We start from the raw sequence: 57,671 nt of genomic DNA on the forward strand, positions 1-57,671 counted from the left end.
GACACGGAGCGCCGGGTAGGGTCGCGTGTTGCTCAAGCCATGACTGAAGTTTGTCGCCAAAGCGCAAGCTTCGCCACAAATCAAAAACATTCTCCTGGTGCGTATAATTCAGTTGCACCGTGCTGCGTTTCTCATCCATCACCCCAGTCCCGGTTACCGCGGCCTGTAAGGTCAATAGTCCCAGGCTATCCAGATTAATCCGCGTCCATGAGCGGCTAATTTCCAGATAGCGCAGCCAATTGATAGCCGCACCGGCGGCAATATTATCATCTGCCACCGCATCGGCGGTGTCCTTATCAAGACGTAGCGTCATCGGGCCGGGGTTATGCAGCCAACCATCTTTAATGATCCATTTACTGTCGTTTAACCACAGCGGCAGCGCACCGTCCACCGGGCCAGACATAGCGAACTGCTTCGGATTCACCGCGCTCACCAGTTCACTCATCGAGATATGATGCAAACGCAGTAGCGCCGCATCGCGCTGCGGCATACGGAGCTGTTGCATGGTTATCTTGCCACCAAGGACGTCAACGCTGACATCGCTCAACTGTAGCGGCTGGGCATCGCTCCACGGCCAGGTTCCCTGCAAATCGGCAGTGACGTTGCGCGCCGTCACCTGGTTAACAATTTCAGCAATCCGTAGTGAAACCGGGCGGCGGGTACCAAACTGCCAGACGCCCGCTTTTAAGCGAAATGGCAGCACGAAATCTACTCCGTTTACCTCGTTATCCGGCGTCCATGCGCTGCCATTACGCAGCACGCCGTGTCCACCGGCTTCAAACCCCTGATCGGCGGCGGCAGAAAACGCGACCTGTGCGTAAAGCGAGCCATCGCGCAGCTTCATTTTCCAGTCCGGTGGCACCAGCGGCTGGAATACCGTCAGTGATTGTTTCGGCCACCAGGCTTTACCGCGCAGGCGTTCACCATCCCAGCGCCCGTTAAGTTGAATCGGCCCAATCTCTTGCGCTTTGAGGTTCCCTTTAAACTGGAAGTAAGTAGGGTCGCGGCCGTCGACGCTAAAACTCAGCGCAGAGGCAGGCAGTACACTCCCGCCGGTAAAGCGAGTTTCATTGGCATCCAGCGCCAGCGTGCCGGTAAAGGATGGGTGCTGCTCGTTGCGGATCCAGTGAATAGGTTTTTCCAACGTCAGACGCGGCTTATCCATCGTCATGGTACCGTACTGCAGTTTGTCAAAACCGGTTGAGAGCGAATTAAGAACGATGGCACTGTCGCGCCATTCACCGGTACCGGTGACATCCCAGCGCGCCTGCATCGGGGTAAAATGCCCGTCGCCCCAATAGCGCCACTGCCAGGTGCCTTTATCCGGCATAAAATTGTCGGCTTTACCATCAAGGTGCAACACGAAGTCGCCGGTTTTCTGCTCATGAGCGCGCAATATCGCCTGCAAACGACCATCTATCCCCTGAGTGGAGATCTTTACCCCCGCAAGCGGCCAGCGGACATCATCGATATTCAGTGCGTCAATCACTCGTCCTCGGGAGCGCAGCAGTGCCCCCGGCTGGAAAGCCAATACGGGCGTCATCAGCGGCCCACTCAAATGTGCGGGAAGCTTAGCGTAGAGAATCAAATCTCCCTGCTTCGCTTCCCCGGTCATCTGCAACGGCATATCGCTGTTATCCATGCTGAGCGTTCCCGGGCCGATGGTTAACACCGCATTGCCCTTCCCGGCATCACCCGAGGTTAAAACGTTCAGTCGCCCGGTAATTCGCGTTTTGTCGATGCCCTGCTGCCAGTTTTCCAGCTTCACGCCAAGGCGACCACTCAGTGGGAGCCCTTGCTGATAAGGCCAGCTCCAGCGGCCATCGCTGATGGTGAGCTGCTGCTCAGTCAGTTGCCATGGAAGATCGACCAGCGGGTCAGCTTCACCGCGGGCGATCATAATCAGCTGCCCTTGATTGCCATCCCAGTTCAGCTCAGCATCTACCAGCGAAGGCACCTGCGGTACTTGAAGTGTTGACTCTAAATGGCCTTTTACCGGCAAACCATCCGGTACCAGCGGCATCGTGAACTCACCGAGAAGCTTGACCGGCTGTTCGCCTTCAATTAATGCCGCGTGAAACTCGCTAACGGTCAGCGATTGTCCATGCAAACGCGCATGCAGCGTGACGTGCTCACCTTCATATTGCAGCTCCTGGCGCTGTGCGGTAAGCGAAACATTCAGCTTACCCTGCCATTTTTCCCACGGCGATATGCTCAGTGAATCGATAGAAAGCCAGGTATTCGGCAGCATTGACTGCCATTCGGCCAGCGTACGCGGCGCCCCGGGCACCGAATCGTTTTGCGGTAGTTTAGCGAAACAGACTGAATTGAGGTTGACCGAGACGGCGTGCAGACGCCAACGGCTTGGGTGCGACAGCGTTACATCTTTCAGTGTCGCCAGCTCACAATCCCCGGCAAGATAGCGCAGGTCGGGAATGCGCAGCGCCGATCGGGTCAACCGAGGGCTTTCGTTAAGGGCGATACGCGTTCCCGCCGGAAGCCAGATGCCCACCAGCGTAGGGACCCAGTACCCCAGCGTCATCAACAGCGTTAACGGCAGGAGTATTAAAAGCAGGAATAGCGCAATAACGGCTTTATATTTACCCTTCATGGGTGCAGTGATATCCAGTTTAAGCAGGCAGTTATGCCGGACCGCACAGCGAGCGGTCCAAAGGCGCATATTGTGTCATGTCAGACCAGAGAGTGAAAGCCGCTGTCATGCATTAAGCGTAGCTGCTCTAAAATAAAATGTGAGTAATTTCAGTTGATTCTGATTGAGTGCAGAAGTTCGCTCCCGGTTCTAAAGCGCGTATACTGGTGATAGTTTCCTTACGTAACTTTAGCATTCAAAACATTTTTACATTTTGTATGATTATTTGAAATATGCTAACTTGACTCTAAAATCACTGGAGAAAAGCTTATGAAAATCGCCGTTTATAGCACAAAGCAGTACGACAAAAAGTACCTGCAAAATGTGAATGAGGCTTATGGCTTTGAACTTGAGTTTTTCGATTTTCTGCTCACGGAAAAAACCGCCAAAACCGCGCACGGCTGTGAAGCGGTCTGTATTTTCGTCAACGACGACGGGAGCCGCCCGGTACTCGAAGAGTTGAAGAAAAACGGGGTGAAATATATTGCGCTGCGCTGTGCGGGCTTCAACAACGTTGATCTCGATGCTGCGAAAGAGCTCGGTTTACGCGTAGTCCGCGTCCCTGCCTATTCTCCAGAAGCGGTGGCGGAACACGCTATCGGGATGATGATGACGCTAAACCGTCGTATTCACCGCGCATACCAGCGCACACGCGACGCTAACTTCTCACTGGAAGGCCTCACCGGTTTTACCATGTTCGGCAAAACGGCGGGCGTTATCGGTACTGGTAAAATTGGCATCGCCGCCCTGCGCATTCTGAAGGGTTTTGGTATGCGCCTGCTGGCATTTGATCCGTATCCAAGCGCGGCGGCACTGGAGCTCGGCGTTGAATATGTCGACCTGCCAACGCTGTTTGCCGAATCTGACGTCATTACCCTGCACTGCCCGCTAACGCCGGAAAACTACCATCTGCTCAACGCCAGTGCTTTTGAGAAGATGAAAGACGGCGTGATGATTATCAACACCAGCCGCGGTGCCTTGATTGATTCACAGGCAGCGATTGAAGCCCTGAAAACGCAAAAAATCGGCGCACTGGGGATGGACGTTTACGAGAACGAACGCGATCTGTTCTTTGAAGATAAGTCTAACGACGTGATTCAGGATGACGTGTTCCGTCGTCTGTCGGCTTGCCACAACGTGTTGTTCACCGGTCACCAGGCCTTCCTGACCGCCGAGGCGCTGACCAGCATCTCGGAAACCACGTTGGAAAACCTAAGCCAAATCGATAGCGGCACCGATTGCCCTAACGCTCTCGCCTAATCAACACCGCTCCCTGCCGCCCGGCGGGGAGCATTTTCAGATAAGCCCGGCAGACATTATTCGCAGTACAGTTAGACTTCCAACACATTCACCAAATGAATATTTAAGAAGTCTTGTGCAATGAAGAAAATCGTTATTCTGCTGGCAGCGGCAACGCTACTCGCTGGCTGTGTCTACAACAGTAAAGTCTTTACCGGCGGCGACCAACTGCAGCATCACCGTTTTGTCCTGGAAAGCGTGAACGGCAAGCCGATTCAAGGCGAGCATGCGCCGATGGATTTAAGCTTTGGTGAAAAGCAGCCACTGCTGAATAGAATTTATCTGTCCGGTACGCTGTGTAATCAATTCTCCACCATGGCGACCGTCACCAATGGCGAAATCACCGCGACCGATCTGGCGATGACCCGCAAACTGTGCCGCGACGCGACGCTAAACCAACTCGACGCCACCCTCGCATCCATGCTTCGCCAGGGCGCTCAGGTCGATTTAACCCAATCGCAGCTGACGCTGGCCACGGCTGACCAGACGTTTATCTACAAACTTGCCGATTTGATGCACTGACGGTTAGTAGTTTCCGCAGCTGCCGACCGCAAGAGATTGCTCGCTGCAGCGCTTGCCGTTAGGCAGCGCGCACATACCAATACTGGAGCCATCAAGCTGGCGCGCGGCGGAGAGCGTACCACCAATCATCGCGCAGTTCGCATCCCCTGAACTCGACATTGCCGCTCTCATTCCCGGCGTCACGTGCGCCGCGGTCGCCTGCTGAACAGGTTCATTGCTACACGCGGACAACAAAAGCGCCGCACACCCGACTAAAAACGCAGCTCGCATCACTTCTCTCCCAATCGCAAAAATAAGAACAAACCTAAGCATCATAGGCATCGCAGCCCGACACGTCGAGAGACGAAGCGCGCATTTATGCACTGTAGAAACATTTTCTGGCAATTTTTATGGGCTGATAACATTCGTAACGTTGATATAGACCCCTCTCAAGGACACAAAAGCAAAAATGATTCAGCGCGGGGTTTGCTAAACTTCAATCAATACCATCGGCGAAATCGATGAGTTTATAACGGATAAATTCCCGGTTGGCGGTCAGCCCGCGAACCTCTTTTTGCGCAATGTAAGGTGTCATAATCAATGATCACAATTGACGGTAACGGTGCGGTCGCCTCTGTTGCGTTCCGAACCAGCGAAGTCATCGCCATTTACCCGATAACGCCCAGCTCTACCATGGCCGAGCAGGCCGATGCGTGGGCGGGAAATGGCCTGAAAAACGTGTGGGGCGATGTCCCGCGCGTAGTCGAAATGCAGTCAGAAGCCGGCGCCATTGCCGCCGTGCACGGCGCATTGCAAACAGGTGCACTGTCCACCTCATTTACCTCGTCGCAGGGTCTCCTGCTGATGATCCCGACGCTCTACAAACTGGCCGGTCAGCTGACGCCGTTTGTTCTGCACGTCGCTGCACGTACCGTTGCGACTCATGCGCTGTCAATTTTTGGCGATCACTCCGACGTGATGGCCATCCGCCAAACCGGCTGCGCCATGCTGTGCGCTGGTAGCGTGCAGGAAGCACAGGACTTCGCGCTAATTTCTCACATCGCCACGCTTAAAAGCCGCGTGCCTTTTATTCATTTCTTCGATGGTTTCCGCACGTCGCACGAGATTAATAAAATCGTGCCGCTGGCCGATGACACCATTCGCGGCTTGCTGCCGCAGGACGAGATCACCGCGCATCGCGCCCGCGCGCTGAATCCAGAGCATCCGGTAATCCGCGGCACATCCGCAAACCCGGATACCTATTTCCAGTCCCGTGAAGCCACCAACCCGTGGTATGACGCGGTATACGACCATGTTGAGCAGGCGATGAATGATTTCGCCGACGCCACGGGCCGTCGCTATAAACCATTTGAGTATTATGGTCACCCGCAGGCCGAACGCGTGATTGTGATTATGGGTTCGGCGATTGGCACTTGCGAAGAAGTGGTCGACGAACTCCTGACCCGCGGCGAAAAAGTGGGCGTGCTGAAAGTTCGTCTGTATCGTCCCTTCTCGGCCCAACATCTGCTGCAGGCGCTACCGGAAAGCGTGCGTAGCGTTGCCGTGCTCGACCGGACAAAAGAACCAGGCGCGCTGGCTGAACCGCTGTATCTCGACATCATGACTGCGCTGGCAGAAGCTTTCAACCACGGCGAACGCGAAACCCTGCCGCGTGTCATCGGCGGGCGCTATGGTCTCTCGTCAAAAGAGTTTGGCCCCGACTGCGTGCTGGCGATTTTCAGCGAGCTGGCGCAAGCTAAACCGAAACCTCGCTTTACCGTCGGCATCTATGATGATGTGACCAACCTTTCCCTGCCGCTGCCGGAAAACACCCTACCCTCAAGCGCACGGCTGGAAGCCCTTTTCTACGGTCTCGGTAGCGACGGCAGCGTCTCGGCGACCAAAAACAACATCAAGATTATCGGTAATTCCACGCCGTGGTTTGCCCAAGGCTATTTTGTTTACGACTCTAAAAAGGCCGGCGGCCTGACGGTGTCGCACCTGCGCGTCAGCGATAACCCTATTCGCTCCGCCTATCTGGTGGCACAGGCCGATTTTGTCGGCTGCCACCAGCTGCAATTTATTGATAAGTACCAGATGGCTGAGCGTCTGAAGCCTGGTGGGATTTTCCTGCTGAATACGCCGTACAGCGCCGATGAAGTGTGGGCGCGACTGCCGCAGGAAGTCCAGGCGGTTCTGAATCAGAAGAAAGCCCGCTTCTATGTCATTAACGCCGCCAAAATCGCCCGTGAATGCGGCCTGGCGGCGCGAATTAACACCGTGATGCAGATGGCATTCTTCCATCTTACTCAGATCCTGCCGGGCGATAGCGCCCTGATGGAGCTGCAAAACGCTATCGCCAAAAGCTACAGCAGTAAGGGGCAGGACCTGGTTGAGCGCAACTGGCAGGCGCTGGCGCTGGCGCGCGAATCACTGGCTGAAGTGCCGCTGCAGCCAGTGAACGCCAGCAGCCCGAGCCGCCCTCCGGTGGTCTCTGATGAGGCGCCTGATTTTGTCAAAACCGTCACTGCCGCGATGCTAGCGGGTTTAGGCGATGCGTTGCCGGTCTCTGCGCTGCCGCCGGACGGTACCTGGCCGGTCGGCACCACACGCTGGGAGAAACGCAACATTGCCGAAGAGATCCCTATCTGGAAAGAAGATCTCTGTACTCAATGTAACCACTGCGTTGCCGCCTGCCCGCACTCGGCGATTCGTGCGAAAGTTGTCTCTCCAGAAGCGATGGAAACTGCACCAGCCTCCCTGCACTCGCTCGATGTGAAGTCTCGCGATATGCGCGGCCAAAAATACGTGCTGCAGGTCGCCCCGGAAGATTGCACCGGCTGTAACCTGTGCGTTGAGGTATGCCCAGCGAAAGATCGTCAGAATCAGGAAATCAAGGCGATCAACATGATGTCGCGCCTTGAGCACGTGGAAGAAGAGAAAGTGAACTATGACTTCTTCCTCGACCTGCCGGAAATTGACCGCAGCAAGCTTGAGCGAATCGATATTCGTACTTCGCAGCTTATCACGCCGCTGTTTGAATACTCCGGTGCCTGCTCCGGCTGTGGTGAAACGCCATATATCAAACTGCTGACCCAGCTTTACGGTGACCGTATGTTGATTGCCAACGCCACCGGCTGTTCTTCTATTTATGGCGGTAACCTGCCTTCGACACCCTACACCACCGATGCCAACGGCCGCGGTCCGGCGTGGGCCAACTCGCTGTTTGAAGATAACGCCGAGTTTGGTCTGGGCTTCCGCTTGACGGTTGACCAGCATCGCCAGCGCGTGATGCGCCTGCTGGACGGTTTCGTCGAACACATCCCCGCTGAGCTTAACGAGGCGCTGCACGCCGACGCGACGCCGGAAGAACGCCGCGAACAGGTGAGCGCTTTACGCACTGCGTTGACCGGCGTGGAAGGTGCTGAAGAGCTATTAACCGACGCCGACGCGCTGGTTGAAAAATCAATCTGGCTGATTGGCGGCGACGGATGGGCCTACGATATTGGTTTCGGCGGGCTGGATCACGTCATGAGCCTGACCGAGAACGTCAATATTCTGGTGCTTGATACCCAGTGTTACTCCAACACCGGCGGCCAGGCCTCGAAAGCGACGCCGCTTGGTGCGGTGACCAAGTTCGGTGAACACGGTAAGCGTAAAGCGCGCAAAGATCTGGGCGTCAGCATGATGATGTACGGGCACGTTTACGTGGCGCAAATCTCGCTGGGTGCGCAGCTGAACCAGACGGTGAAAGCGATACAGGAAGCGGAATCTTATCCAGGACCTTCGCTTATCATCGCCTATAGCCCTTGTGAAGAGCACGGTTACGACTTAGCGTTAAGTCACGATCAGATGCGTCAGTTGACCGCCACCGGTTTCTGGCCGCTGTTCCGCTTTGATCCACGTCGTGCCGATGAGGGGAAAATCCCGCTGGCGCTCGACTCCCGTCCGCCATCAGATGCCCTCGCCGAAACGCTGATGAATGAGCAGCGCTTCCGCCGTTTAAACAGCCAGCAGCCTGAAGTCGCTGAACAGCTGTGGAAAGATGCCGCTGCAGACTTGCAAAAGCGCTACGACTTCCTTGCGCAGTTGGCCGGTAAAGCCGAGAAAGTCACTCCGCAGGAATAAACGCTAACGTTTTTCTGCGTGTATAAAAAAAGCCCGAATTATTATTCGGGCTTATCATTTAATCAATGAGGAATTAAAACAAACGACACACAGCAATCGTTATTCACAGTGTGGCAAAAGGCATATAAGCGCCCTAATTTATACTGTTTTATCTCATTTGTATAATTTTTGTTTTATATGAAAGATAATAATATATTCATGAGAATTATCATCATTTCATCAGAATTACATCCTTTAGATTTTTCTTATATCGTAACAAATATCCTTTATCATCCAACTTATCTCTCCTTTAGGATTATCTCACTTCCTATTTGTGGAAGTGCGCGAATATAAAAACACTAAAGGAATAATTTCAATGAACAGAAAAGCACTGGCCCTTGTCATTCCCGCCCTCCTGGCAGTCGGCGCAGCGCATGCTGCTGAGATTTATAATAAAGACGGCAATAAGTTAGACATTTATGGCAAAGTTGATGGCCTGCATTATTTCTCCAGCGATTCCAAAAAAGACGGTGACCAGTCTTATGTCCGTTTTGGTTTCAAAGGTGAAACGCAAATTAATAACATGCTGACCGGCTACGGCCAGTGGGAATATAACGTTCAGGCGAATAATCCTGAATCAACTGACAGCAGCGATAGCCAGGCCTGGACTCGTTTAGGCTTTGCAGGCTTGAAATTCGGCGACTATGGTTCATTCGATTACGGTCGTAACTACGGTGTGCTGTACGACGTTGAAGGCTGGACCGATATGCTGCCGGAATTTGGTGGTGATACCTATTCAAACGCCGATAACTTCATGACCAGCCGTGCCAATGGTGTAGCCACCTACCGCAATAACGACTTCTTTGGTTTGGTCGATGGGCTCAACTTTGCGCTGCAATATCAGGGTAAAAACGAAAACCCAGGCAGCGGCGAAGGTACCAACAACGGTGATCGCAGCACGCGTAACGCTAACGGCGACGGCTTCGGTATGTCAACCTCTTACGATCTGGGCATGGGCGTGAGTGCTTCCGCAGCCTACGCCTCCTCCGACCGTACCAGCGCCCAGCGTACCGACACCACGGCGGGTGGCGATAAAGCCGACGCCTGGACCGTGGGCCTGAAATACGATGCCAACAATATCTATCTGGCTTCTATGTATTCGGAAACTCGTAATATGACGCCGTATGGCGACAGCAATGGTGTCGCGGATAAGACCCAGAACTTTGAAGTCACCGCTCAGTACCAGTTCGATTTTGGCCTCCGTCCGGCAATTTCTTACCTGCAATCTAAAGGTAAAAATCTGAACAGCACCACCCGCGACATCAAAAATGCGCAGACGGTGAACGGCGATAAAGATCTGGTGAAATATCTCGATGTTGGCGCGACTTACTACTTCAATAAAAACATGTCCACCTACGTGGATTACAAGATCAACCTGTTAGACGGCGACGACAGCTTCTACGCTAATAACGGTATCAGCACCGACAACGTGGTCGGGATGGGCCTGGTCTATCAGTTCTAACCCCGTAAAAGAACCCGCTGGCAACGGCGGGTTTCTTTTTACTCGCGGAACAAATTACTGCACCGCGCTTTCTCCGTGAATCTCGCCCTTGAATCCAGTTTTGGCAATCGCCGACAGCAGACGCTGGTTATCGAAATTCTCTGGCACCACCACCTGCGCCTGACGGGTTTTTAATGAGGCTTTCGCCTTAATCACACCATCGGTCGAGCGTAGCGCCTGATTAATTGAAATCACGCACAGCGGGCAATTCATCTCGGCCACATCAATCGTGACCTGCTTATCGGCTGCCCAGCCAAACGGCACCACGAACAATAACGCCAGGATCGCTATTTTTTTCATTCCATCCACTCCCAAATCCACGGCAGAACATACGGATAGGTTATCAATGCCAGCACCAGCGGTACCGCCAACCAGTACAGCCATAACAAAACCCGACGGCTCACCACGTTGACGCAGATCGGTTTTGGCGACAGATGCAAACGCCAGAAGCCACGAGCCATCAACCCTAACGCGACAATCACCATCGGGATCTGTAACCAGGAGGCACCGGGGATCCCTACCAGCCCTGCCGCTGAAATACCGAATACCAGGTACAGCAGCGGCCCAATACAGCACAGAGTCGATGCGCCGGCAGCAACAACCGCCGCCAGCAGGGTTAGCAGGCCGCCCTTAATGCTGTTCGACGCTGACATAATCGTAACTAAACAGCGCAGGATCGTAGAAGTTCAGCGGATCGCCATCCACTTCGGCATACGGGTAGCCCAGATTATTAACGTCACCCTGCTCAGCGGCTGGCGACAGCGCAAAATCACGGGCGTGGTTGAAGCCCACCCAGTTCATTTCCCAGTTGCCAAACAGATAGTCATTTACCGCAGTGACTGCAGGGTCGCCATTCTCTTTCTTCTCGGTCAGACGCATTTTGGTCACGTCGGCCGGATCTGCTGGCATCCAGCCAAAACCGGCCAGCCAGAACATCGCGCGGCAATGTTGGCCACCGCTAATCTTTGCCACACCCTGCGCATCGGCACTGCCGAACGCTTTTTTCGAGTACTTATCCAGTTTACGGCTGGCACCTAAACGAATACCGAACATCTCACGCGCCGGAATCCCCACTGCACGGCACAACGCCACAAATACCGAGTTGATATCGGTACATTTGCCGCCGAGTTTACCGGTTTTCAGGATTTCGCCAACATCGCCGGTACCGCAACCAATCACCGCATCATCACGGTGCATATGGGTACTGACCCAGTCGTGGATCATGCGTGCCTGCTTCAGCGGTGCTTTTTCACTGCCAATGATTTTTAATGCCGTCTCTTTAACCAGGCCATCAACCGGAATATGCGGGGTGGCATGCAGGAACGGTTTAATCTCGTCGGGAATCACTGCCCCTTCCACCGGTAGCTGCCAGTCGGTAAGAAGATTATCCTTGAGCACTTCCCAATCCCGGGTCTCAATAGCCATCTCGACCTTGATTTCCAGCGGGCCATTGGACGCAGGCCAGGTGACAAACAGCACTTTTGCACCATAGCGGTTATTGGCATTGAGCGTTGCGCTCTGGTAGTTACCGCTAAAAGATAGGTTCAGCAACTGCTGGAAGGCAGTATCTTCTGGGATTGGGATCCACAAATTCACCTTACCGGACGAGCCCTCTGGTGCTTTCAGACTGTAGGTCTGGGTCATCACAAAACGGCGGTATTTGCCGGAAGAGACGGCTGCTAGCTTAGCGACGGTTTCCGTTTTAGCAAAAACAGGGCTAACCAGACCCAGCGTAGACAGTGCCGCAGCACTTTTCAGAAAGTGACGCCTTTCCATTGTGTATCCTTCATCGCCAGAAAAAGCTGGCACTTAACCCCGCACCTGCGGAGGTTGGCCGCTATTATGCGACCATGCATTCAGCACGACAATGAATATGAAGGGGTAAAATTAGCAATTTGCGGGCTTTAAAGAGTGGTCCGCCGCCGAGGACTCGAACCTCGTATTGTCAGCGCAGTGACTGATGCTTATCCCGGTAAGCTAGCGGCGGTAAAACGACGGAAGATATGACAGGCACGTTACGTGATTACCGATACACTTCCGCATTTCCTGCCCACAGGCTGGAGTCTGCTGGCGTACTTAAGGCAATCACCCGTATTTTACCCCCACCGATAGCCCCGGCCTTTTTCTGCAACGCTCGAATGGCATCGTCAGGGCTACCGCTGATTCCGCTCACGGAGATCCGGCCCAGGCTATCGAGTTCTGACGTGGTATCGCTAGCGATGACCTCAGGCAGCTCAGCCGCCATCACTGATGAAGAGATAACAAAAGCAAACAGCGCGGGGATAACCTTTGAGAAAATTTTCATGAATTCACTCTCTAATATGATGATTTCATGTTCGATTATCACTGCGTTCATGCGAGTTAATGTCATTGAGGCTAAAATTTGCTTAAAGAATGCGTATCAAAGAAGGATGAAAGATGTCGAAATAATTCAGCGGGGTGACTTTCCGACAAAATCGTCTTTTTCGGGTACAGGGCAAATACATAAAGGTGCAAAAAACCGACTCCTTTATGCGTTGTCTTCACGCCAGATGGTGTACGACTGTAAAACGTGCTGGCATTCGTCGCCGTAATCCGTACCATACGCGCATACTTTTGCCTGCTGGCCGCCAACGGCCGGAGCGAACCCATCATTAATGGCTAACCGGATGGGGCATTAAAACGCGCAACGGGTGTACGAAGTGACAGTGCATAGCGAGAAAGACTTAGCGAGGAGCAGATTGCAAGGATCGATGGCCGACATCTCCTGCAAAGATAATGAGCTCCTTAATATGCCCCTTTTGGTTTCAGAGAACGGTAATAATGCAAGAAAATCAGTCAATTAATAAAAAAGAACAGTATAACCTGAACAAGTTACAAAAGCGTCTGCGCCGTAACGTGGGCGAAGCCATCGCTGATTTCAACATGATTGAAGACGGCGACCGCATTATGGTTTGTCTCTCTGGCGGTAAAGACAGCTACACCATGCTGGAAATTCTGAGCAACCTGCAAAAGAGCGCACCGATAAGCTTCAGCTTAGTAGCAGTAAATCTTGACCAGAAGCAGCCGGGTTTCCCAGAGCATATTCTGCCTGAGTACCTGGATAAACTGGGCGTTGAATACAAGATTGTCGAAGAAAACACCTACGGCATCGTGAAAGAGAAAATCCCGGAAGGCAAAACTACCTGCTCTCTGTGCTCACGCCTGCGCCGCGGTATTCTCTACCGTACCGCGACCGAACTGGGCGCGACCAAAATCGCGCTGGGCCACCACCGTGACGATATCCTGCAGACGCTGTTCCTCAATATGTTCTACGGCGGAAAAATGAAAGGGATGCCGCCGAAACTGATGAGCGACGACGGCAAACATATCGTTATCCGTCCGCTGGCCTACTGCCGCGAAAAAGATATCGAGCGTTTTGCGCAAGCCAAAGAGTTCCCGATTATTCCTTGTAACCTGTGCGGTTCGCAGCCGAACCTGCAGCGTCAGGTGATTGCCGACATGCTGCGTGATTGGGATAAACGTTATCCAGGCCGTATCGAGACCATGTTCAGCGCCATGCAGAACGTGGTGCCATCACACCTGAGCGATATCAACCTGTTCGATTTCAAAGGGCTGACGCACGGTTCTGAAGTGGTCGACGGTGGCGATCTGGCGTTTGACCGCGAAGAACTGCCGCTACAGCCGGTGGGCTGGCAGCCAGAAGAGGAAGACGGTCAGTTGAACGATCTGCGTCTGGACGTGGTAGAAGTGAAGTAAAGCGATAGGCGTCTCAGGCAATAGTCTGAGACGCACCCCAACGTATTATTTCAGCAGACGCGCCCGACACGCCTTACCTTTAATCTTGCCTTTCTGTAACAGCTTGAATGCCTGATGCGCCAGATCCGCACGAACCGCAACGTATACGTGCGCCGGATGCACATCAATCTTACCGATATCAGCCCCAACCAGCCCAACATCGCCGGTTAACGCACCGAGAACATCGCCTGCGCGCATTTTGGCTTTCTTACCGCCGTCAATGCACAAGGTGGCCATTTCAGGCTCTAAAGGCACGATACGTGCTTTCGCCGGTGCCGGGACCCAGTTCAGCTTAATGTTAAGCATTTCAGCCAAAATGTTGGCGCGCTGTGCCTCTTCCGGTGCACAGAAGCTAACCGCAAGCCCGCTATTGCCTGCGCGAGCGGTACGACCAATACGGTGTACGTGCACTTCCGGATCCCACGCCAGCTCATAGTTTACAACCATCGACAGGGATTTAATGTCCAGACCGCGTGCAGCGACGTCGGTAGCCACCAGTATACGGGCACTGCCGTTAGCAAAACGCACCAGCGTCTGATCGCGGTCGCGCTGTTCCAGATCGCCGTGCAGCGCGATAGTGCTCTGCCCTGCGGCATTTAGCTCTTCAAAGACCGCCTGACAATCTTTTTTAGTATTACAAAACACCACGCAGGAGGCCGGCTGATGCTGACTCAGCAGTTGCTGGAGCAGCGCAATTTTGCCATGGCGAGGAACGTCGAAAAACTGCTGTTCAACCGCTGGAAGTTCATCAACGGAATCAATTTCAATCGTTTCTGGATTTCGCTGCACGCGCCCGCTGATCGCGGCAATAGCGTCAGGCCAGGTCGCAGAGAAGAGCAACGTCTGGCGGGACGCGGGGGCAAAGCGGATAACTTCGTTGATGGCGTCGCTAAAGCCCATATCCAGCATGCGGTCGGCTTCATCCATCACCAGCGTTTGCAGCGCGTCAAGAGACACGGTGCCTTTTTGCAGGTGGTCAAGCAGACGCCCTGGCGTGGCGACAATAATGTGCGGCGCGTGCTGTAAAGAATCGCGTTGCGCGCCAAACGGCTGGCCGCCGCATAGAGTCAGGACTTTAATATTCGGCAGAAAACGCGCCAGACGGCGAATTTCACCCGCGACCTGATCTGCCAGCTCACGCGTTGGACACAGCACCAGCGATTGAGTCTGAAACAAGCTGGCGTCAACGTGTTGCAGCAGGCCAAGAGCGAACGCTGCCGTTTTACCGCTGCCGGTTTTCGCCTGCACGCGCACATCTTTGCCAGCAAGGATCGCCGGCAGTGACGCCGCCTGAACCGGGGTCATGGAGAGATAGCCCAGGTCGTTCAGGTTGTCGATCTGGGAGGCTGGCAGTGCATTGAGGGTGGCAAAAGCGGTCACAATATTTTCTCGCGAATTAGGGGCTGACGTTCAGCAGGCGCGTATCCTCGCAGATCTCGCGGGCCGATGCGACATAATAATCGATGGGTGGATACTGGAGGTAGCGGAAAAAGGGCAAAAAAAAGCCGACTCTATAAAGCCGGCGTCGTACGAATCAATTGTGCTATGCAGTAATTCAAAAAAAGGAAGTAAGACAATATGGAGCGCAACGCCCATCGCTTGACGTTGCATTCACCTGCAGGAACGATATTGCCTCGATTGGGGTGCTGGTTTATTGACCTCGCTCAATTTTATTCACGTTATCACCCTTTAAGCGCACAAAAAGGTGATTTTTTACAACCAGTTACTGCGATGTAACCACCACGTAACACCACCAATGAGTAATACCAGCATAATACAGAAGAGGGAGAAGCCCAGATGCGATCCGCCCCCCGGGATACCACCCAGGTTAACGCCAAACAGCCCGGTCAGGAAAGTACTCGGTAAAAACACCATCGCCATCAGTGACATATTATAGGTGCGTCGGGAGAGTGACTCCTGCATCATCTGGGCAATTTCATCGGTCATCACCGCCGTGCGTGCAATGCAGCCATCAATTTCATCGAGCCCACGACCTAAACGGTCGGCAATATCCTGCATCCGTCGGCGCTGATCGTCGGTCATCCATGACAGGCGTTCGCTGGAGAGTCGGGCATACACATCCCTTTGCGGCGCCATGTAGCGACGCATCACGATAAGCTGTTTACGCAAAAGCGCCAGGAAACCACGCGGCGGTACTTCCTGCTCCATCAGGTTATCTTCCAGATCGATGATTTTATCGTGCAATTGCTCAATAAATTCGCTCGCGTGATCGGTCAATGCATCACAGACATCCACCAGCCATGAGCCACAATCCGTTGGGCCGCTGCCCTCCTGCAGATCGCTAACCACGTCATCCAGCGCCAGTACTTTACGCTGGCGAGTAGAAATGATGATGCGCTCATCGATATATAGACGCATAGCGACCAGCTGGTCAGGGCGTTCATCGGTACTGCCGTTAATACAGCGCAGCGTAATGAGCGTCCCTTCGCCCAATCGACTGACTCGCGGACGAACGCTTTCTCCCGCCAACGCGTCACGCACGGTGCTCGGCAGCAGCGGCGTATTCGCCAGCCACTGGGCACTGTCAGGATGGGTGTAGTTCAGGTGCAGCCAGCAAGGATTATCTTTGCTGACGCACTCCGCGTCGGTGAGCGGCTTCACGCCGCCCTGCCCGTCCAGCAGCCACGCAAATACGGCATCAGGCACGTTAAGATCAGATCCCTTTATGGCTTCCACATCGCCTCCGGTCGCAACTATTTATCCTGATAGTCTAGCCATCTGCATTTGTTAAGCAATAAGAGGACGTGCCATCGCGCTGAAATTGTTGGCAAAAGCCTTATAAACCTTATGGGGGACATAAAAAAGCCCGGCACAGAGGCCGAGCTTAAAAGTCTGTCACCCCTTAGAATGATTGCCAGAAATTCCTGTCGTGATTACCGGCCACCGCGGGCTGGAGCGGCGGCGAGGCTGGCGGTGCTACAGACGTTTGTGCCTCATTACCGATACGGAAACTCTGCGTGCGTGATTGCAACTCAATAACCTGCCGCTTGAGAACATCGGAGGAACCCGCCAACTCCTCCACAACCCCAATATTACTTTGGGTGACCGTTTCCAGTTCCGTTAAGGCCATCGTAATTTGATCGATACCTTTTTCCTGCTCAGACGTGGAAACCGCAATTTGCTCCATCAGGCTACTTAATTCCCCTGAGCCGGTGACAATTTCCTGCATATTTTTCTCGGCTTCGGCCACAATATTCGCTCCCTGAGTCACGTTCTCACTGGTTACGTTAATCAAGGTCTTAATATTTTTAGCCGCCTCCGCGCTACGATGCGCTAGATTTCGCACCTCGCCAGCCACGACAGAGAATCCTTTCCCGTGATCGCCGGCTCTTGCCGCCTCAACCGCCGCATTCAGCGCCAGAATATTGGTCTGGAAGGCAATGCCGTCAATCATGGCGATAATTTCGGTCATTTGACGGGCACAGTCGGTAATAGATTGCATATTGGTTGCTACATCCCCCATCAACGCCCCGCCTTTACGGGCACATTGGGTGGCCTCACCCGCACGCTCACTGGCCAGTCGGGTATGTTCAGCATTATTTTTGGTGCTGGCAGCAATCTGCTCCATGCTGGCTGCCGTCTGCATCAAAGTCGCGGACTGCTGCTCGGTTTTGACCGACAATTCCGCGCTGCGATTAGCCAACTGATCCGACATCGACATGGCGTTATCCGATGACGAGCGAATTTCAGCCACCAGCGTTGAAATGTTATTCGATAAATTATTGATTCCTGGAATTAACCGCCCGGCGCAGTTATTACCAAATATTGGAATGCGCACGGCCAGATTTCCATCATTAACTTCATCAATACTGCGTTTGACGGCGTTAATTGGCGTGACAAGATATTTTGTCATATAAATCCATAGGAAAGCTAATGCCGCCGCCCATACAATATTAATCAGCGAAAGCAAGAATATATTCTTTGATAAGATTAAACAGATCACATCTGCTATAAGGAAAACAGCCAGAATAAACACCATGATAAACGTTCGGACGCTAATGTTTTTAAACATAACCTTTCCCCAACACTTGCTGTGTTATTTTGTTATATCACCAGAAGGTGTATTTTCCAGACCATTTTAGCTTTTTGTGCCACTTTAACCGTTAGCAGTGTAAGTTTTGCTTTTATCAGCCATTAACTCTTTCCAAAGTAAAATCTAGGCTACACTCATCCATTCCAACTCTTAACATCATGGAAATTAAGAACAATATAAAACCACCTATAATATTACTTAGTAGATCCCCATCAATATTTAGCCATGCTTAATATTTAAATCAGTCTGCTTAATCATGTAAAAAGAACGTATCTATATTGTTATTTTTCTGGCTTAAATTCGGAATTTGCTGATAGATTAATAAGAACATCTTTTATGAAAAGGTATGGATTGCATGATGCTGCATGCTTCGTGGGACCCGATACTAGTCGGTATTTCATTCCTGGTGGCATTCATTGCTTCTTTTGTCGCGCTTGATAGCGCGGCAAAAATTGCTGCCTCAAATAAAAAAGCGGCGCTGTTCTGGCGAATAACCGGCGGAGCAACGTTAGGCATTGGCATTTGGTCGATGCATTTCATTGGCATGCTAGCGATGAAAATGCCAATGCCGATGAGCTATCATCTTGAGCTGACGATTGTTTCTCTCCTCGCCGCCATTATTGCCTCTTCGCTGGCCATTAATATTGCTGTCGCAGGCAATACGTTGTCGCTCAAACGCCTTTGCGTGGCGACTGCTCTCCTGAGCAGCGGCGTGGTGACCATGCACTACGTGGGTATGGCGGCGCTAATGGCGCACGATGAGATTACCTGGAGTATTCCGCTCATTATTGCTTCGGTCATTATCGCTATTGTGGCCTCCTGCGTCGGTCTATGGCTGGCATTTAGCCTGCGTTTAAATAGTAAAGGCGTGCTTTTGACCCGCGTCGGGGCCGCGCTGGCGATGGGCATCGCCATTGCCGCAATGCACTATACCGGCATGAGCGCTGCCACCTTTACCGGTCACGGACATATGATGACAGGTCACGCGGCCATGGTCAGTGAGGAAGGGCTATCCATCTGGGTATCCGTCACCACCCTGCTGCTACTCGGCCTAATGCTAATGATATCAATGGTCGACTCCCAGGTGCGCACCACCCGACTCACTGAAAACCTCCAGCGCCTGAATCAGCAGCTCGAACAACAGGCGCGCTACGACGGGCTAACCGGGCTGGCAAATCGCAGCCAAATTGATATGCGCCTGCTGGCATGCCTGCACCAATCCAGGCTTGCGGGTAGCACGTTTGCGCTGGTGCTGATGGACCTTGACCGCTTTAAGCTTATCAATGATGCCTGGGGGCATCACGTCGGCGATAATCTGCTGGTCTCGGTCGCCAACCGCATGAGCGCCTGCCTGACGCCCAAAATGACCCTCGCACGGATCGGCGGCGATGAATTTATTCTGCTGGCCCCCAACTGTAACGAAGCCGAAATCACCGATATTTGCACCCGCATGGTCGAAAGCATCCGCCGACCGTTTTATCACTCTGGCCAGATTTTGCAGATCTCCTTAAGTGTGGGGATCAGTCTCTACCCTGGACACGGTGAAACACCGCAGGAACTTAAGCTTTCCGCTGATACCGCGATGTATCACGTGAAGCATAATGGCCGTAACGGCTGGGTGCTCTACCACGAATCGATGCTCGACAGCACATGGCAAGGTGCCCACTTCCTACAAGACCTTACCCAGGCGTTGGAACGTGGTCAGTTCGAACTGTGGTATCAACCGAAATATCACGTCAAAGAAAAACGCATTTACGGTTTTGAAGCGCTGGTGCGCTGGCGTCATCCGAAAAAAGGGATCCTGCTGCCAGAAGTTTTCCTGCCGACGTTGCAAAACACCGGGCTGATTATTCCGGTTGGCAATTGGATACTGGAAAAAGGCTGCGAGCAGCTGCGCAAATGGACGCGTGCCGGACACGATGACTGGACGCTATCACTCAATATTTCACCGGTGCAGTTTGAGCAGCAGAACTTTTATGAACAGGTCTGCGATGCGCTGATGCGCCATCATATCTCGCCGACACGCTTGACCATTGAGCTTGCCGAAACCACTGCGCTACATGGTTTCGACCGCAGCGTACAGATCTTCAACGATTTCTGCCGGATTGGGATAACCATTTCTATCGACAATTTCGGCGTTGGATACTCCAATATGCTGGCATTACAGGACCTGCCCGCCGGTGAACTGAAGATCGACAAAAGCTTTACTAAAGATATGCGCGAGAACAGCAAAAACATCAAAATTGTCTCGACCATCATCAATATCGCCCATTCGATGAATATGGACGTGGTGGCAGAAGGCGTTGAAACGCAGGAGCAGCAACGTATTCTTTCAGGGCTCGGCTGTGACGCCTTGCAGGGATACTGGTTCTCCGATCCCGTACCGGCAGAAGAGATTGATGCAACGCTGAATAACCTACCGTTGAGCGGCGATCCCTATGCACCAGCAGCCATCCGCCGTGATATCTCATCATCGTCATCCTCGAGCAAAAAAAAGCAGGCCTAACGCCATCCCATACCCGGTGAGTGGCTGTCCTCACCCTCACCGGGCATATTCGCCAAACAGATTAACGCTTGCGTTTAGCACACCGCTTTCCCCTGAATAATGCGCATGGCCGAATAACCAAGCGCATTATCCATACTGATGGATAGTGTTATCGATTTTTCGTCGTTGTTAACGTTTTACTGTTCAATTATCTTCATTCTCACGCTAATGATTCCACCAGGACGAAGAGAAAGATGAACGATACCCTTGAGTTAATGCTATCCCACCAAAGCGATCGCAGTTTCCTTGATAAAGCCATTCCTGAAGAAGTACTGGATAATGTCATTCGTGCGGCATGGCACGCGCCCACGTCGGTGCACTCCCAACAGGTGTCGGTTATTGTCACTCGTGATAACGCGACCCGAACCCAACTTGCCGCGTTGACCGGCGGGCAGCCGTGGGTCGCGCAGGCCCCCGTGTTTTTGACGTTTGTGCTGGATATGCATAAATCGCGCAGAGGTATTGAAGCGGTCGATAAGCAACAGCTGGCGCATACCAGCATTGAGAGCATTGTCTCCGGCAGCCAGGACGTGGGGATTGCGCTGGCATCGGCAATGCTGGCAGCACGTTCACAGGGGCTAGGTGTAGTGCCTATTGGTGGGATCCGCAATCATCCGCAGCAGGTGATTGAGCTGCTTAATCTGCCCGCGCTCACCTTCCCGATTAACGGCCTGACCCTTGGCTATGTCGACCAACCGGCGCATCTCAAACCACGCATGCCCATTAATGCCTTCCGACATGAAGAACGCTATCAGGATGAGGAACTCGACGCGGCTATTGATACACACAATCGTGAGCTTACCGCGCACTGGCAGCAAATCGGTCGCGGCGAGGGGGAAAACTGGAGCCAAACGGTCGCGGGATATTATGATCACGTCTATTATCCCGAAGTCCTGCCCGGGCTGTTAAGTCAGGGCTTTAACGTCGATAAGTAGACAACATACCGGCGGTCCTTTGACTTTGCCGGGCAATGCTCACTATTGCCCGGCGTCAGCAAAAGCTGCCGCACCGCTTAGGATGGCTGGCGAAAAGTGGTCATCACCCAGTCAATAAACACCTTTAACCGCGCGCTTTGGTGACGGTTTGAAGGGTAGATGGCATGCAACGGGATTGCTGGCCGAGACCATTCCGGCAAAATTTCTACCAGTTCACCGGAGTCCAGCCATGGCTGCACCACGCGACGAAGATGCTGCCCGAGCCCGAGTCCTGCTAACATCAAGCTAGTCAGTCCGGTCCCTTCGTTGGTACAAAAACGGCTGTTGCCGATTTCAAAACGTACTCCCTCTTTCTCCAGCACCAGCATTTCCGGTTTCCCCGAAGTGGCATAAAAATAGCCTACGCAGGTGTGATGCTGCTCGATATCAGCCGGAGACTGCGGTATGCCGTGGCGCGCCAGATATTCTCGTGATGCGCAGAGCACAAAATCAAGATCGGCAATCTTGCGGGCGATCATCAATGTATCCTGCAGTTCACCCGCACGAATCACGCAATCGACCCCTTCGCCAACAATATTGATGGCTCGGTCGCTGATACCCAAAGCAATGGTGATATCGGGGTACTCGCGGTGAAAATCAGGAAGTGCGGGGATCAGCATGCCGTTGGCAAATGACACCGGAACATCGATACGCAAATGCCCACTGGGTCGCAGCTTGCGCCCACTCACCGCGGTGTCGATTTCATCGATTTCATTAATGAGGCGTAGCGCATGATGATAGTACTCCAGCCCTTCTGACGTCACGCTAACGGTACGGGTTGTGCGCTGTATTAAGCTCATGCGCAGATGTTTTTCCAGATCGGTCACCAATTTGCTCACCGTTGAGCGTGGCAGCAGCAGCTGCCCTGCTGCCTGGCTAAAGGAGCCGGTTTCCACCACGCGGACAAAAACCCGCATCGCCAGCAACTGATTCATTGAGGTCTGTTCCTGCTATCACTATTGAAGCCTGATTATTCATGGAGATGGATAGTGATGGCAAGATTTGGGGATTTTGTTGCCTGACGGCCCTCCACCTTCAGCCCCCAGTCTGCTATCGCGACAACTATACTCCTTGCTGGCGGTCACACTGCCGAAGCATCGGGTAGCCTCACTACACTCTCATCAGGAGTTCTCTTATGGCTGTATTCAAGAACAAATCTGTATTGGTTTTAGGGGGTAGCCGCGGTATTGGCGCCGCTATCGTTCGCCGCTTTGCCTCTGACGGTGCTTCGGTTATTTTCAGCTACGCCGGTTCCCGTGACGCTGCATTACAGCTGGCGCAAGAAACCGGGAGTACGGCCGTGCTGGCCGACAGCGCCGATCGCGACGCAATAATCAACGTGGTAAGCGAGAGCGGGCCGCTGGATATTCTGGTGATCAATGCCGGAATCATCTTGTTTGGCGACGCGCGTGAATTAGACAGTGATGAGGTTGATCGCCTGTTTCGCATTAATATTCATGCCCCTTATCACGCGGCGGTGGAAGCGGCACGAAAAATGCCTCCCGGCGGGCGTATTATTGTCATCGGCTCGGTTAACGGCGATCGCATGCCCCTTCCCGGCCTTGCGGCGTATGCCGTGAGTAAATCCGCACTACAAGGGCTTGGGCGCGGCCTGGCGCGTGATTTTGGCCCACTCGGGATCACCGTTAATATTGTGCAGCCCGGCCCTATCGACACCGATGCCAACCCCGAAGCGGGGCCGCTAAAAGAACTCATGCACAGCTTTATGGCCGTGAAACGCCATGGCAGGCCGGAAGAAGTGGCTGGCATGGTAGCCTGGCTTGCCGGGCCGGAAGCCTCTTTTGTCACCGGAGCGATGCACACCATTGATGGCGCATTTGGTGCATAAGCGGGTTTGCGGCCAGCCACGCTGGCCGCAGTGCCGTATGGCCCTAGAGAACATCCTCTATTACCCATACGCTGACGCTGCCGCCATTGCAGGTAAAGACAGCATCCCCCGCGCTGCCGGTTTCGACGATCTCCTGTCGATTGTTGAGAAAATCCCGCCAGCGTTTATTGCCGTAATTCTCGCCCAGCGTCAGCGTTTTTTGGCCCTCATCGCCGTTTGATAGCATGACGACGCAGCCTGGCATCTCATCGGTACCACTACGGCTAAAGGCGATGCAGTTCGGGTGATCAAACCATAACGTTTGGAGCCCGTGAGCAAACCGCTGGCGTGCATCAATCAGCTCGTGCAACTGTTCAATCACCGGCATATCAATCGTATAGGTCTCGCCGTCACGCCCTTTATCTTCATAATGAGCGCCGAAGAGATCGGGATAAAACACCGACGGCACGCCATTTTCACGCAGCAGAATCAGCGCATAGGCCAGCGGCTTGAACCAGGCTTCCACCGGCGCTTCCAACGCCTGCAGCGGCTGGGTATCGTGGTTGGCCACCAGCGTCACCGCGTGGAAAGGATCGGCCTCCACCAGCGTGCCGGTGAAAATCTGCCGCATGTCATAGTCGCGTCCCATCCGAGAGGCTTCGTGGAATTTTAGCTGTAAAGGGGCGTCGAACAGCATTGTCTTCCCTTCCACCTGCGCAATGTACTGTTGCAGTTTGTCCACTTCATGCGACCAATACTCCGCGACAATAAACAACGGCTGTTCCGCGACCTCCTGGACGTGCTCAATCCACTCTTTGTAAAACCATGCTGGAATGTGCTTCACCGCGTCCAGACGAAAGCCGTCGCAATGGGTTTGCTCCAGCATCCAGCGCGCCCAGTACTTCAACTCTTCGGTTACCGCGTGGTTGCGAAAATCGATATTTTCACCCATCAGGTAATCGAAATTGCCCATTTCATCATCGACCTGATCGTTCCAGCCTTCACCGGTATAGTCGTTAACAATTTTGAAGATGCCGTCCTCATCTGGATTTTCAATATGATCAATACCGCTGAAGCATTTGTAATCCCAGATAAACTGGGAATATTTTCCCTCTCGCGCGGGAAAAACGTAGCGAGTCCATGCTTCACACTCAATGATCTCTTCATCAATCTGCGTGCGATCTTCCGCATTGACCCGCTGTACGCGGACCTGCTCTTTTTCATCCGCGCCCATCTTATGGTTGACCACAACGTCCATCAACACCGCAATTTTATGCTGTTGTAGCGCATGAATCGCCTCCAGCAGCTGCGCTTTATCGCCGTATTTCGTGGCCACGGTGCCTTTTTGATCAAACTCACCCAGGTCAAACAGATCGTAGCTGTCATAGCCGACAGAATAGCCACCGGACGCCCCCTTGCTGGCTGGCGGCAGCCAAATCATATTGATACCAATTTCATTCAGGTTCGGGGCGAGCGCCGCCACTTCCGGCCATAATTCGCCGCCTGTGGGGTAATACCAATGAAAACATTGTAATAAGGTGGGGTTGCGCATGCCGATTCTCCAAATAAGGCGACAGGAAAACTATAGATGATCCTTCAGTAAGCGTTAAGATAACCCTAAAGCTGAGTTAGCCCGTCAGCGACTCAAAAAGATGAAGGGAGTAATAAGATCATAATGCAGCGTCACGACGTATCATCATCACGTATAAAATCAATTGGTTACGATATAAAAACGAAAACTCTCGAGATAGAATTCTTTGTCTTAGGTATTTACCAATATGTTGGCGTATCGCCAAAAACTTACGAAACCTTTTTGAGCGACAGCGTCAAATCTAAAGGACGTTTCTTTGATGGCGTCATTAAAGATAAATTCCTTTGCCGGAAAATTTCGTAACCCCTCGTTCGCTTGCGCCTTAAGAACGCATCTGCACGTGGATATCAGTGCCTGGATGGGGTTACGGATAGACACGAACAGGTGAAAGACTTGTCGCTAGCCATGCTCAAGAAATAACCAAATGAAATAATTTCAATGTGTGATTACTGATTATTCGATGCTTTAGTGATAACATAACCGCACTAAATGAAATGTCTTTATTGGTGCAATAAGCATGAAAAGCTACAATACAAATAAAACGATAGCTTGCTTGTTTTTCATACTGTTAATACCTTTTATCGTCATCAGTTCTTACACCTACTTTTATATTGATTCGAACAGTAAAAATGACTTTAAAGTAGCGATGTCTCGGTTTACCACCAATGCATCAAAGGCCAATATTGAAACGCCGTTGAATGAGATAAAATTAATGTTTAGAAGTCTATCTTCAAACATTGATGAAATTGACATTGATAAATATTTGAAAGGTGAGCCAACCGATTTAAACACCGTCATCCCTGCCATTACTGATTCTACGGTGTTTTTTAGCAACGTAATCATTAGCAATACCCATGACCAATACAGAACATATCCGAATCTTGACCTGAATGCATTCTCACCGCGTTCAAGACCCTGGTTCCCATTAACAGGGGCAAAAGATTTCATCAGCTATTCAGATCCTTACACCTCGGTTATTGAGGATGCAAACGGCGCGTCTAAAGCCAATAAAAAATCGATTACAGCCAGCATGAATCTTTTCAATAAGCACTCAGAACTTATTGGAAATATTGCATTTGACCTGGATTTAAAGTCCATTAGCTCCACCATTAATAATAAAACACCGCCTTATCATGGTAAATTTCTTATCACCTCATCAACCGGTGAAGTCGTCCTCAGTGAAAACAAAGTTGAAATACTCAGAAAAAGAGTACCTGATTCATGGATCGAACAGGCATCAAATGTTGAAGGTGAGTTCTATGATAAAAAAGAAAAGGTTTTCGTCTTCTACAAAACCTACATGAATCCCGACTGGTTTGCTTTCACCATTGTCAACCAAAGTGACTATGATAATATCACCAGCGCGGCAAAGCAGACTTTCTGGATGGTGACCTTATCGTGTTTAATCTTTTATATGATTATGGTTTTCTTAGCCAAATTATATATGGAGCAGATCATTTCACGCCTTTATATGGGTATCAATGGCATCGATCCCAAAAAAGATAAAATAACAATCAGTTCTATTTATGAGAACATCCGGGAAAGCAAGAAGAGTCTCGAACAGGCCGTCTATGAATCCACAACGGATGGGTTAACTAAGCTTTTCAATCGCAGAAAGTTTGATAATGACATCAATAACCTCATCGCAAGCAATCAGATTTTTTATCTGGCCATTATCGACATTGATAACTTCAAAAGAATCAATGACACCTATGGTCACGATGTGGGAGATAACGTCTTACGTACCGTGAGCAAAATAGGCAGACAGGTTATCGGTGACGAACATCATATTTATCGATTTGGCGGTGAAGAGTTATGCGTCATCTATACGGGTGAAGATGAAGAGTATGTCTATCAAATGATTAATACCTGGTTAAAAATGGTGTCGATAAGAGAATGGCGGGAACCTGCTCTACACGTGACGTTCAGCGCAGGCATCGCAAAACGTTCCGCAGAACATTCCGTGACGCAAATATTAAAACTCGCAGATGAAAAACTGTATCAGGCCAAAAATACCGGTAAAAATCGGATAGAAGGCCCGTAATAATCCGCTTCAAATAGTGCTGAAGCGGTGCGGCATTCTCATTGGCGAAGATCGTTGATTAGGGTTAACAAAGAAACAATGGCGCCATCTAGAGCGCCATTATCGGTGGTTGTTGAAGCAGAAAGTGGTTAACTAGTGCTTGATTATGCACATGCCTACAAGGACATTGTTTTATAAGCATAAATAAAAACATCACTGCCTGCATACCGACTTTTTTACCGTCTGTAGAAACTATGAATTTTTTTGAAACCATTTAAAGATAGCAATGGTCAGTTATCAATAATGACCAATGATTAAACCATCTTAGAACATCGAAAAAACGTCAACTTAGATCTGAATACACTGGTGGTTTTGGTACCAATGCAGCATACGATGAGATGCTCTCAATGATTATTATGGTAGTGAACCAGCAATGCCTGCTTCTGGCACTGAACGGACAAGCTAACTAAGCCTAAGGTCAGCAGTGAGCGAAGAGCGGACGTAGGATTTCTATAAAAACGTCATAACATCTCTTACTTTATCGAGGTACTATATTTACCAGGGGAATAACCTGTCCTGCGTTTAAACATATTTCCGAACGACTCCGCTGAGGCATAGCCTAAATGGCGAGCTATTTTCGCCACAGAGCCTCCCTCTTTGAGCAATGAGACCGCGCTGATGACATGCATTTGTTGGATCCAGTGGCGAAATGTCAGGCCAGTTTCCTTGACGAAGATACGCATAAGCGTGCGACTACTGACGCTGACTTTATCGGCCAGGTTATCCAACGTGGGCAGATATCCTGGATGACTCATTAACTCTTCGCACAGCGACTGGAGGCGCATATCCCGTGGCCATGGAAGTTCCAGAGAGAGTTTCCCACCGGCTTTTATTTCCTGCAAAATTAATGTCTCTAAGGCAGAAAAACGCTGCTGCTGTTCACTGTCAGGACTATTTTGTTGCTGATGCGTCAGTTGGTTTATCGCAATCAGCAATTCCCTTAAAAGCGGTGAAATCCCGGTCATGAAACACCGATTTCCGACTATTTTGCTCTGTGCCTCATTGATCAGAATAGTTTTAAGCAACACGTTGCCTGTCGCGACAAATTTATGCGGCATCTCTGGCGGCAGCCAGAGTGCACAGCTGGCGTGGACCATCCAGACGCTACCACCCGCCCACACCCGTACGACGCCTTCCGCAGGATAGAGCAGTTGGGCATAGATGTGCTTATGCCACGGTACTATCCCACCGTTCAGATGTTCAGACTCCAGTCCGATGATGTGATGTCCCGGGAGTGCTTCTGGCTGTAGCGTGATTGTCATTTTGGATATGTTTATTGGCATTAATTATCAAAAAAGACATGTTAATTTTTCTGCCACGGTTGTGCAACCTCAGCAGGATGCACGGTATTTAGACAACCTGAGTGACGGTCATTAATGATGATTTTTTTTAAAAGACACTTTACCTGCACAGTGGGAATAATTTGTCTGGTCGTTTGCGCGATTATTTACGGATGGTGGTTAATAAATTGTCGTTTTATACAATCAACGGATGATGCCTATGTTGGGGGGAATATCACCGTGGTGGCCAGTAAAGTCTCGGGTTATATCTCGCGGATTGAGGTTGGCGACAATCAGCTCGTTAAAGCTGGTGAAATTATCCTTACTCTTGATGACCGGGATTATCGCGCCGCTGTTGCCCAATCCCAGGCAAAAGTATCGAGGAGCATAGCCAATGTAGACAGTATTCGTGCCAGTATCACGATGCAACAATCGGTCATCGCGAGTGCCGGTGAAGCCTGGCAGGCAGAAAAATTCGACGCGCTAAAGAGTTCGAAAGACAGCCAGCGTTACGAACTGTTGGCAAAGTCGGCGGCCATTTCTCAACAAATCAAAGATAACGCACGGCTTGATAATCAACGAATGGTAGCCAGAGAACGCAAAGCGGCGAATGATTACCAGACTGAGAAACAGCGTTTGACAATGTTATCTGCCGAACTGGAAGCCGCCAGAGCAAACCTCAGAGAGGAGAAGTCGGCGCTCGACCGGGCCTTGCTCGATCTGGAATACACAGTTGTCCGAGCCCCTATAACGGGTATTGTTGCGAACCGTCGCGCGCGTGACGGTAGCTGGGTGGCGGGAGGCACGCAGTTAGCCTCCGTTGTACCGGTTAGCGGACTATGGATAGATGCGAATTTTAAGGAGAGCCAGATTGCCGGGATGAAACCCGGGATGAAAGCGGAGATACGAGCAGATGTCCTACACGGCAAAGTTTTTCACGGATATGTCGAAAGTCTAGCACCGGCAACAGGATCGAGTTTTAGCCTGATCCCTGTAGAAAATGCCACCGGCAACTTTACTAAAATTGTGCAGCGCGTTCCGGTGCGCATTGCTATTGATCAAGCTGATGAACTGGCGCGCATCCTTCGCCCCGGACTTTCAGTGACCGTTAGCGTCAACGAGCGACACTAATGGGGGCCACTATGCGAAAACATATCGCCTTCGCCAGTATGTGTATTGGGCTGTTTATTGCTCAGCTTGATATTCAGATTGTCTCGGCCTCACTTAATGAAATCGGCGGCGGTCTCTCAGCAGGCAAAGATGAGATGGCATGGATTCAGACCAGCTACCTGATTGCGGAAATCATTATTATCCCTCTCTCAGGGTGGCTGTCTCGGGTATTTTCAACCCGCTGGCTTTTTACGCTTTCTGCCGGGGTTTTTACCGTAATGAGCGTTGCCTGTGCTTTGGCGTGGAATATACAGAGCATGATTGTGTTCCGCGCTTTGCAGGGAGCCGCTGGAGCATCGATGATCCCGTTGGTCTTTACCACTGCCTTTATTTATTACCAGGGCAAAGAGTTGGGGTTAGCTGCCGCCGTTGTCAGCGCGCTGGCATCGTTATCTCCAACGCTTGGGCCAACCCTGGGAGGATGGATTACCGATAATCTTGAATGGCGCTGGCTTTTTTATATCAATGTATTGCCGGGTCTTTATCTGGTGATGAGCATTCCTTTGCTGGTGGATATTGATAAACCCAACCTGTCACTCCTTAAAGGTGCAGATTATCTGGGCATTGCTTTACTTGCGCTTATGCTGGGATGCCTGGAGTACTCTCTTGAGGAAGGGGCAAGGTGGGGATGGTTTGACGACAGTACGATTATAGTGACATCAGGTCTAACGCTGGTGAGTGCGCTCTTATTTGCGACACGCACTCTGACAATATCGAATCCTATTATGGATCTTTATGCTTTCAGGGATAAAAACTTTTCGCTGGGCTGTTTTTTCTCTTTTGCCGGAGGTGTAGGGATATTCTCAACCGTTTACCTGACCCCGGTATTTTTGGGTCAGGTCAGAGGGTTTAGTGCGATGGATATTGGCCTGGCAGTATGCACGACCGGGATATTTCAAATCGTGTCAGTACCGCTTTATTTATATTTGAGTAAAAGAATAAACCTGCAATGGTTGCTGATGGCTGGACTGGGTGGATTTGCGTTTTCTATGTTTCTGTTCACGCCAATAACCTCTCAGTGGGGATGGCAAGAATTACTGCTACCGCAGGCTGTCAGGGGCGTTTCACAGCAATTTGCAATGGCACCAATCGTAACGTTAACCCTAGGGGGTATACCAAAAGAACGACTGAAGCTGGCATCGGGAGTATTTAACCTGACGCGTAATCTTGGTGGCGCTATCGGAATTGCCCTGTGTGGGACGATTCTCAATAACCGGACTAACTTTCATTACCAAAGAATTGGGGAGAAGATTGTGTCCGGGCCACAAACTGTCGATGAGTTCATTGCCAGTTACACCTCTGTTTTCACTCAGGGAGGAAGTGATGATACCAATGGACTACTGGCAGCAACAAAATTACTGGGTCAGATGATGATCCATGAAGCGCAAACAATGGCATTTTCTGATGCTTTTTTGCTGATTAGTAGCCTCTTGTTTATGGCTTTCTCGCTGGTTCCTGCAATGGGTAGAAAACAGTAATGATGGTTTGATAATTCGCTCGTCCTTAACTCGCAGGCCACACTGAACGTCCACTTCTAAGCACCTTCACAATTTCTTTCCGCTCTTCCATATGTGGACGTCCGATGCTCTTCATTGTCTTCACTTCGGCTTCGACAAATTTGGCCCCGTTGCAGCAATCGCAGGTGCTGGTGCTTGCCGCGCTACGAGAGTAATCGGCGAAAGCAAATACTTCGAGAACCTGCATTACTTTTAGCTTAATGCCGATTCAATTTTGCGGATGGCGGCAATTTTGTCACAGTGGGATAACGCATACTGAGTTGGTAACTCAACAGCACGGGCACTGTCTTAGTCGCTGATCCCCATTTTGCACAGGGATGCACTATAACCTAGTGGCGCTCGGCTCTGAGCCAGTCATACCCATGGCAGCCATGATATCGGTGCCGGTCAATGAATCAGAATCGGTAGCATCCGGAGAGTCGCTAATCAGCGTAGATTTTGAGAAGTGGTATTTCACTGTATTTTCAAGGTTCACGCTGCGGCCCTCTTTGGCTGCTCGGTTTTATTCTGGTTCTGAAGGTGCTTTGCTACTGGCGGAAGTTTGGCGTGCATGACGCTTTCGGCCTGGTACTGAAAAATCTGTTCTCTCGTCAAGCGACCTCCCTGTTTTTAATTAACTCACGACGCAACGCGCTGTAGCCTCCTGGTTGCTTCGAGCTCCTCGATGGTGTATCGGTGTTGGGCATTGTTGTTTTCGAGCGCTTCGACGCGCTGGGTTAAATCCTCCCAGTGCTTTAGCGGCTTTACGCTAGCACCATGCTGCACGTTCTTTTTCCTCGTTGGCGCTCTGATGCGATATCTCCTTGCGCTGCGCGGCTTCGCGGGCCTTTCTGGTCTGCTCTTTGCCAACCACGCTGGCACACTCGTACGAAAAAATAATCTGCCTGCTGCGCGTCGTGTGGAAACACTGGCGACATTCTTTGTTAGCGCATTTGCGGTGCGGTTGCTTAGCCATGATCAACCCCACGCCTTGCTTTGCCACACACGGCTCGGGCGCGGCGCTTTATCGCCTTCCGGCAGCTGAGCGCTGATAGTCCAGGTGATGTTGTCACGGTTCAGGCTGTGCTCGACTTTCACACCACGGCACCGGTAGTTCGCCACCAGCTCGTTGGCCTGTTCAGTGGTGCAGTCGTGATGATGGAACCAGGAAAATTTCATCAGCATCATCCCCCGAAGCTCATCAGCTGTGCGGCAGCGTTCTCGGCCTCCTGCTGCGTTGGGAAAGTGCGGAACAATATCCAGCGCCAGAGAACATCAAACGCGGCCTTGTACAGCTGCTGAAATTCAATTTCGTCCATGTTCGCGAATGAGATACTGCGGGGATGTTTTCGAAGTGAGCCGTCAGGCAGCTTAATGCAGTCGTAATGCCCTGCTTCAACGGTTACCCATGCGCGGTAAGCATCAAAGGATTTACACAGGCTGATACCATCAGTAACGTGACGGCTGGCAATTTGCTCCAGATACTGTTCAGCAGCATCCAGCAGCGCGCTTTCATTGCCGCCATAAGAAGACAGGAATTTGGCATACCCGGTTACCAGCTTGCGCTCGTTCGACGAAATGGCGCCGCCTGTTGGCTCCCAGTACTCAAAGCCGAGGTTAAGCAATGCAAAGAAACGGCGGTGAAACGCCGGATTGCGGATTCGTTTAAACTCCGCGACAAGAACATCGCCGAGCTTGATTTTTGATTGCAGGATTTCGCTGGTCTCGAGCGTTGCCGGGATCAGTATTCCTGAGTAGTGCTTGATGAGTTGTAGTTCGTGCGCCATTTACTTCTCCGTGGCGCATAAGGCTTCGGCTGTTCAGGCCGAAGGTACATATTATCAGACAGAGGTACCAGCCGCTCACAAGGCTTTTCCGCAATCAGAATAAACAGTCTGGGTGATAATCGCACCTACGGTAGCACATTATCTCCATACAACATTCGGCCAACACTTGATATTTTTTAATGACCAGACCATAAAAAACACCTATTTATCAGTGCCTTTCATAATAAATAAAAATATTACCCGCAAGCGTACCACACTAAAAAACCCGCATACCCGTTTAACAAAGCTTTCAAAAAATGACTTGCAGTGAGAAATGCTTAGGATCAGCAAACATCTAAAATTGATTACTGACAGATTTTCACAACTCATTGAAACTAAACACATAAAAGAATGATATTCATTGTTTTTGATCATTTTACATTGAAATCATTCTAAAATTTTGAATTTATAGGTAAAGGTTATTTTTGATTATTCCTAAAATAATTTAATTAACCTATAATCCAGTCAATCTCAAAACCAATGTAACTTATTGATATTAATATTTAAATTTAATGATACAGCGTTTATTGCTTTTATTTTTCATTTTTCGAGATAAAAAACCTATGTTTCCATTGTGTTAACGAAAGATTTGAGGGCAACAAAAAATTAACCAAAAAGCATTAAAGCACAGCCCATCGGCTCCTGAGCAGAATAAAACCCTGCTATAACGTTATTTTCAATATTAAAATATTGATAAATCACTCTGATTGTCCTTTTACTTAATGGGGGATAGATTGAGCATCAATTGAGTTACGACACAAACGTAATTAAATCGAATTTATCATCCTTGCGCATACAGGGAGAAAATATAGTGCTTGGAGCGAAACTTTATGGGTACGCCATTTACGAAAGTCTAGAATACAAAATTTCTTCAAGAACACTTATTAATATCAAAAATGGAAAAACAATAAGACTTGGTGAAACCAAGGCTCGATTATTTAATTACCTTTTGGCTTGCTCAGAAAAAGAGTTTATTTCGGATGATGAGATCTTCATCAATGTCTTCGAAAAAAATGGTTTGCGTTGTTCAAGGGCATATCTCTGGGCGATGATCAGAAAATTGCACTTTGCATTTTTAAGTGTCGGTCATGAGCAAGCCCCACTACAAAGATACGAACACAAAGGATATCAGGTAGATTTTGAAAGTGTTGTTGAAATATACATCGCATTAAAAACAAAAAGAACCACAACGAGAGACGGGGAAGATAAACATTGACACATTTGTTGGTATATACGCAAAATTATTACTTGCAGAATGCAATAGAATCATTGGTTGATGATGCTGACTCTGTAACATTCTTTAGTAATAAAAGCCATTTTTTGGTTTGCGCTACGATACTCAATGATGCAATGTTATTAATAGATGCCATTGATAATAACCAAACTGTAAGATGGTTGCATGATAAAATCATGAAACACAAAGGAACCTGGAATATAAATTTCATCGCACCATCGCGAATTGCATCTTTTAATTTAGCTACAGGATTCTCGTTAATCACAAACATCTTGCAACTTAAATCTATTTTTAGATTTACTCGTAAAAAAACCAGCTACATTACCAGGACAGGAATACATGATTCATTAATTAGCCGATTACACCGAAAACTACCATCAGAAGATATTGCATTTATTCTCACACTCTATGATGGAGTTAGCGGAAAGTATAGAAAGTTATCTATCCAGGAAATTAATAGACTGTATTACATAAGAAGCAAGAAACTATCATTAAACAGCTCCTTTGAGTTGAAAATATTGATTTCATTCTTGTCTAACAGTAGATATTCACTTGTAATTTAATAAGAGAAAGTATGAAACAAAAAATAATAATTGGCTCCTGCCTATTGATTTCAGCATTAACCACGAATTCAAATGCCGCTGAAGTTACATCACCGGTAATGCCAACAGGAACGCTAAATATCGCTGGAAAAATTCTTGATAAAGGCTGCACATTCGAAGCCAAGGATTTTATTATCCAGTTAACACCTGTCGTGATCTCATCATTCACAGCAGTCGGTGATACAGGACCAAAAAGCGATCCCGTCGATTTTAAGCTGACAGGATGCCCAGTAAGCTCCACCCTGACCTTGACGGTCCAGGGTACTCAGGGCGCAGTAGTATCAACTTTCGCTACGGCAACCGAAAGCACCAATGCTACGGGCTTCGACTTTGTTTTATACGGACCTACCACTGCGACTTCGATTATTCGTCCGAACATCGCGGTAACACTAACGCCTGATTCTTCGGGAAATTACAGTGGGACACTATCGGCCCAACTCAGATCCAAAGTGGCAGCGCCGACAGCAGGAAAAATTGATACCACGCTAACCTATACACTGGCTTATAATTAAGAAAATATCATGAAAAAAATCGCAATTATTGTCTCCCTCAGCTTAGCCAGTCTAAATGTTTATTCCGCTGATGTACCCACTGCAGTGGATACCGGAACAATCACTGTTAAAGGTTCTGCATACTCTAAAGCCTGTACAACAGTTATCAGTTCAGTCAATCTGACAGTACCGACAACTTTTACATCTGACTATACAGTCAAGGGGGATATGTCACCCTTAGGTACGTCAGGGCTAACTGGCGTAACCTGTTCGGAAATAACAGGTATATACATTACGGTTACTGGGGATCCTGATGGTACCGACCCATCATTATTCAAGATCCCAGATGCGACCGGTAAAGCAACAGGTGTAGCATTAAAATTATATGTCACTGCGGGCTCGAATCCTATTACTGGAGTAGAGCCGAATAAAGAAACAAGTTTATTGCCCAAAGGAACTGGAAATATTGGCCTAACTTATTCTGCCCAGGCGGTTTCTGTCGCCGATAAGGTTACCAGCGGCGATTTGGCGACAACACTGACCTGGACTGCACGTTACAATTAATTATTGATGAAAGCGCATATGAAAAAACATTTATTTTCTGTTCTGCTCGCGTCCCTGATTACACTGCCGGCGCATGCCGGCTTTTCTCTCGGACAAACTCGGGTGATTTATAATGAAGCCGAGCGTCAGTCTACCCTACGAATCATTAATAGCGGTGACGGTGACTATTATCTGGTGCAGTCCTGGATTAATGAAAACGAAAGCGAAAACAGCCCGCGTGCGAGCGCCTTCATTATTACGCCGCCGGTATTTAAACTGATGCCGGCTTCAGAAAACACGCTGTTAATCCGCACGTTGAATGATAAATTCCCGGAAGACCGGGAGAGCCTTTCGTTTATTAACGTGAAAGCGATTCCGGCCGTCGATGATGCGGTCAAGAATAAAATCACCTTTGCCACCAAAAGCGTGATTAAACTTATTTATCGCCCTACATCTCTGAATTTCCAGGATGCTGCCGATTCATGGAAAAAAATGGTGATTACGCCGCAGCCAGGCGCCGTCACGCTGAATAACCCAACGCCGTACTTTATCAATATCGGTATGTTCTCGGTCAACGGTCATGCTGAAAAGATAAGCTATGTCGCCCCGTTCTCGGAGACAAAAATCACGCTGAAAGCGAATGAGCATCCTGTTTCCGTGGAATACAACGTTATCAACGATTTCGGCGGTGCATCTGCGCTGCATAAAGTGAAATTCTGATCCGTCACGTGAAGAAAAAATTACTGCTTAACGCGCTGCTGTTAATTTCGCCATTGAAAGGGTGGGCTGCGCTGTCGTTTGATCTCTCTGCGCTGGAATCAAGCGGCAGCGAGCTGACCGAATACACAAAGCAACAGCTCGCCCAGGTGGGACAACAATTACCGGGGACTTACCCGGTAGAAGTCGTCCTGAATGGCCATAAAATCAGCACGGAAGCCATTCGGTTTGTAAAATGTGATACCGAGCTTTGCCCGCAGGTGACCCTGGGTACGCTTAAAAAATGGGGTATCGCCCCGGGGCCGTTCGTGTCGAAAGATGCCAGTGATGAAGACGCTGTGCTGGCGTTACATTTTGAGCAGACCATTCCCGGTGCCACCGTGAAGCTGTCGGCAAATGCCAGTAAGCTCATTCTTACCGTGCCACAGAAATATCTGCTGGATGACAATGCAAATTTCCTGGCGTCTGTTACGGAGGAAAGTATCCCCACGCTGTTTTTATCGTACTACTACAGCGGGCAGCGCAATGAATCGGCCGGTGAGCGCGACGACCAGCACTTTGTCAGCCTCAACAATGGGATAAACCTGGGAGCATGGCGCCTTCGCCAGAGCGCGAATCTGGTAAAAAGCAGTCAGCAAAAAATGAGCTGGCAGCCGACGCAGACCTATGTTGGGCGCGATATTCTTTCGCTGATGTCGCGTCTGATGATGGGCCAGACCAACACCAGTGGCAGGGTATTTGACAGCTTCAGTTTTAAAGGGCTGAGTCTGTCTTCGATTGATGAAATGCTGCCTGACAGCCAGCGCAACTATGCGCCGGTGATTAAAGGTATCGCCCTCAGCCAGGCCAATATTGAGATCCGCCAGGACGGAAATCTCATCTATCAAAAAAGTATCCCGGCTGGCAGTTTTGAACTAACCGACGTGGTACCGAACAACAGCAGCGGCGATCTTGAAGTCACGATTCGCGAGAGCACCGGGGAAGTCAGAAAATTCATCCAGCCTTATGCCACTCAGCCCAAAATGGTCCGGCAGGGCCAGCTACGCTATGCCCTGAGCTCCGGCCGCTACGACAACGGAAATTCTGCAGGTGACAAAGAAATTTTCGTGCAAGCTGAAGGTCTTTACGGTGTTGGCAATACTGTTTCTGTATTTAGCGGCGCAATGGCCAGCAGCAGCTATCAGTCGGGGGTTGCTGGCGTGGGTCTTAACCTGGGCGACTTCGGCGGGATCTCTTTAGAGATCGATACATCGCGCAACAAAGAATCAGAATGGCTGAAATCCGGCTCCGGCTATGCCTCAAAAATCAATTACAGCAAATATTTTGGTCTTTCCGGCACGTCGCTGCAGACTTCTTACACGCAAAGCCACGACCGTGGGTATTTTACCTACGCCGATTATCAGGCACGGCACGAGATTCATCAGGGTTCAACGAATCTCCCGGGGAATATTAAACGTCAGTGGCAGGCAGGGCTGAACCAGGATCTGGCTCAGTTCGGCTCGCTCTCACTCAATTACTACTCACAGCAATCGTGGGATGATACCTACAACAGTAAAACGCTGAATGCCAGCTATAACGCTAACTGGAATGGTATCAGTGCTGGCATCAGCTATTCGCAGTCCGATATTACAAGCAACACGCGATACAAGGATAACGTGCTCTCACTGAATGTAGTGGTGCCCTTCTCGTCACTGTGGGGCCAATCCTCACAAGCGCGGATCAACCACAGCTATATCACCAGCCGCAGCGGCCTGGCGCAGAACCAGACCACCGTCAGCGGCAGCCTGCTGCGTGACAACAACCTTAACTACTCCCTGTCTCAGACCTGGGCGCAGGATCAACACGGGCAGGCGGCGCGCGTTCAGTATGACGGAGGCTCCGGCTCGGTTAACGCGGCCTACAGCCGCAACAGCAGCGGCTATAGCCAGACCAGCTTGGGGTCAACCGGCTCGGTGGTCTTCCATCCCGGCGGCGTAACGCTGGGACAAAGCATTTCACCGAAAGAGCCGTTTGCGATTGTCAGTGCGCCAGGCGCAGGCAACGTTTCCGTGACCACCAAATCCGGGGTGAAAACCGACAGCCGCGGCTATGCCATCGTGCCAGCGCTGACAGCCTATCGCCAGAACAGCATCGGGATTGACCCGACAACGGCTAGCGACACGACCTCGCTGACGTCAACGCAAACGCAGTCCACGCCGGGCTTTGGTACCGCCGTCGCGGCGAAATTCGGCACGCATATTGGCCATAAAGCCTGGGTGCATATTCTGTATCGCAACCGGCCACTTTCTCTTGGCACAGAGCTGTACGGGAAAAATGGCGCCAGCGGGATTGTCGATGATAAAGGCTATGCCTGGATCACCGGACTTCATGACGGTGATCAACTGAGTGCCAACGTTGACGGGACGCAGTGTCGGATTCGCATTCGCTACGACCGCCTGGTGCTGTCTAAAGAAATCTATACCGGTGCTGTTGAGTGCCAGTAGCACAGTAAATTCGCCGATAGGGACAACATTCGTGAATAAAACATTATTGACCGTTATGGCTGTGGGGGCCCTCGCCGCTCTTGGCTATCAACAGCAAACCTACGCGGCGTGCGCATTTGCCAACGGGGCCAAAACCGGAAGCGTAAATTTTGCCCTGCCCGCGCTGACGCAGTCGCTGAATCCGTCCGAAACGGGGCCTCGCCTCCTCTCTTCGGTAACGGTACCGGCCGCGACGCTGGCATCAGCAATGGGGATTTCTTCAACCGTTGCGGTCTGGGGGGGATGTACAGGAAACCTGGTCTGGAATCCGCTTTTACCTGCGATTGCGGGTAATTCGCCGAATCTATCAGGCTATATGTCGACAGGTATAGATAACTTATACCTCTATATGTATGCAGGTACCCAGACAACGGGAAACTTTGGAGCATTTGTTACACCATCAACTTCGGGCACCACCTGGTCGCGAGCCTTGAGTACTATCCATGGTTCGATTCCTCCTTGGTCAATTATGGGGGATATGGTGCTGGCGTTATACCAAACCGGTCCTATCCGTCAGGGCGGCATTATCCCCGCAGCCGCCATTGCTGAACTTCAGGTCTCCGATGGCCTGCAGGTGATGAATATGTCCATGAGCGCGATAACGGTAAATGTCCTGGCCTGTAGCATCACCACACCGGTGGTAAATGTGCAGATGCCGGCATTTTACAGAAGTAGTTTTACCGGTGTTGGCAGCACGACGGCCGCTACCGATTTCAGGATTGGCGCCAACTGCGATTCCGGCGTGATGCCGACCATCACCTTCAGCGGACAGACAAGTAGCGGTACGACAGATGTCTTCGCCATCAATAGCGGTGCCGGGGCGGCCTCCGGGGTTGGGATTCAACTGCTCTACGGTAGTAGTACGGTAAATCAGAACACCGCGGTGGCAATGAATACGACTACCGCAGCCGGCACTACCGAGTTTCCGTTCAGTACGCGCTATATCCAGACTGAAAATACGGTCACATCTGGTCATGCTGATGCCACCATCACATTTACACTTAGCTACAAGTAATCTCAGCGGAAAGTCGTGAAGCGCATTGTGCAATCAAAAGGCCTGCCGTAGTGAGGTTCCATTGATGTTTAAGAAGTTCTTAAGAACTGTTCAGTACTCTTCCTGCGATCAGGAAAAATTAAAATCAATAAGGCGATACTATGAAATACACGAAAACTCTGTTGGCCGGTCTACTGCTACTGTCTCCGGCTTTTAGCGCGTTGGCGGCACAACAAACGGCAACCGGATGCGCGGCAAAACGTCAGAATATTGAGCAGCAAATTGAGTACGCCCGCGCCCATGGTAATGCCCACCGGGTCGAGGGGCTGAGTATTGCGCTGTCTGAATTGAATGCTAACTGTACCGACGCTGGTCTTCGAGCTAACCGTGAATCCGACGTGCGTAAAAAAGAGCGCAAGGTTGCAGAGGCTCGCCAGGAACTTGCCGAGGCGCAGGCTGACGGACGCCAGGATAAGATTGACAAGAGACAACGTAAACTCGCAGAAGCTCAGAACGAACTTCAAGAAGCAAGAGCAACTCTGCACAAATAAACATTTGCGATAGAACGACAGGGTAACAGATGATTATGCCAACACGATATGATTCTTAACTTTGCTAGTGTATCTGGCAAGGCCCGTTCTACTGGACAGAAAGCATTTTTATAAAAATGCCGGAGATTATTCCGGCTTCATTTCACATACTCTGCTAGTTATAGCTCACAAGATAAGTGGATACAGTCCCCTTATCATTAACGTAATGCCTAACAGTGCTAAAGTAGCTTCTCTCCGGAATAGAACTATTGGATGTAAAATGGTGATATTTATTATCTACCGAATCATAACAAGACACATTCAGAACTTTTTCTGTAGGTTTATATGTACAACCAGGACTCACTATTTGCCCACTGATAGATAACGTACCTGAGGATGGTTTGGCCTCTGCGGCATTAGCAACTGAACACACAAACAGTGTAATCATAGCAACTTTGACTATCTCATTATTATTACACATAGGTAACTCCATTTTCATATCCGCTTTGGGTTATCTAATGAAATACTAGTGCATACGATTAAGCATTCTCTTGATTTAGATTCTGTTTTTTACAACCCATTTTACTAACTGACAATATTGATTTGGATACAGAATGCTGTTGGTTCAACATAATATAAAACATGACTCACATCATTAAATGCTTATGTTAAAGAAAATTATCAATACTAGGTACTATTTAAACAGTCTCTGTATGTAACATCACATTCAGCAAAAAGAGTCTGTTTTCCTTAGGCCCACTTTACAAGTGGGCCCTCCGGGTTGGCATATCATACTACGTCAAAAATCAATTAAAAAATTTGTCGGAGCGGAATTGATAGCTTCACTTTGTCTATCTAACGAGTAAATATTGCTCCGAATATCCTCCCCCACGCACAAACAAGAATTGATTTTTCAATTACTCCAATGGTTTCTCTTGGCAATGAGGCATAGTGAGATCGATAATCATCTGGCCTTTACTATTCTTGTGCGCCGTTTGCACTGTGAAAGTGGGGGAATTATCCCGCTGAAAAATCCCTACGACCTTCCCATCGGTAGAGTAAACATCAAGATTACCATTTCCTTCTGATAAGCGCTTACGGTATACATAGGAATATTCGATCCCTGTAGGTGTAGGCGTCCCTTCCATATCGGTGAGGGTCTCTGTGAGCACCGGTTCTTGACCAGCACGGAGCAAATTAAAGCTATGCAAAACCTCAATATCATCAAGGCACACAATGGTAGCAAGGAGTTCAGCCTTAGTTGGTACTGCAACACTGAACAGAGTCAAAGCTACAATGTGTTTGATCTTCATTTAATTTTCCTAGTTAGAACATACAACCATGACGTTAGTTCGTAGCGTTACTGGTGAGACTAACGGCAACGAACATTATCATCTACCATCTTACTGGCTTGTTCTGTGAGACTGCAGGAATGTTCAGGCACTCTTTATAGTCGACGCCGAATGAAGATAGGTCAACAACCTGCCCTGCTCATCTCTCGTTTTTGTTGTATATTGAATTTTGACATAATAGTTACGTCACTCTGTCCGGGTGCATATGAGGGCGTTAACTCCAAGTACTTTGGTATCCCATGGACCTTTTGCATCAGTTTGGTCCAATTCTGTTACGAGCAAAGAATAATATCCTCCCCCCATAAACTTTAGGTCTATATTCGTGGCAAGCTTTGATTTACCGTGATAACCCTGTGCCTGCAATCTGTCTTCGCTAATCTCTCCAATTTCTGCATCGAAATCACCATTAATAACAACGTGTTTCTTATCGACCACATGGATTTTAACGCCCGTCTGACACTCAAAATTAATAGGCTGCTGTTTATTAAAAGGGATGTAATCAGCGTTGGCTATTAACGGAGAAACTAAGGCAACTACAGCTATCAGTATTTTCATTTTTTATCGTGCCATAACAAAAAGAGCCACACGTTAGCATGGCTCATTTTGTTAATAGTTGCTCTATATCACCATTAAGTAGCAATTCTCTGCTTGCACAGTTCCGGCAGGTTAGCCCTCACCAGCGCCTCTGCGAACGGCGGCGGCACAGCATTGCTACAGCGTGCAATCTGCTTGTCTTTTCGTACTTTTTGCCGCTATAGTCCTGGTCGATGATGTGCCCCTCAGGGAAGCCCTGCATCCGGTACAGTTCATGCGGTTGCAGAATACGCATCTGATATCAACGATGCGATAAGTGATGCCGTCAATCATGACCAGACCGTAGCTATCCTCACCGCAGTATTCCCGCAGGCACGACAGCGTTCGCTGCGTGAGTTGCTCGTCATATCCATCAGTTGCCAGTTTGGTTTTCCTGATGCTAGTTGGTTCGGTTACCGCGAAAACCAAGGCGACGAAGAAATAATGGCGCTGTAAGCAGCGCCATTACTGGATTTTGATAAGGTTAACGAAGGTCAGATGGAGAGTAGATGTAACTAGTGCTTCACAAGATACATCGTGTGTGTATAGGCCACATCTTCAGGGTTGGTGATCGGGTAACCCTTCAGCCACGGTTTGATTAAGCGACCGTTGGTGTACTGGTAAATCGGCGCGATCGGAGCCTTCTGCGCGAGAATATGTTCAGCTTCGTTATAGTCGGCGTTACGCGCAGCAGCCGTATTTTCCAGCGCCGCCTGGCGGATCACCTTGTCGTAGGCCGGTTCATTGAAGCGCGCAATGTTACCGGTATTGGTTGAGGTTAGCAGCGACAGGAACGTTGACGGCTCGTTATAGTCCCCCACCCAGGAAGCGCGGATAACGTCAAAGTTGCCGGTATTGCGGCTATCGATATAGGTTTTCCACTCCTGGTTCTGCAACTTCACATCAACGCCAAGATTTTTCTTCCACATCGACGCCACCGCGATAGCAATTTTCTGGTGGTTTTCCGAAGTGTTATACAAAAGCGTCAGCTTCAGCGGACGGTTTGGGCCATAACCAGCGGCCTGCAGCAGCGTTTTGGCCTGGGCGTTCAGTTCGGCCTGGCTGCTCTGCTCCATCGCCGAGGGCTGCGGCTTAAAGCCCGCGGTCACGTCCGGCGTCAAGCGCCATGCAGGCTTTTCCCCGGTACCCAGTACTTTCTCAGCGATGATCCGGCGATCGATAGTCATGCTCAGCGCCAGGCGTACGCGCGCATCGGCGGTTGGCCCTTTTTGGGTATTAAAAGCGTAGTAATAGGTGCCCAGCTGCGCCGGGGTGTACACCTGGCCCGGCAGCTCTTTGAGCAGCTTCTGATACTGATTTTTGGGGAAGGATTCGGTGATGTCGATGTCACCCGCAAGGTAGCGTTTGGTCGCCGCAGACTCCTGGTTAATCGGCACAAAGGTGACTTTCTGAATCACCGTTTTGGCATTATCCCAATACTGCTTATTCGGCGTCGCCACCAGCTTTTCATTGACTACGCGGTCGGCCAGCACATATGCACCGTTGCCGACCAGCTTGCCCGGACGCGTCCAGTTCTTATCACTTTCGACGTTGGCTTTGTTCACCGGGTAAAGCGAGAAGTTGGCAGTCAGATTGACGAACCACGGCAGCGGTTTATCCAGCTGCACGCGTAGCGTATGCGTATCAACCGCAGTCACCCCCAGCGTGTCGGGCTTGGCTTTGCCGTCGATAATATTCTGGGCGTTATTGATACCCGCCAGTGCGGCAAACCAGGCGAATGGGGATGTAGTGGCCGGGTCAACCAGGCGCTGCCAGCTATACACGAAATCCTGCGCCGTAACGGGGGTACCGTCTGACCATTTGGCATCGTTACGCAGCGTAAAAGTCCAGATTTTCTGGTCATTAGTCTGCCAGCGGGTGGCAACACCGGGAATAATATTGCCGTTAGCATCCTGGTTTACCAGACCTTCAAACAGGTCGCGGATCACCTGAATTTCAGGCAGGCCGACCGCTTTTGCGGGATCCAACGAGGCGGGTTCATCTTTGATGTGGCGGACCAGATCCTGCTGCTTTGCCAGTACGGTTCCTGCGGGAACCTCAGCCGCGATGGCGGCGGAACTCAGGCCTGAAAGCAGTACGGCAATGCAGGTCTTGGTGAAAGGATACTTCATGACATCCCCTTTAAAGTCGATAAACCCAAGTAACATAATGGAAATATTATTTGTTTCACTTTTTATAAATGCAAATGTGATATCACAGAAAGTTGATTTACACACGTTATCCTTCAAGCTGACTCCGCATTGACAGCATTCATTCACCTGGACCACTGACTTGAGCCAGCGCAACGGGATTCCCTCTCTTGCCTCCTTGGTGCAACGTGAATGATTTCGTGTATAGCCTGTCTCTTTCGGTTTAGGAAACTATTTGATTCGCGGCGACTTTTGCACAACACTGCTCAATAACGCACTTCGCATCAGGATTCTTGCTATGTCAGCTCTTCGCCCTCGCGCTCAGCGCGGCGCGTTCCCACAGGGAACACAACACTATGGCCGCTCGCTGCTGGGCGCACCGCTAATCTGGTTTCCGGCGCCCACCGCAGGCCCACAGAGCGGGCTGATTATTGCCGGGACACACGGAGACGAAAACTCCTCCGTGGTGACGCTCTCCTGTGCGCTACGTGCGCTATCGCCGGAGTTGCGCCGCCATCACGTCATTCTGGCGGTTAACCCAGACGGCTGTCAGCTCGGGCTGCGTGCTAACGCCAACGGCGTCGATTTAAACCGCAACTTTCCGTCCGCAAACTGGAAAGCCGGTGAGACCGTCTATCGCTGGAACAGCGCCGCCGAGCAGCGCGATGTTGTGTTGTTAACCGGTAGCCGACCAGGCTCTGAGCCGGAAAGCCGTGGGTTGTGTCAGCTTATCCATCAAATTAATCCAGCATGGGTGGTGTCGTTCCATGACCCGCTCGCCTGCATTGAAGATACCCGCAATAGCGAGCTGGGACAGTGGTTGTCAAACGCGTTCAGCTTGCCGCTGGTCAGCAGCGTCGGCTATGAAACGCCGGGTTCCTTTGGCAGCTGGTGTGACGATATTGGCCTGCACTGCATCACCGCCGAATTCCCGCCTATCTCTTCTGATGAAGCTAGCGAGCACTACCTCGATGCGATGACGCAGCTACTGCACTGGCAGCCAGTCCATCACAAATGAAGTTCACCGCAGGTAAAGCGTAGCGCGGGCTGCGCATCCACAGCGAGCCAGGTGGGTCCATCGAGATCGGCAAATCGCACCTGTGGAGCCAACGGCAACGCCGCATTAATTGCCCGCGACGTACAGAGCATACAGCCAAGCATCAGCGCAAAGCCCTGCGCTTTGGCTTCAGCTGCCAACGCCAGCGCCTCGGTCAGGCCACCGGTTTTATCCAGCTTGATATTGACCATCTCGTAACGGCCGCGCAGTACCGGCAGGTCTTCGCGAGTGTGGCAGCTCTCATCGGCGCAAATGGGCAGCGGATGGATAAAGTTTTCCAGCGCTTCATCTTCGCCAACCGGCAGCGGCTGCTCGAGCATGGCGACGTTGAGATCGGCCAGCAGCTGGCAGCGCGCCGCCAGCCCATCGCCGCGCCATGACTCATTAGCGTCAACAATCAGCGTAGCCTGCGGCGCGGCTTCTCGAATCGCCACCATCCGTTCGCAGATAAAATGATTATCCAGCTTCACCTTGAGTAGCGTCGCCCCGCTTTCACACAGCGCTTTCGCGCTGGCTGCCATTTGCTCCGGAGTACCAATCACCACCGTTTGCGCAGTCACCACCGTGTCGGGAAGTGTCACGTCAAGCTGAGTGACAACGTCACTTTTTGATTGCTGCGCTTCCAGGCTCCACAACGCACAGTCGACGGCGTTTCGTGCAGCCCCTGCGGGCAGCAAGGTTGCCAGCTGCGTACGGGTGATGCCCTGCTCAAGCTGTTCGCCAATCGCCATAATCTGCGCCATCACCGAGGCCAGGCTTTCGCCATAGCGCGGGTACGGCGTACATTCCCCAACGCCTTTAATACCATCCTGCTCAAGCTCTACCACCACCACTTTGGCTTCGCTGCGGCTCCCGCGTGCAATAACAAACGGCGAGTGTAGCGGCCAGGCTTCTTCAAAAACGCGCAGCTTTCTCATTTTTACTCCTTTTATTAGGCGCAAATAGGGTTTGCCGTGTTAACACCTGATGTCATACACTAGGGTAGACGTTAACTATATGTAAACAGGAAGATAATCATGTCGCAAACCGTACATTTCCAGGGCAATCCCGTTGCTGTTCAAGGTTCTATCCCACAGGCTGGCGATAAAGCTCAACCGTTTACGCTGGTGGCAAAAGATCTCTCTGACGTCACCCTCGGCCAGTTCGCTGGCAAACGTAAAGTTCTGAACATTTTCCCAAGCATCGATACCGGCGTCTGCGCGGCATCTGTGCGTAAATTCAACCAACTGGCGAGTGAACTGGATAACACCGTTGTTCTGTGCATCTCCGCTGACCTGCCGTTTGCTCAATCTCGCTTCTGCGGCGCAGAAGGTCTGAGCAATGTGGTGATGCTGTCCATCCTGCGCGCGCCAGAATTTCTGCAGACCTACGGCGTAGGTATCGCCGATGGCGGTCTGAAAGGCCTGGCTGCGCGTGCCGTTGTGGTCATCGATGAAAACGACAACGTCGTCTATAGCGAACTGGTGAACGAAATCACCAACGAGCCAGACTACGATGCGGCTCTGGCTGCGCTGAAAGCGTAATCACCCAACCGCAAAAGCAAAACAGCCTCTTCTTAAGAGGCTGTTTTTTTTATTACTCTTCACCCTTCTTACTGCTCAGGCCATATTCGCGCAGCTTATTCGCAATCGCGGTATGTGAGACCCCCAGGCGTTTTGCCAGCTTACGCGTGCTTGGGTAGCTATGATAAAGCTGAGCCAGCACCGAGCGTTCGAAACGACGCGTAATGTCATCCAGTGAGCCTTCCATTGCCTCTTCACCGACCGCCACGCTTGAGACGTCGTTATCCGGCAACAGCACGTCCTGCGGACGCAGTTCATAGCCTTCAAGCTGCGTAAGTGCACGATAAATCGCATTCTTCAGCTGACGGACGTTGCCCGGCCAACCGTAGCGAGTTAATACGGTATTGAGATCGGCAGACAGCTTCGGGCGAGAAATCCCCTGCTCATCGGCAAAACGAGCCACAAACAGTTCGGTCAGCGGCATGATGTCCTGCGGACGATCGCGCAGCGGCGGCAGGTTGAGCGTCAGAACGTTCAGACGATAATAAAGATCTTCACGGAACAGCCCTTTTTGTACCAGCTCAACCAGATTCTTCTGGGTCGCACAAATCACACGCACATCAACGTGGACTTCATGATCCTCACCAACGCGGCGGAAGGTCCCGTCATTGAGGAAGCGGAGCAATTTGGTCTGCATACGCGGCGACATCTCACCGATTTCATCCAGCAATACTGAACCGCCGTTAGCCTGCTCGAAGAAGCCTTTTTTGCCTTCTGCCGCATTGCCAAACAGTTCGCTCTCTACCGCATCTTCCGGGATGGAACCGCAGTTCAGCGCCAGATACGGTTTCGCCGCCCGCGGGCTGGCTAAATGGCAGGCGTGGGCCAGCAGGTCTTTACCGGTGCCGGTTTCCCCGACAATCAGCAGCGGTGCGGTCAGCAGCGCTAGTTTGCGCGCCTGATCTACCACCTGACGCATACGCGGGCTTACGCCAACAATCTGGCTGAAGGCGCTAACGTCCTGAGTAGTCATGGTTTGCAACTGGCGTCCCATTCTCAGCGTTGAGCGCAGCATCACCACCGCGCCACCAAGAATGCGGGTATCGTTCTCATCGTTGAGGTAAACCGGGGTCGCTTCCAGGAGGAAATTTTGCCCCTGGATAACGACATGTTCGGCCAACGGCTCGACCGAGTCGCTCTCCAGCCAGCGCTGGAAGTTAAAACCACTGATAAGCTGGGTGACGTTATGGCTGCGCATACGTTCCTGGTTCATGCCAAACAGCTGGCAGCTCGCCGGGTTCGCGCGTTCAATTTTGCTGCGGGTGTCAAGCGATAGCACCGGCTCCGGCATCGCTTCCAGCAATGCGCTCAGCGCCAGGTGTTCACGTTCCGAAGGCATCCACGGTACAGTACGCACATCAGTGACACCATGAATACGGCGGATCTCCGCCATCAGGCTGCTGAAGCTGGTGAATTCCAGCTCCGCGAAATTAAGATAGATTCGGCCAACAGGGTCGATATCGATCCCGCGCAGGTCGATGCCGCGCAGGACCAGAAGATCGAGCAGTTCACGAGTCAGACCGAGGCGGTCTTCACAAAAGACTTCAAGACGCATGGGAGTTTTCACCCTTAAAAGCCAAAGACGTATGAATAATAAGACAGTTCTTCGCTGGCGGGAAGATGACTGTCAACAATTATTGACAGTATGGCGGAAAAATCGACTTTGTGCCGTAAAGTTATACGTTCATGAGCTGAAAAATGCGCGGAATACTAACCCTCACCCCAGCCCTCTCCCTTAAAAGGGGCGAGGGAGCCCGTTGCGCTCATACGTTAATCCATCATGCGCTTCATGCCAGTGGTGGCGGATAAAGCTAAAAACCGCATAATACGGTCCCCTCACGCCTACCGGGAGAGAGTTAGGGTGAGGGGTACAGAGTGGTCGACCGGGGGGGGCACCCCATCCGATGTTCGCCACGCCCTATCGCGTCGCGATCGAAAAAGCGCTGTATCACGCCATCCGCCATAAATGCAGCGCGGTCAGACATGTGCGCAATCACATCCGCATCGTGGCTGACCAGTAGGTAGGTCATACCGTGATCCTGCTTCAGCCGGTTGAGAAGATTGAGAATTTCCGCCTGCACCGACATATCCAGCGCCGAGGTCGGTTCATCCAGCAGCAGAATTTTCGGCCGCAGCAGCAATGCGCGTGCGATTGCCACGCGCTGGCGCTGGCCGCCGGAAAGCTGATGCGGATAGCGACGTACGGCATCGGTGGGTAATCCCACCTGTTCCAGCGCCGTGTTGACCCGCATTTCGATATCCCCCTCACCGTGAATTTGCAGCGGTTCTGCCAACGTACGCCACAGCGTATGGTTTGGGTGCAGCGAGGCATAGGGATCCTGAAATACCATCTGCACGTTGCGCCGCAGTGGCCCCTGAAAACGTGGGCCCGCCGTGATGTTTTGGCCAAACAGCGCTACCTGTCCACGCCACTCGCGCTGCAACCCGGCTATCACACGCAGAATGGTCGATTTCCCGCAGCCTGACTCACCAATCAGGCTGAAGGTTTCTCCCGCCTCGACCTCGAAGCTGGCAGCGGAGACCGCCGTTTTCTCACCAAAGGTGACTTGTAATGCATCGAGATTAACGATTGCCATCTGTCACCTCCGCAAAACGCTGGTTACGGTCAAGGGTTGGCAACATCTGCCCATAGGTTTGCGCATTCGGTCGACAGGTCCATAGCGTACGGGTGTAAGGATGCGTCGCCTGCGGTAACTCATGTGCCGCCATCTGGTCGACACAATTCCCCTGATACATCACCAGCACGCGGTGGCAGTGTTCGGCCACCAGCGGGAGATCGTGGCTAATCAGCAGCATCGCCATCTTTCGCTGCTCGCATTGCGCCACCAGCAGTTCGAGAATCTGATTGCGCAAACGCGCATCCAGTGCCGACGTCGGTTCATCGGCGATCAGCACCTGGGGATTGTTGATAAGCGCAATGGCAATCATCACCCGCTGCCCCATTCCACCGGACAGTTCACCCGGATAGCGGTTCAGCACCTGCACATCCAGCCCCATCGCCAGCACCGCCGATTCTATTTTTTCCTGCCGCTCACGGCGATTTAACCGTTGATGCAGCGTTAAAGCCTCTTCAAGTTGGGCGCGCACCGTTTTCACCGGGTTGAGCGCATAGCGCGGATCTTGCAGCACCATGGCAATATCATTGCCGCGTAGCGCACGCCAGCCGCCTGCATTGAGCGTCAGCACATCGCGCCCCAGCACGTTTAACTGGTCGGCACTCACAAGGCCCGGTTTGCGTACCAGCCCCATCAGTGCGCGGGCGGTCATCGATTTCCCGGAACCGGATTCACCCACCAGCGCCAGCCGCTCGTTACCGAGGGTAAAGTTCATCTTATTGACCACTCGGGAGCCGGGATAATCGATGTTCAGCCCCCGTACGGCCAGGCGTTGTTCAGTCATGTTGCGGCTCCAGAACGTCACGTAATCCATCACCCAGCAGGTTAAACGCCAGGCTGGCAAGCAAAATCGCAGCGCCCGGCGCGGCGGCAATCCACCACTGGTCAAAAATCACCTGCATGCCATCGGCGATCATGGCCCCCCACTCCGCCATCGGCGGACGGGCACCAAGCCCGAGAAATCCAAGTCCTGCGGCGGCTAAAATAATCCCCGCCAGATCCAGCGCTAAACGCACGATAGCCGACGGCAGACACAGCGGTAAAATATGTCCCACCAGCAGTCGTAGCCCGCGAATACCCATCATCTCGGCGGCAGCCAGATAGTCGCTGTGGCGCAGACGTTGAATCTCGCTACGCGCCTGACGTGCATATGCCGGCCAGGTGGTCAACGCCAGTGCCAGTGCGCCATTGACCAAACCGGGGCCTAGCATGGCGACAAATGCGAACGCCAGAATCAGCCGCGGCATCGACATCACCACGTCAGTAAAACGCATCAAAATACGCTCAAGCCAGCCGCCGTAGTAGCCGGAAAGAATCCCGACCAGTAACCCTACTGGTAAGGTAATGACCGTTACCAACGCCACCAATCCCAGCGCCGGACGGGTGCCGTAGATCAAGCGGGAAAGCAGGTCTCGCCCGTAGCTATCGGTACCCAGCCAGTGCGCTGCTCCCGGCATTTGCAGGCGCATGGCGGCGTCCTGCCAGTTTGGGTCCATCGGCGCAAGCCAGGGCGCGAACAGCGCGGTCAGAATCAATAGCGCGATGACAATCAGACCGCAGCACGCCGCTGGCGAGCGCAGTAAACGACGAATAAAGAGAGACGTTGGCATCAGCTCACCCTCGGATCGGTTAGCCGCACCAGGACGTCGGTGAGGTTATTAATCAACACAAAACATACGCCGATAAGCAACGTGCCGCCCATAATGGCTGACATATCGCCGGCAAACAGCGCAGTGGTCAGATAGCGGCCTATACCAGGCCAGGAGAACACGGTCTCGGTCAACACTGCGCCTTCCAGCATCGAGGTATAGGCCAGCGCAATCACCGTTAACAGCGTACCCCGAATATTCGGCAGCACATGGCGCAGCAGAATACTCATCTCCCCCGCGCCTTTGGCGCGCGCCAGCAGGATGTACTCTTTGTTCATCTCGCTAAGACAGGCGGATCGCGTCAGACGCGTAATGCTGGCCATCGAATAGTAGGCCAGCAGCAGCACCGGCAGCACCAGATGGCTAAAGGCATTGCGAAACGCCTCTTTATCGCCGGAAAGCCAGGTATCAATCAGCGCAAAGCCGGTCCTGGGTTCGATAGTGAACTGGTATATATCGTCGAGCCGCCCCGGACCAGGACTCCACTGGAGTTTGGCGTAGAACAGCGCCAGCATCAGCAGGCCGAGCCAGAAAATCGGCACCGAGTTACCTAAAAGCGTCAGGGTCCGTACGGCAAAATCCCACGGCGACCCGGCGTAGCGCGCGCACAGTACACCGGCAATCACGCCGAGCACAGCGCCGACAACCAGCGCCAATGTCGCCAGCTCAAGCGTCGCGGGAAACGCCGCCAACAGATCGTGCAAAACTGGCTGACCGGTGGCGCTTGCCGTCCCCAGATCGCCATGGGCGAGATTGACCAAATAGTGCCAGAACTGCACTGGCAAAGAGCGGTCTAGCCCCAACTGGTGACGTACCTGATCGTAAGTAGACTGGCTGGCATGATCGCCGACAATTTGTAGCACCCGATCAACGGGCGAAAAAGCAGAGAGCGCAAAAGTCACCAGCAGCAGCCCTAAAAGGGTCAGTGCCAGCGTGAGCAGCCCCTGAAACAGCGCGGACAGCAAACGCCGGGTTCGCTGCGCGGTTGGGTTGGGTAAAACGGCGGGCATGTGTATTCCGTATATCAACAATAAAACGAACGGCAGCGGACCAAAAGCTCACGCCAACGGGCCGCTGCTGCAATAACGATTACTTGGTGACGCGGTCGTACCAAACCATATCGGCGTTAAGCCCTTGCTGGTAGCCTTTCACGTTGTCGCGGATAACGATTTGCGTTTTGCCCTGATCGATAAAGACGTAAGGCGAACTGCGCTGTAACTCTTCCTGCATTTTCTTATACAGGTCAAGACGTTTGGTCGCATCTGGCTCGGCAACGGCTGCCAGCGTCGCTTTGTTCAGCTCAGGAATTTTCCAGCCGTTGAGGCCAGCGACAGTGCTCGATTTACCGTCGTTAAACGCAAACGCACTGGCGTTGGAGTGGGCATCGAAGTAATCCGGGATCCACAGGCGAATGGCCGCCTGATGCTGTTTCGCGCGTACGCGCGCGTACACCTGGCTACCGGCAGCGGGCAGTAAATCCACCTTTACGCCGCCCTGAGCAAAGCTTGCCTGCATCGACTGGGCGATGGTGATAAACGGCGGTTTGTTTTCCACATCGAGGGTAAAGTGCGCGTCTTTAATCCCGGCTTTGGCCAGAATTTCTTTCGCCTTCGCCGGGTCGAATTTAAACGGCGTATTATCCAGCGCGCCCGGGAAACCGACCGGGAGGAAACTCTGATGAACAAAGTACTGCCCTTTGAGCAGATCTTTAGTGATGCCGTTATAGTCCACTAACCAGCGGGCCGCTTCCCAGAACGCCGGGTTAGCCAGCAGAGGGTTAGCGCTATTGGCGGTGTTGAATACCACGTAGTTTTGCTCGGCGGATGGAATACTCAACACCTGCAGGCCCGGTTTCCCCTGCAACGCATCAATTTGATCGGCCCCGAGGTCGCGTGCAACATCAGCATCACCTTGTTGAATTAACAGGCGGCGGGAGGCTGGATCCGGCACGTTTTTAATGATCACGCTTTTCAGCTTCGGTGCGCCGGTAGGGGACGTGTCATTGGCTTCCAGCACGATAGCCTGGTGCGGCTGGTAGACGCGCATTTTAAACGCCCCGCTGCCCGCCGAATGCATTTTCAGCCACTCGTTACCAAAGTCTTTACCTTTGACGTTAGCAGCAACCAGCTTCTCATCCACGATGGAGGCAATCGGCGTGGAGAGAATATTCAGTGCTACCGCGGGACTGACATCCGCAGTCCAGCTCACCTGCAGCGTGTGGTCATCGATTTTCTTCAACTGGCTAGCAATGTTGTCTGGCTGCCAACCGAGAACGTTCAGAATAAAGGCCGGTGACTTGTTAAGCGTCACCGCTCGAGTATAGGAGAAGATGACATCTTCCGGACGCAGAGCATTGCCGGAGGCAAATTTCGCGTCACCTTTCAGTTTGATGGTCAGGGTTTTTGCTGCCGCATCCGCCTGCCAGCTCTCTGCCAGGATCGGCGTGATTTTAGCCGGATCGTTACGGTCCGGCTGCACCAGGCGCTGGTAAAGACTTGGCACCGTCTGAATGCTGGAGAGCTCATTGGCTTCCGCCGGGTCGAGACTCACGATATCATCAAGGCCCTGAGCGACCACCAGCGTATTCGCAGGGGTTGCGGCGTAAGCGGAGGCTGACAGCGCGGTCAGCACAAATAAAGACAGCAGCGTTTTGGTCATCGGACTTCCTGAAAGTGATTATGTCGTTGAAGTTGTCGACTAAATTAGCGCTGCTAGTCACTTTCAGTAAAGATAAGTATAGATATACGTTATGCCATTTTGGCATAACGTTATTTACTCCAGCTTAGTTCTCCGAAGAAGCGGCCGTTTTGCCCTTCTGGAGCGTAGCCTTCAGTTGGCCTACCAGCTCACGGCGAAAATCGCCTAAACGTGGTTTGTCGTTATCGAGCCACGGCAGCGGACGGCACAGTTCCATCGCTTTAATCCCCAGACGCGCGGTCAGCAGACCGGCACCAATCCCCTGCGCTGCACGAGTCGACAGACGCGCGGCCAGATCCTGCGACATCCAATCCATTCCCACCTCGCGCACCAGCTCACTCGCACCGGCAAAAGCGATGTTAATCAGCACCAAACGGAATAGACGCAAGCGGCTGTAATACCCCAATTCAATCCCATACAAATTGGCGATGCGGTTAATCAGCCGCAGGTTGCGCCAGGCGATAAATGCCATATCCACCAGCGCCAGCGGGCTGACAGCAATCATCAGCGTCGATTCCGCCGCCGAGCGGCTGATTTCACGACGCGCCTGAGCGTCCAGCACCGGTTGCACCAGATGCGCATAGAGACTGACGATCTCCCGATCGTTTTGGGTTTCGTGAATCGCCGCGTACCAGCGCTGCAGCGCTGGGTGGGACTGGTCCAATCCCGCCTGCCGCGCCAGCCCTTCGCAGAAAGCTCGCGCCTTACCCACGCCGTGGCTATGCATCAGCGTGCGGGCTTCATCGCGCTCCTGCGCGCGCTGGCGTAAACGCCACAGCCGACGCCATTCGGTCGCGACAGAGCCCACGCCAGCACCAATAATCAGCGCCCCGGCAACACAGCCGCCCAGCGATACCCAGTCCTGGGTCTGCCAGGCGTTAGCTGTCCACTGCACACCCTGCGCCACCACGCTAATTCCAAACAGGCCCAGTCCCGCGCCGACCATTTTGCGCCACAAACTGCGTTTTGGCCGCAGCGCAGCCTCAATACTGGCTTCTGCCTGCCCTTCAACTTCGGCTGCATCATCCAGGGTGACCGGTGCAAATTTCTCGGCGGTTTCGCCTGCAAAAGCCTGTGAAGATTTAAATTGTTCAGTTTTTTCTTCAGTCAACGGGCCAGAAAAATCCATTCGTGGTTTAAAAGAATCGCTCATCGCAATTTATCTCCAATCAAAAACTCCAGCGCCGCATCAAGGCGAATGTGTGGCAGCGGCTGGTCAACGTCCATTGCCTGAGGACGGAAATTCTCAAACTGAAAGCCCTGTTTATCCCAGAAAGCCTGTCCCGGCAAACGGGCGGGCACTTCGCCCGGATAAACGGTCAACGGCTCGCCGTCGCTCAGTCGATGACCGCGCAGCGCCGGGATTTTTTCTCCGTTGACGTCAATGAGCCCGCTCTGCGTCGCCTGCACCGAAGCCAGCCCCAGACAGTCCATGGTGATACCTTCGAAGGCCGCATTCTGCCAGGCATCCTGAATCAACTGCTGGAGCAGCGACACCATATTGCCGTGCTGATCGACCGTCACATGGTCCGCTTTGGTTGCGGCAAACAGCAGCTTGTCGATGACCGGAGAAAACAGGCGACGGAACAAGGTACGCTGACCGTAGTGGAAGCTATGCATCAGCTGCGTCAGCGCCAGACGCATATCGTTAAACGCCTGCGGCCCGCTGTTCAGCGGCTGTAAACAGTCGACCAGCACAATCTGGCGGTCGAAGCGCAGGAAGTGATCTTTATAGAACCCTTTAACCACCTTTTCGCAGTAGTAGTTAAAACGCTCGCGCAGCATACCGGCATTGGTGCCTTTACCCGCCTGCGCCAGTTTCGCCTCGCCTGCGGCATCAACATCCGGCCACGGGAAAAACTGTAGCGCGGGCGCGCCGGCCAGTTCCCCTGGCAGCACAAAGCGGCCCGGCTGAATGAAATGCAGCCCCTGCTGCTTGCACTGGTGCAGATAATCCGTCCAGGCCTGCGCAATCTCCGCCAGGCGATTTTCGTCAGCGGGCGCCAGCGGATCCAGCCCTTCGCAGAGCTGTCGCCATTTGGCCGACCACTCGGCGCGCTGGCCGTTTAGCAATCCGGTCATCTGCCGCGACCAGCTTAAATAATCCTGTGTCAGCATCGGCAGGTCGAGCAGCCATTCGCCGGGATAATCGACAATCTCCAGATAGAGCGTGGAGGTCTCTTTGAAGTGGCGCATCAGCGAGTCGTTGGATTTGTAGCGCAGCGCCAGGCGAATTTCGCTGACGCCGCGTGTTGGCGTAGGCCAGGTCGGCGGCTGACCGTAAAGTTGTGCCAGCCCTTCATCATAGGTAAAACGGGGAACGCCGAGGTCGCGCTGGGGAATACGCTTTACGCCCAGCAAACGCTCATCGCGGACCGCGCTTAGCAGCGGTAAACGCGCACCGGTGTGGATATTCAGCAGTTGATTGACCATGCCGGTGATAAACGCGGTTTTGCCGCTGCGGCTAAGGCCGGTCACGGCAATACGAAGATGCCGGTCAACGCTACGGTTGACCAGCGCATTGAATTCAGTTTTGAGTCGCTTCATTGCTTAGTACACACTCCTGTCAACGCCAATACTGCTATTTTGCCATGGGAAAATACCGTTTGGCGAGGCGCGACAATAAGGGTTCCAGCGCCACCGCCAGCAGCATCTTCAGTGGACGGCGGGCGACGGATTTTACCGCCCAACCGGCAACGCCCGCTGGGCCATAGCGAAGCGCAGTCAGCAGCGCCAGCTTGCCGACGATTTTCAAACCGGGCTTCACTTTCTGCCCCGCGCGCTGCCATTTACTGTTCATCATAGACCTCTTACTCAGAGCTGACGGAATCGACTACGCAAACTGAAAGTGTCGGAGGTGACATAACGTTCCATCTCGCGTAGACGCTGTTCACCAGCGGAAAGCTCAGCATCAACCGCATCCAGCAAATCGCGGCTGGTAGGCTGATGCTCACCGTAGCTTGCCCCTTCCGGCATTGGGTCGAGGGCAAACGTCAAAATAATGTAGGCGACGACGACAAAGAAAAAGAGTCCAAATAACATCGCCAAAACGGTGATAATACGCACCAGCTTCACCGGCACGTCGAGGTACTGAGCAATACCGGCGCAGACCCCCTTCACCATGCCCTGGTGCGGAATACGCCAGAGCTTTTTACTAAAATCCAGTGCGGCCATTAACGATCCCTCCAGTTTGGATGTTCTGCGTCAAGAATGGCTTCCAGCGCCTGAATACGCTCGCGCATCCGCTTAGCGTCATCGGTAAGCTGGATCAGCCGCTGCTGTTCACCCTGCGAGAGTTCACCGGAACGGGACCGGTTGCTGTAGTGCAGCCAAAGCCAAATCGGCAGGACAAACAGCACAAACAGCGTCAGGGGGATGCCGAGGAAAAGCGCGCTCATAGAGACTCCTTATTATTTATACCCACCATCATTCGAACCGCATCAAAGGCGACCAACTCAACGGATTTACGCGGGTAAATGTCCGAAATAAGTGCCTTGCAACCTAAACGATGATGGGCATATGAGCAGCGGTACTTCACGTACCGCCAGTTTATTATTCGTTGTCCTGCTTCATTTTGGCCTTCAGCGCAGCCAGCTGCTCGCTGATTTCATCGTCCGCTT

At 51.7% G+C, this 57,671-nt stretch carries 51 protein-coding genes, 1 tRNA gene and 4 pseudogenes (2 of these 56 running past the window's edge); 22 read left to right on the top strand and 34 right to left on the bottom strand.

The window, feature by feature from the left end:
• A protein-coding gene (locus KP80_RS00325; protein WP_052281771.1) for a YdbH family protein crosses the window boundary here: on the bottom strand, positions 1 to 2,611 show its 5' portion. It extends 29 nt beyond the left edge of the window; the window shows 2,611 of its 2,640 coding nt (coding positions 1-2,611); its start codon is at positions 2,609 to 2,611; its stop codon lies beyond the left edge, outside the window.
• A gap of 309 nt (positions 2,612 to 2,920) precedes the next feature.
• Here KP80_RS00325 and KP80_RS00330 point away from each other — a divergent pair, with 309 nt between their 5' ends.
• Entirely contained in the window at positions 2,921 to 3,910 is a 990-nt protein-coding gene (locus tag KP80_RS00330; protein ID WP_052281576.1) for a 2-hydroxyacid dehydrogenase, read from the top strand.
• A 120-nt stretch (positions 3,911 to 4,030) separates the two neighbouring features.
• Positions 4,031 to 4,471 (top strand): META domain-containing protein, encoded by a 441-nt coding sequence (locus KP80_RS00335; RefSeq protein WP_052281577.1) that lies wholly within the window; start codon positions 4,031 to 4,033, stop codon positions 4,469 to 4,471.
• Positions 4,472 to 4,474: 3 nt separating this feature from the next.
• Here the strand turns inward: KP80_RS00335 and KP80_RS00340 are convergent, their stop codons facing one another.
• Positions 4,475 to 4,741: a DUF333 domain-containing protein gene (locus tag KP80_RS00340; RefSeq protein WP_052281772.1), complete on the bottom strand. Its 267-nt coding sequence runs from the start codon at positions 4,739 to 4,741 to the stop codon at positions 4,475 to 4,477.
• A gap of 309 nt (positions 4,742 to 5,050) precedes the next feature.
• Here KP80_RS00340 and nifJ point away from each other — a divergent pair, with 309 nt between their 5' ends.
• Both nifJ and ompC read left to right on the top strand, forming a co-directional pair.
• The gene (gene nifJ, locus KP80_RS00345) at positions 5,051 to 8,578 is read left to right on the top strand and encodes a pyruvate:ferredoxin (flavodoxin) oxidoreductase (protein ID WP_052281578.1); all 3,528 of its coding nucleotides are present in this window, start codon (positions 5,051 to 5,053) and stop codon (positions 8,576 to 8,578) included.
• Positions 8,579 to 8,933: 355 nt separating this feature from the next.
• Positions 8,934 to 10,079, top strand: coding sequence for a porin OmpC (ompC, locus tag KP80_RS00350; RefSeq protein WP_052281579.1), 1,146 nt, complete (start codon positions 8,934 to 8,936; stop codon positions 10,077 to 10,079).
• A gap of 54 nt (positions 10,080 to 10,133) precedes the next feature.
• Here ompC and KP80_RS00355 read toward each other — a convergent pair whose 3' ends face one another.
• From KP80_RS00355 to KP80_RS00370, 5 genes are all read right to left on the bottom strand, one after another.
• Complete coding sequence (locus KP80_RS00355; protein WP_052281580.1) at positions 10,134 to 10,418, bottom strand: heavy-metal-associated domain-containing protein; 285 nt, start codon at positions 10,416 to 10,418, stop codon at positions 10,134 to 10,136.
• Positions 10,415 to 10,771 carry a hypothetical protein gene (locus tag KP80_RS00360; protein WP_156315537.1) on the bottom strand — a complete coding sequence of 119 codons (357 nt, stop codon included), beginning with the start codon at positions 10,769 to 10,771 and terminating at the stop codon, positions 10,415 to 10,417. Before KP80_RS00360 ends, KP80_RS00355 begins: the two co-directional genes overlap by 4 nt.
• Positions 10,749 to 11,894 (bottom strand): transglutaminase-like domain-containing protein, encoded by a 1,146-nt coding sequence (locus tag KP80_RS00365; RefSeq protein WP_052281581.1) that lies wholly within the window; start codon positions 11,892 to 11,894, stop codon positions 10,749 to 10,751. The genes KP80_RS00360 and KP80_RS00365 overlap by 23 nt, the downstream gene beginning before the upstream one ends.
• Before the next feature lie 136 nt (positions 11,895 to 12,030).
• Positions 12,031 to 12,105 (bottom strand) — tRNA-OTHER (locus tag KP80_RS22960).
• A gap of 36 nt (positions 12,106 to 12,141) precedes the next feature.
• Positions 12,142 to 12,423, bottom strand: coding sequence for a DUF1471 domain-containing protein (locus KP80_RS00370; RefSeq protein WP_052281774.1), 282 nt, complete (start codon positions 12,421 to 12,423; stop codon positions 12,142 to 12,144).
• Between the two features lie 215 nt (positions 12,424 to 12,638).
• Between KP80_RS00370 and KP80_RS23250 the strand changes: the two are divergent.
• Positions 12,639 to 12,775, top strand: a pseudogene (locus tag KP80_RS23250) (site-specific integrase); the annotation flags it as partial.
• 145 nt (positions 12,776 to 12,920) lie between these two features.
• Positions 12,921 to 13,856: a tRNA 2-thiocytidine(32) synthetase TtcA gene (ttcA, locus tag KP80_RS00375; RefSeq protein WP_052281582.1), complete on the top strand. Its 936-nt coding sequence runs from the start codon at positions 12,921 to 12,923 to the stop codon at positions 13,854 to 13,856.
• A 45-nt stretch (positions 13,857 to 13,901) separates the two neighbouring features.
• Here the strand turns inward: ttcA and dbpA are convergent, their stop codons facing one another.
• The 3 genes from dbpA to KP80_RS00395 form a co-directional block, all read right to left on the bottom strand.
• Complete coding sequence (dbpA, locus tag KP80_RS00380; protein ID WP_052281583.1) at positions 13,902 to 15,275, bottom strand: ATP-dependent RNA helicase DbpA; 1,374 nt, start codon at positions 15,273 to 15,275, stop codon at positions 13,902 to 13,904.
• Positions 15,276 to 15,608: 333 nt separating this feature from the next.
• Positions 15,609 to 16,592, bottom strand: a complete 984-nt coding sequence (zntB, locus tag KP80_RS00390; RefSeq protein ID WP_052281585.1) for a zinc transporter ZntB — start codon at positions 16,590 to 16,592, stop codon at positions 15,609 to 15,611.
• 166 nt (positions 16,593 to 16,758) lie between these two features.
• Entirely contained in the window at positions 16,759 to 17,928 is a 1,170-nt protein-coding gene (locus KP80_RS00395) for a methyl-accepting chemotaxis protein (RefSeq protein WP_052281586.1), read from the bottom strand.
• Between the two features lie 376 nt (positions 17,929 to 18,304).
• Here KP80_RS00395 and KP80_RS00400 point away from each other — a divergent pair, with 376 nt between their 5' ends.
• Positions 18,305 to 20,455, top strand: a complete 2,151-nt coding sequence (locus tag KP80_RS00400; protein WP_052281587.1) for a putative bifunctional diguanylate cyclase/phosphodiesterase — start codon at positions 18,305 to 18,307, stop codon at positions 20,453 to 20,455.
• A gap of 233 nt (positions 20,456 to 20,688) precedes the next feature.
• Entirely contained in the window at positions 20,689 to 21,429 is a 741-nt protein-coding gene (locus tag KP80_RS00405) for an NADPH-dependent oxidoreductase (RefSeq protein ID WP_052281588.1), read from the top strand.
• A gap of 77 nt (positions 21,430 to 21,506) precedes the next feature.
• Here the strand turns inward: KP80_RS00405 and KP80_RS00410 are convergent, their stop codons facing one another.
• Positions 21,507 to 22,403: a LysR family transcriptional regulator gene (locus KP80_RS00410; protein WP_052281589.1), complete on the bottom strand. Its 897-nt coding sequence runs from the start codon at positions 22,401 to 22,403 to the stop codon at positions 21,507 to 21,509.
• A gap of 200 nt (positions 22,404 to 22,603) precedes the next feature.
• Between KP80_RS00410 and bdcA the strand changes: the two genes are divergently transcribed.
• Positions 22,604 to 23,317 (top strand): SDR family oxidoreductase, encoded by a 714-nt coding sequence (gene bdcA, locus KP80_RS00415; protein ID WP_052281590.1) that lies wholly within the window; start codon positions 22,604 to 22,606, stop codon positions 23,315 to 23,317.
• 43 nt (positions 23,318 to 23,360) lie between these two features.
• On the opposite strand, the gene amyA is transcribed toward bdcA, so the two are convergent.
• Positions 23,361 to 24,848 (bottom strand): alpha-amylase, encoded by a 1,488-nt coding sequence (gene amyA, locus KP80_RS00420; protein WP_052281591.1) that lies wholly within the window; start codon positions 24,846 to 24,848, stop codon positions 23,361 to 23,363.
• A 123-nt stretch (positions 24,849 to 24,971) separates the two neighbouring features.
• Here amyA and KP80_RS00425 point away from each other — a divergent pair, with 123 nt between their 5' ends.
• Together KP80_RS00425 and KP80_RS00430 are read left to right on the top strand one after the other, a co-directional pair.
• The gene (locus KP80_RS00425) at positions 24,972 to 25,190 is read left to right on the top strand and encodes a KTSC domain-containing protein (RefSeq protein ID WP_052281592.1); all 219 of its coding nucleotides are present in this window, start codon (positions 24,972 to 24,974) and stop codon (positions 25,188 to 25,190) included.
• Positions 25,191 to 25,404: 214 nt separating this feature from the next.
• Entirely contained in the window at positions 25,405 to 26,931 is a 1,527-nt protein-coding gene (locus KP80_RS00430; RefSeq protein WP_052281593.1) for a sensor domain-containing diguanylate cyclase, read from the top strand.
• Between the two features lie 512 nt (positions 26,932 to 27,443).
• On the opposite strand, the gene KP80_RS00435 is transcribed toward KP80_RS00430, so the two are convergent.
• Positions 27,444 to 28,232 (bottom strand): AraC family transcriptional regulator, encoded by a 789-nt coding sequence (locus KP80_RS00435; protein WP_052281775.1) that lies wholly within the window; start codon positions 28,230 to 28,232, stop codon positions 27,444 to 27,446.
• A 117-nt stretch (positions 28,233 to 28,349) separates the two neighbouring features.
• On the opposite strand from KP80_RS00435, the gene KP80_RS00440 reads away from it, so the two are divergent.
• Positions 28,350 to 29,381, top strand: a complete 1,032-nt coding sequence (locus KP80_RS00440; RefSeq protein ID WP_052281776.1) for an HlyD family secretion protein — start codon at positions 28,350 to 28,352, stop codon at positions 29,379 to 29,381.
• Positions 29,381 to 30,898, top strand: a complete 1,518-nt coding sequence (locus KP80_RS00445; protein WP_052281594.1) for a DHA2 family efflux MFS transporter permease subunit — start codon at positions 29,381 to 29,383, stop codon at positions 30,896 to 30,898. The genes KP80_RS00440 and KP80_RS00445 overlap by 1 nt, the downstream gene beginning before the upstream one ends.
• Positions 30,899 to 31,004: 106 nt before the next feature.
• Here the strand turns inward: KP80_RS00445 and KP80_RS23255 are convergent.
• The 4 genes and pseudogenes from KP80_RS23255 to KP80_RS00465 form a co-directional block, all read right to left on the bottom strand.
• Positions 31,005 to 31,412: pseudogene (locus KP80_RS23255) on the bottom strand (antitermination protein); the annotation flags it as partial.
• Between the two features lie 233 nt (positions 31,413 to 31,645).
• Positions 31,646 to 31,892 (bottom strand): annotated as a pseudogene (locus KP80_RS00455) (recombination protein NinG); the annotation flags it as partial.
• Between the two features lie 2 nt (positions 31,893 to 31,894).
• A complete protein-coding gene (locus tag KP80_RS00460) occupies positions 31,895 to 32,101 on the bottom strand; it encodes a hypothetical protein (protein ID WP_052281777.1) in 207 nt (68 codons plus the stop codon).
• The gene (locus KP80_RS00465; RefSeq protein WP_052281596.1) at positions 32,101 to 32,703 is read right to left on the bottom strand and encodes a DUF1367 family protein; all 603 of its coding nucleotides are present in this window, start codon (positions 32,701 to 32,703) and stop codon (positions 32,101 to 32,103) included. The genes KP80_RS00460 and KP80_RS00465 overlap by 1 nt, the downstream gene beginning before the upstream one ends.
• Before the next feature lie 850 nt (positions 32,704 to 33,553).
• Between KP80_RS00465 and KP80_RS00470 the strand changes: the two genes are divergently transcribed.
• From KP80_RS00470 to KP80_RS00490, 7 genes are all read left to right on the top strand, one after another.
• Positions 33,554 to 33,958: a hypothetical protein gene (locus KP80_RS00470; protein ID WP_052281597.1), complete on the top strand. Its 405-nt coding sequence runs from the start codon at positions 33,554 to 33,556 to the stop codon at positions 33,956 to 33,958.
• Positions 33,959 to 34,550: 592 nt separating this feature from the next.
• A complete protein-coding gene (locus tag KP80_RS22075; protein ID WP_072129019.1) occupies positions 34,551 to 35,090 on the top strand; it encodes a fimbrial protein in 540 nt (179 codons plus the stop codon).
• A gap of 9 nt (positions 35,091 to 35,099) precedes the next feature.
• Positions 35,100 to 35,633, top strand: a complete 534-nt coding sequence (locus KP80_RS22965) for a fimbrial protein (protein ID WP_156315538.1) — start codon at positions 35,100 to 35,102, stop codon at positions 35,631 to 35,633.
• A gap of 18 nt (positions 35,634 to 35,651) precedes the next feature.
• Positions 35,652 to 36,332, top strand: coding sequence for a molecular chaperone (locus KP80_RS00475; protein WP_072129026.1), 681 nt, complete (start codon positions 35,652 to 35,654; stop codon positions 36,330 to 36,332).
• Positions 36,333 to 36,340: 8 nt separating this feature from the next.
• On the top strand, positions 36,341 to 38,812 hold the full coding sequence (locus tag KP80_RS00480; protein WP_052281599.1) for a fimbria/pilus outer membrane usher protein: 2,472 nt from the start codon (positions 36,341 to 36,343) through the stop codon (positions 38,810 to 38,812).
• 55 nt (positions 38,813 to 38,867) lie between these two features.
• A complete protein-coding gene (locus KP80_RS22835) occupies positions 38,868 to 39,866 on the top strand; it encodes a fimbrial protein (RefSeq protein WP_082221698.1) in 999 nt (332 codons plus the stop codon).
• A 140-nt stretch (positions 39,867 to 40,006) separates the two neighbouring features.
• Positions 40,007 to 40,396 carry a DUF1090 domain-containing protein gene (locus KP80_RS00490; protein ID WP_052281601.1) on the top strand — a complete coding sequence of 130 codons (390 nt, stop codon included), beginning with the start codon at positions 40,007 to 40,009 and terminating at the stop codon, positions 40,394 to 40,396.
• Positions 40,397 to 41,292: 896 nt separating this feature from the next.
• Here KP80_RS00490 and KP80_RS00495 read toward each other — a convergent pair.
• The 4 genes and pseudogenes from KP80_RS00495 to KP80_RS00505 form a co-directional block, all read right to left on the bottom strand.
• Positions 41,293 to 41,688: a hypothetical protein gene (locus KP80_RS00495; RefSeq protein WP_052281602.1), complete on the bottom strand. Its 396-nt coding sequence runs from the start codon at positions 41,686 to 41,688 to the stop codon at positions 41,293 to 41,295.
• A 225-nt stretch (positions 41,689 to 41,913) separates the two neighbouring features.
• Positions 41,914 to 42,282, bottom strand: a complete 369-nt coding sequence (locus KP80_RS00500) for a hypothetical protein (RefSeq protein WP_052281603.1) — start codon at positions 42,280 to 42,282, stop codon at positions 41,914 to 41,916.
• A gap of 74 nt (positions 42,283 to 42,356) precedes the next feature.
• A pseudogene (locus KP80_RS23265) lies at positions 42,357 to 42,633 on the bottom strand (DNA cytosine methyltransferase); the annotation flags it as partial.
• A gap of 182 nt (positions 42,634 to 42,815) precedes the next feature.
• Positions 42,816 to 44,432 carry a peptide ABC transporter substrate-binding protein gene (locus KP80_RS00505; protein WP_052281604.1) on the bottom strand — a complete coding sequence of 539 codons (1,617 nt, stop codon included), beginning with the start codon at positions 44,430 to 44,432 and terminating at the stop codon, positions 42,816 to 42,818.
• Between the two features lie 316 nt (positions 44,433 to 44,748).
• On the opposite strand from KP80_RS00505, the gene mpaA reads away from it, so the two are divergent.
• Positions 44,749 to 45,468: a murein tripeptide amidase MpaA gene (gene mpaA / locus KP80_RS00510; protein WP_052281605.1), complete on the top strand. Its 720-nt coding sequence runs from the start codon at positions 44,749 to 44,751 to the stop codon at positions 45,466 to 45,468.
• On the opposite strand, the gene ycjG is transcribed toward mpaA, so the two are convergent.
• On the bottom strand, positions 45,459 to 46,424 hold the full coding sequence (ycjG, locus tag KP80_RS00515) for an L-Ala-D/L-Glu epimerase (RefSeq protein WP_052281606.1): 966 nt from the start codon (positions 46,422 to 46,424) through the stop codon (positions 45,459 to 45,461). The two genes, mpaA and ycjG, sit on opposite strands and share 10 nt — an antisense overlap.
• A gap of 99 nt (positions 46,425 to 46,523) precedes the next feature.
• On the opposite strand from ycjG, the gene tpx reads away from it, so the two are divergent.
• Complete coding sequence (gene tpx, locus KP80_RS00520; RefSeq protein WP_052281607.1) at positions 46,524 to 47,030, top strand: thiol peroxidase; 507 nt, start codon at positions 46,524 to 46,526, stop codon at positions 47,028 to 47,030.
• A gap of 52 nt (positions 47,031 to 47,082) precedes the next feature.
• Here the strand turns inward: tpx and tyrR are convergent, their stop codons facing one another.
• The 12 genes from tyrR to pspA form a co-directional block, all read right to left on the bottom strand.
• On the bottom strand, positions 47,083 to 48,624 hold the full coding sequence (gene tyrR / locus KP80_RS00525; RefSeq protein WP_052281608.1) for a transcriptional regulator TyrR: 1,542 nt from the start codon (positions 48,622 to 48,624) through the stop codon (positions 47,083 to 47,085).
• A 301-nt stretch (positions 48,625 to 48,925) separates the two neighbouring features.
• Entirely contained in the window at positions 48,926 to 49,666 is a 741-nt protein-coding gene (locus tag KP80_RS00530; RefSeq protein ID WP_052281609.1) for an ABC transporter ATP-binding protein, read from the bottom strand.
• Positions 49,653 to 50,489: an ABC transporter ATP-binding protein gene (locus KP80_RS00535; protein WP_052281610.1), complete on the bottom strand. Its 837-nt coding sequence runs from the start codon at positions 50,487 to 50,489 to the stop codon at positions 49,653 to 49,655. Before KP80_RS00535 ends, KP80_RS00530 begins: the two co-directional genes overlap by 14 nt.
• Positions 50,482 to 51,315 (bottom strand): ABC transporter permease, encoded by an 834-nt coding sequence (locus KP80_RS00540; RefSeq protein ID WP_052281611.1) that lies wholly within the window; start codon positions 51,313 to 51,315, stop codon positions 50,482 to 50,484. Before KP80_RS00540 ends, KP80_RS00535 begins: the two co-directional genes overlap by 8 nt.
• Positions 51,315 to 52,364, bottom strand: coding sequence for an ABC transporter permease (locus KP80_RS00545; protein WP_052281612.1), 1,050 nt, complete (start codon positions 52,362 to 52,364; stop codon positions 51,315 to 51,317). Before KP80_RS00545 ends, KP80_RS00540 begins: the two co-directional genes overlap by 1 nt.
• A gap of 79 nt (positions 52,365 to 52,443) precedes the next feature.
• Positions 52,444 to 54,012 (bottom strand): ABC transporter substrate-binding protein, encoded by a 1,569-nt coding sequence (locus KP80_RS00550; RefSeq protein ID WP_052281613.1) that lies wholly within the window; start codon positions 54,010 to 54,012, stop codon positions 52,444 to 52,446.
• A gap of 124 nt (positions 54,013 to 54,136) precedes the next feature.
• Positions 54,137 to 55,204 carry a YcjF family protein gene (locus tag KP80_RS00555; protein ID WP_052281614.1) on the bottom strand — a complete coding sequence of 356 codons (1,068 nt, stop codon included), beginning with the start codon at positions 55,202 to 55,204 and terminating at the stop codon, positions 54,137 to 54,139.
• Positions 55,201 to 56,598, bottom strand: coding sequence for a YcjX family protein (locus KP80_RS00560; protein WP_052281615.1), 1,398 nt, complete (start codon positions 56,596 to 56,598; stop codon positions 55,201 to 55,203). The genes KP80_RS00555 and KP80_RS00560 overlap by 4 nt, the downstream gene beginning before the upstream one ends.
• Before the next feature lie 34 nt (positions 56,599 to 56,632).
• The gene (pspD, locus tag KP80_RS00565) at positions 56,633 to 56,851 is read right to left on the bottom strand and encodes a phage shock protein PspD (protein ID WP_052281616.1); all 219 of its coding nucleotides are present in this window, start codon (positions 56,849 to 56,851) and stop codon (positions 56,633 to 56,635) included.
• 14 nt (positions 56,852 to 56,865) lie between these two features.
• A complete protein-coding gene (pspC, locus tag KP80_RS00570) occupies positions 56,866 to 57,225 on the bottom strand; it encodes an envelope stress response membrane protein PspC (RefSeq protein ID WP_052281617.1) in 360 nt (119 codons plus the stop codon).
• A complete protein-coding gene (pspB, locus tag KP80_RS00575; protein ID WP_052281618.1) occupies positions 57,225 to 57,449 on the bottom strand; it encodes an envelope stress response membrane protein PspB in 225 nt (74 codons plus the stop codon). The genes pspC and pspB overlap by 1 nt, the downstream gene beginning before the upstream one ends.
• A 154-nt stretch (positions 57,450 to 57,603) precedes the next feature.
• Positions 57,604 to 57,671, bottom strand: partial view of a phage shock protein PspA gene (pspA, locus tag KP80_RS00580; protein WP_052281619.1) — the 3' portion only. 601 nt of this gene lie beyond the right edge of the window; only the last 68 of its 669 coding nucleotides appear in the window; its start codon lies off the right edge, out of view; it ends in the stop codon at positions 57,604 to 57,606.

This window comes from Kluyvera genomosp. 1, assembly GCF_001266615.1.
Lineage (GTDB): Bacteria > Pseudomonadota > Gammaproteobacteria > Enterobacterales > Enterobacteriaceae > Kluyvera > Kluyvera cryocrescens_A.

Excerpts from the sequence above, each read along its gene's own strand:
- KP80_RS00425 (WP_052281592.1), top strand. The coding sequence starts at position 24,972 with ATGCAGCGTCACGACGTATCATCATCACGTATAAAATCAATTGGTTAC.
- pspB (WP_052281618.1), bottom strand. The coding sequence starts at position 57,449 with ATGAGCGCGCTTTTCCTCGGCATCCCCCTGACGCTGTTTGTGCTGTTT.
- ttcA (WP_052281582.1), top strand. The coding sequence starts at position 12,921 with ATGCAAGAAAATCAGTCAATTAATAAAAAAGAACAGTATAACCTGAAC.
- KP80_RS00490 (WP_052281601.1), top strand. The coding sequence starts at position 40,007 with ATGAAATACACGAAAACTCTGTTGGCCGGTCTACTGCTACTGTCTCCG.
- KP80_RS00410 (WP_052281589.1), bottom strand. The coding sequence starts at position 22,403 with ATGAATCAGTTGCTGGCGATGCGGGTTTTTGTCCGCGTGGTGGAAACC.
- KP80_RS00435 (WP_052281775.1), bottom strand. The coding sequence starts at position 28,232 with ATGACAATCACGCTACAGCCAGAAGCACTCCCGGGACATCACATCATC.
- KP80_RS00430 (WP_052281593.1), top strand. The coding sequence starts at position 25,405 with ATGAAAAGCTACAATACAAATAAAACGATAGCTTGCTTGTTTTTCATA.
- ompC (WP_052281579.1), top strand. The coding sequence starts at position 8,934 with ATGAACAGAAAAGCACTGGCCCTTGTCATTCCCGCCCTCCTGGCAGTC.
- bdcA (WP_052281590.1), top strand. The coding sequence starts at position 22,604 with ATGGCTGTATTCAAGAACAAATCTGTATTGGTTTTAGGGGGTAGCCGC.
- KP80_RS00335 (WP_052281577.1), top strand. The coding sequence starts at position 4,031 with ATGAAGAAAATCGTTATTCTGCTGGCAGCGGCAACGCTACTCGCTGGC.
- KP80_RS00475 (WP_072129026.1), top strand. The coding sequence starts at position 35,652 with ATGAAAAAACATTTATTTTCTGTTCTGCTCGCGTCCCTGATTACACTG.
- tyrR (WP_052281608.1), bottom strand. The coding sequence starts at position 48,624 with ATGCGTCTTGAAGTCTTTTGTGAAGACCGCCTCGGTCTGACTCGTGAA.
- KP80_RS00560 (WP_052281615.1), bottom strand. The coding sequence starts at position 56,598 with ATGAAGCGACTCAAAACTGAATTCAATGCGCTGGTCAACCGTAGCGTT.
- KP80_RS00545 (WP_052281612.1), bottom strand. The coding sequence starts at position 52,364 with ATGCCCGCCGTTTTACCCAACCCAACCGCGCAGCGAACCCGGCGTTTG.
- nifJ (WP_052281578.1), top strand. The coding sequence starts at position 5,051 with ATGATCACAATTGACGGTAACGGTGCGGTCGCCTCTGTTGCGTTCCGA.
- KP80_RS22965 (WP_156315538.1), top strand. The coding sequence starts at position 35,100 with ATGAAAAAAATCGCAATTATTGTCTCCCTCAGCTTAGCCAGTCTAAAT.
- KP80_RS00405 (WP_052281588.1), top strand. The coding sequence starts at position 20,689 with ATGAACGATACCCTTGAGTTAATGCTATCCCACCAAAGCGATCGCAGT.
- KP80_RS00400 (WP_052281587.1), top strand. The coding sequence starts at position 18,305 with ATGATGCTGCATGCTTCGTGGGACCCGATACTAGTCGGTATTTCATTC.
- KP80_RS00495 (WP_052281602.1), bottom strand. The coding sequence starts at position 41,688 with ATGAAGATCAAACACATTGTAGCTTTGACTCTGTTCAGTGTTGCAGTA.
- KP80_RS00550 (WP_052281613.1), bottom strand. The coding sequence starts at position 54,012 with ATGACCAAAACGCTGCTGTCTTTATTTGTGCTGACCGCGCTGTCAGCC.
- KP80_RS00500 (WP_052281603.1), bottom strand. The coding sequence starts at position 42,282 with ATGAAAATACTGATAGCTGTAGTTGCCTTAGTTTCTCCGTTAATAGCC.
- KP80_RS00530 (WP_052281609.1), bottom strand. The coding sequence starts at position 49,666 with ATGGCAATCGTTAATCTCGATGCATTACAAGTCACCTTTGGTGAGAAA.
- KP80_RS00365 (WP_052281581.1), bottom strand. The coding sequence starts at position 11,894 with ATGGAAAGGCGTCACTTTCTGAAAAGTGCTGCGGCACTGTCTACGCTG.
- KP80_RS00340 (WP_052281772.1), bottom strand. The coding sequence starts at position 4,741 with ATGCGAGCTGCGTTTTTAGTCGGGTGTGCGGCGCTTTTGTTGTCCGCG.
- KP80_RS00440 (WP_052281776.1), top strand. The coding sequence starts at position 28,350 with ATGATTTTTTTTAAAAGACACTTTACCTGCACAGTGGGAATAATTTGT.
- KP80_RS00535 (WP_052281610.1), bottom strand. The coding sequence starts at position 50,489 with ATGACTGAACAACGCCTGGCCGTACGGGGGCTGAACATCGATTATCCC.
- KP80_RS00460 (WP_052281777.1), bottom strand. The coding sequence starts at position 32,101 with ATGCTGATGAAATTTTCCTGGTTCCATCATCACGACTGCACCACTGAA.
- amyA (WP_052281591.1), bottom strand. The coding sequence starts at position 24,848 with ATGCGCAACCCCACCTTATTACAATGTTTTCATTGGTATTACCCCACA.
- pspD (WP_052281616.1), bottom strand. The coding sequence starts at position 56,851 with ATGAACAGTAAATGGCAGCGCGCGGGGCAGAAAGTGAAGCCCGGTTTG.
- KP80_RS00465 (WP_052281596.1), bottom strand. The coding sequence starts at position 32,703 with ATGGCGCACGAACTACAACTCATCAAGCACTACTCAGGAATACTGATC.
- KP80_RS00505 (WP_052281604.1), bottom strand. The coding sequence starts at position 44,432 with ATGAAGTATCCTTTCACCAAGACCTGCATTGCCGTACTGCTTTCAGGC.
- KP80_RS00355 (WP_052281580.1), bottom strand. The coding sequence starts at position 10,418 with ATGAAAAAAATAGCGATCCTGGCGTTATTGTTCGTGGTGCCGTTTGGC.
- KP80_RS00540 (WP_052281611.1), bottom strand. The coding sequence starts at position 51,315 with ATGCCAACGTCTCTCTTTATTCGTCGTTTACTGCGCTCGCCAGCGGCG.
- mpaA (WP_052281605.1), top strand. The coding sequence starts at position 44,749 with ATGTCAGCTCTTCGCCCTCGCGCTCAGCGCGGCGCGTTCCCACAGGGA.
- tpx (WP_052281607.1), top strand. The coding sequence starts at position 46,524 with ATGTCGCAAACCGTACATTTCCAGGGCAATCCCGTTGCTGTTCAAGGT.
- KP80_RS00330 (WP_052281576.1), top strand. The coding sequence starts at position 2,921 with ATGAAAATCGCCGTTTATAGCACAAAGCAGTACGACAAAAAGTACCTG.
- KP80_RS00370 (WP_052281774.1), bottom strand. The coding sequence starts at position 12,423 with ATGAAAATTTTCTCAAAGGTTATCCCCGCGCTGTTTGCTTTTGTTATC.
- KP80_RS00445 (WP_052281594.1), top strand. The coding sequence starts at position 29,381 with ATGGGGGCCACTATGCGAAAACATATCGCCTTCGCCAGTATGTGTATT.
- KP80_RS22835 (WP_082221698.1), top strand. The coding sequence starts at position 38,868 with ATGGCTGTGGGGGCCCTCGCCGCTCTTGGCTATCAACAGCAAACCTAC.
- KP80_RS00360 (WP_156315537.1), bottom strand. The coding sequence starts at position 10,771 with ATGTCAGCGTCGAACAGCATTAAGGGCGGCCTGCTAACCCTGCTGGCG.
- KP80_RS00395 (WP_052281586.1), bottom strand. The coding sequence starts at position 17,928 with ATGTTTAAAAACATTAGCGTCCGAACGTTTATCATGGTGTTTATTCTG.
- pspC (WP_052281617.1), bottom strand. The coding sequence starts at position 57,225 with ATGGCCGCACTGGATTTTAGTAAAAAGCTCTGGCGTATTCCGCACCAG.
- ycjG (WP_052281606.1), bottom strand. The coding sequence starts at position 46,424 with ATGAGAAAGCTGCGCGTTTTTGAAGAAGCCTGGCCGCTACACTCGCCG.
- KP80_RS22075 (WP_072129019.1), top strand. The coding sequence starts at position 34,551 with ATGAAACAAAAAATAATAATTGGCTCCTGCCTATTGATTTCAGCATTA.
- KP80_RS00555 (WP_052281614.1), bottom strand. The coding sequence starts at position 55,204 with ATGAGCGATTCTTTTAAACCACGAATGGATTTTTCTGGCCCGTTGACT.